Source organism: Phyllobacterium sp. 628 (assembly GCF_014189505.1).
Taxonomy (GTDB): domain Bacteria; phylum Pseudomonadota; class Alphaproteobacteria; order Rhizobiales; family Rhizobiaceae; genus Phyllobacterium.
This window is the reverse complement of sequence record NZ_CP050303.1, coordinates 1-57,671: the sequence shown is the minus strand read 5'-3', so window position 1 is coordinate 57,671 and position 57,671 is coordinate 1. Positions and strand designations below refer to the sequence as shown.

Annotated in this window: 52 protein-coding genes and 1 pseudogene (1 of these 53 running past the window's edge); 32 read left to right on the top strand and 21 right to left on the bottom strand. The window is 53.5% G+C overall.

All coding sequences use genetic code 11. The annotated features are described in order from the left end of the window. Positions 1-97, top strand: the end of a protein-coding gene (locus HB779_RS22925; RefSeq protein ID WP_188346704.1) for an autotransporter outer membrane beta-barrel domain-containing protein. 4,697 nt of this gene lie to the left of the window's left edge; only the last 97 of its 4,794 coding nucleotides appear in the window; its start codon lies off the left edge, out of view; the stop codon is at positions 95-97. 130 nt (positions 98-227) lie between these two features. Further along, positions 228-1,343 (top strand): branched-chain amino acid ABC transporter substrate-binding protein, encoded by a 1,116-nt coding sequence (locus HB779_RS22920; protein WP_188346703.1) that lies wholly within the window; start codon positions 228-230, stop codon positions 1,341-1,343. Positions 1,344-1,511: 168 nt separating this feature from the next. Here the strand turns inward: HB779_RS22920 and HB779_RS22915 are convergent, their stop codons facing one another. Continuing rightward, complete coding sequence (locus tag HB779_RS22915) at positions 1,512-1,913, bottom strand: hypothetical protein (protein ID WP_188346702.1); 402 nt, start codon at positions 1,911-1,913, stop codon at positions 1,512-1,514. A 473-nt stretch (positions 1,914-2,386) separates the two neighbouring features. Here HB779_RS22915 and HB779_RS22910 point away from each other — a divergent pair, with 473 nt between their 5' ends. Beyond that, entirely contained in the window at positions 2,387-3,136 is a 750-nt protein-coding gene (locus HB779_RS22910) for a transporter substrate-binding domain-containing protein (protein ID WP_371823968.1), read from the top strand. A 132-nt stretch (positions 3,137-3,268) separates the two neighbouring features. Continuing rightward, a pseudogene (locus HB779_RS22905) lies at positions 3,269-3,436 on the top strand (IS6 family transposase); the annotation flags it as partial. Between the two features lie 302 nt (positions 3,437-3,738). Here the strand turns inward: HB779_RS22905 and HB779_RS22900 are convergent. Further along, the gene (locus tag HB779_RS22900; RefSeq protein ID WP_371823967.1) at positions 3,739-4,038 is read right to left on the bottom strand and encodes a winged helix-turn-helix transcriptional regulator; all 300 of its coding nucleotides are present in this window, start codon (positions 4,036-4,038) and stop codon (positions 3,739-3,741) included. A gap of 429 nt (positions 4,039-4,467) precedes the next feature. On the opposite strand from HB779_RS22900, the gene HB779_RS22895 reads away from it, so the two are divergent. After that, a complete protein-coding gene (locus HB779_RS22895; protein ID WP_188346699.1) occupies positions 4,468-5,613 on the top strand; it encodes a hypothetical protein in 1,146 nt (381 codons plus the stop codon). A gap of 43 nt (positions 5,614-5,656) precedes the next feature. Here HB779_RS22895 and HB779_RS22890 read toward each other — a convergent pair whose 3' ends face one another. From HB779_RS22890 to HB779_RS22855, 8 genes are all read right to left on the bottom strand, one after another. Then, positions 5,657-6,277: a GntR family transcriptional regulator gene (locus HB779_RS22890; protein WP_195808850.1), complete on the bottom strand. Its 621-nt coding sequence runs from the start codon at positions 6,275-6,277 to the stop codon at positions 5,657-5,659. After that, complete coding sequence (locus HB779_RS22885) at positions 6,270-6,539, bottom strand: hypothetical protein (RefSeq protein WP_188346698.1); 270 nt, start codon at positions 6,537-6,539, stop codon at positions 6,270-6,272. Before HB779_RS22885 ends, HB779_RS22890 begins: the two co-directional genes overlap by 8 nt. A gap of 61 nt (positions 6,540-6,600) precedes the next feature. Then, positions 6,601-7,899, bottom strand: coding sequence for a mechanosensitive ion channel family protein (locus HB779_RS22880; protein WP_188346697.1), 1,299 nt, complete (start codon positions 7,897-7,899; stop codon positions 6,601-6,603). A gap of 153 nt (positions 7,900-8,052) precedes the next feature. Then, positions 8,053-9,297 (bottom strand): PD40 domain-containing protein, encoded by a 1,245-nt coding sequence (locus HB779_RS22875; protein WP_188346696.1) that lies wholly within the window; start codon positions 9,295-9,297, stop codon positions 8,053-8,055. Further along, on the bottom strand, positions 9,269-9,541 hold the full coding sequence (locus HB779_RS22870; RefSeq protein ID WP_188346695.1) for a hypothetical protein: 273 nt from the start codon (positions 9,539-9,541) through the stop codon (positions 9,269-9,271). The genes HB779_RS22875 and HB779_RS22870 overlap by 29 nt, the downstream gene beginning before the upstream one ends. Before the next feature lie 72 nt (positions 9,542-9,613). Beyond that, positions 9,614-9,937 (bottom strand): hypothetical protein, encoded by a 324-nt coding sequence (locus HB779_RS22865; protein ID WP_188346694.1) that lies wholly within the window; start codon positions 9,935-9,937, stop codon positions 9,614-9,616. Next, on the bottom strand, positions 9,924-10,190 hold the full coding sequence (locus tag HB779_RS22860) for a hypothetical protein (RefSeq protein WP_188346693.1): 267 nt from the start codon (positions 10,188-10,190) through the stop codon (positions 9,924-9,926). The genes HB779_RS22865 and HB779_RS22860 overlap by 14 nt, the downstream gene beginning before the upstream one ends. Before the next feature lie 188 nt (positions 10,191-10,378). Next, positions 10,379-11,269, bottom strand: coding sequence for a LysR family transcriptional regulator (locus HB779_RS22855; protein WP_188346692.1), 891 nt, complete (start codon positions 11,267-11,269; stop codon positions 10,379-10,381). Positions 11,270-11,375: 106 nt separating this feature from the next. Between HB779_RS22855 and HB779_RS22850 the strand changes: the two genes are divergently transcribed. Together HB779_RS22850 and HB779_RS22845 are read left to right on the top strand one after the other, a co-directional pair. After that, positions 11,376-12,044 carry an NAD(P)-dependent oxidoreductase gene (locus HB779_RS22850; RefSeq protein WP_188346691.1) on the top strand — a complete coding sequence of 223 codons (669 nt, stop codon included), beginning with the start codon at positions 11,376-11,378 and terminating at the stop codon, positions 12,042-12,044. Positions 12,045-12,592: 548 nt separating this feature from the next. Next, the gene (locus HB779_RS22845; RefSeq protein WP_188346690.1) at positions 12,593-13,462 is read left to right on the top strand and encodes an SDR family oxidoreductase; all 870 of its coding nucleotides are present in this window, start codon (positions 12,593-12,595) and stop codon (positions 13,460-13,462) included. 313 nt (positions 13,463-13,775) lie between these two features. Here the strand turns inward: HB779_RS22845 and HB779_RS22840 are convergent, their stop codons facing one another. Next, the gene (locus tag HB779_RS22840) at positions 13,776-14,669 is read right to left on the bottom strand and encodes a LysR family transcriptional regulator (protein WP_188346689.1); all 894 of its coding nucleotides are present in this window, start codon (positions 14,667-14,669) and stop codon (positions 13,776-13,778) included. Between the two features lie 147 nt (positions 14,670-14,816). Here HB779_RS22840 and HB779_RS22835 point away from each other — a divergent pair, with 147 nt between their 5' ends. Next, a complete protein-coding gene (locus HB779_RS22835; RefSeq protein ID WP_188346688.1) occupies positions 14,817-15,470 on the top strand; it encodes a hydrolase in 654 nt (217 codons plus the stop codon). A 91-nt stretch (positions 15,471-15,561) separates the two neighbouring features. On the opposite strand, the gene HB779_RS22830 is transcribed toward HB779_RS22835, so the two are convergent. From HB779_RS22830 to HB779_RS22820, 3 genes are all read right to left on the bottom strand, one after another. Next, positions 15,562-16,674, bottom strand: coding sequence for an alkene reductase (locus tag HB779_RS22830; RefSeq protein ID WP_188346687.1), 1,113 nt, complete (start codon positions 16,672-16,674; stop codon positions 15,562-15,564). Between the two features lie 93 nt (positions 16,675-16,767). Continuing rightward, complete coding sequence (locus HB779_RS22825; protein WP_188346686.1) at positions 16,768-17,061, bottom strand: helix-turn-helix transcriptional regulator; 294 nt, start codon at positions 17,059-17,061, stop codon at positions 16,768-16,770. A gap of 193 nt (positions 17,062-17,254) precedes the next feature. Then, positions 17,255-18,397, bottom strand: a complete 1,143-nt coding sequence (locus HB779_RS22820) for an LCP family protein (protein ID WP_188346685.1) — start codon at positions 18,395-18,397, stop codon at positions 17,255-17,257. 251 nt (positions 18,398-18,648) lie between these two features. Here HB779_RS22820 and HB779_RS22815 point away from each other — a divergent pair, with 251 nt between their 5' ends. Next, a complete protein-coding gene (locus HB779_RS22815; protein ID WP_188346684.1) occupies positions 18,649-21,612 on the top strand; it encodes a type III effector HrpK domain-containing protein in 2,964 nt (987 codons plus the stop codon). A gap of 590 nt (positions 21,613-22,202) precedes the next feature. Further along, positions 22,203-23,885, top strand: a complete 1,683-nt coding sequence (locus HB779_RS22810; RefSeq protein ID WP_188346683.1) for a hybrid sensor histidine kinase/response regulator — start codon at positions 22,203-22,205, stop codon at positions 23,883-23,885. Positions 23,886-24,079: 194 nt separating this feature from the next. Here the strand turns inward: HB779_RS22810 and HB779_RS22805 are convergent, their stop codons facing one another. After that, positions 24,080-25,162, bottom strand: a complete 1,083-nt coding sequence (locus HB779_RS22805; RefSeq protein WP_188346682.1) for a class II aldolase/adducin family protein — start codon at positions 25,160-25,162, stop codon at positions 24,080-24,082. A gap of 256 nt (positions 25,163-25,418) precedes the next feature. On the opposite strand from HB779_RS22805, the gene HB779_RS22800 reads away from it, so the two are divergent. The 14 genes from HB779_RS22800 to HB779_RS22740 all read left to right on the top strand — a co-directional run bounded on the left by HB779_RS22800 (position 25,419) and on the right by HB779_RS22740 (position 40,021). Continuing rightward, positions 25,419-25,580 (top strand): hypothetical protein, encoded by a 162-nt coding sequence (locus HB779_RS22800; RefSeq protein WP_188346681.1) that lies wholly within the window; start codon positions 25,419-25,421, stop codon positions 25,578-25,580. Continuing rightward, on the top strand, positions 25,577-26,521 hold the full coding sequence (locus tag HB779_RS22795; RefSeq protein ID WP_371823966.1) for a hypothetical protein: 945 nt from the start codon (positions 25,577-25,579) through the stop codon (positions 26,519-26,521). Before HB779_RS22800 ends, HB779_RS22795 begins: the two co-directional genes overlap by 4 nt. 20 nt (positions 26,522-26,541) lie before the next feature. Continuing rightward, the gene (locus HB779_RS25855; protein WP_371823965.1) at positions 26,542-26,970 is read left to right on the top strand and encodes a hypothetical protein; all 429 of its coding nucleotides are present in this window, start codon (positions 26,542-26,544) and stop codon (positions 26,968-26,970) included. A 184-nt stretch (positions 26,971-27,154) separates the two neighbouring features. Then, entirely contained in the window at positions 27,155-28,060 is a 906-nt protein-coding gene (locus HB779_RS22790; protein ID WP_188346680.1) for an ABC transporter substrate-binding protein, read from the top strand. 63 nt (positions 28,061-28,123) lie between these two features. Beyond that, positions 28,124-29,614 (top strand): sugar ABC transporter ATP-binding protein, encoded by a 1,491-nt coding sequence (locus HB779_RS22785; RefSeq protein WP_188346679.1) that lies wholly within the window; start codon positions 28,124-28,126, stop codon positions 29,612-29,614. A 1-nt stretch (position 29,615) separates the two neighbouring features. Continuing rightward, positions 29,616-30,608 (top strand): ABC transporter permease, encoded by a 993-nt coding sequence (locus HB779_RS22780; RefSeq protein WP_188346678.1) that lies wholly within the window; start codon positions 29,616-29,618, stop codon positions 30,606-30,608. A 39-nt stretch (positions 30,609-30,647) separates the two neighbouring features. Continuing rightward, the gene (locus HB779_RS22775) at positions 30,648-31,379 is read left to right on the top strand and encodes an SDR family oxidoreductase (RefSeq protein ID WP_188346677.1); all 732 of its coding nucleotides are present in this window, start codon (positions 30,648-30,650) and stop codon (positions 31,377-31,379) included. A gap of 345 nt (positions 31,380-31,724) precedes the next feature. Next, positions 31,725-33,245 carry a sugar ABC transporter ATP-binding protein gene (locus HB779_RS22770; RefSeq protein ID WP_188346676.1) on the top strand — a complete coding sequence of 507 codons (1,521 nt, stop codon included), beginning with the start codon at positions 31,725-31,727 and terminating at the stop codon, positions 33,243-33,245. Continuing rightward, the gene (locus HB779_RS22765) at positions 33,242-34,243 is read left to right on the top strand and encodes an ABC transporter permease (RefSeq protein ID WP_188346675.1); all 1,002 of its coding nucleotides are present in this window, start codon (positions 33,242-33,244) and stop codon (positions 34,241-34,243) included. Before HB779_RS22770 ends, HB779_RS22765 begins: the two co-directional genes overlap by 4 nt. A 4-nt stretch (positions 34,244-34,247) precedes the next feature. Beyond that, entirely contained in the window at positions 34,248-35,210 is a 963-nt protein-coding gene (locus HB779_RS22760; RefSeq protein WP_188346674.1) for an ABC transporter permease, read from the top strand. A gap of 59 nt (positions 35,211-35,269) precedes the next feature. Continuing rightward, a complete protein-coding gene (locus HB779_RS22755) occupies positions 35,270-36,376 on the top strand; it encodes a substrate-binding domain-containing protein (RefSeq protein ID WP_188346673.1) in 1,107 nt (368 codons plus the stop codon). A 100-nt stretch (positions 36,377-36,476) separates the two neighbouring features. Beyond that, positions 36,477-37,706 (top strand): aldose 1-epimerase family protein, encoded by a 1,230-nt coding sequence (locus tag HB779_RS22750; RefSeq protein WP_188346672.1) that lies wholly within the window; start codon positions 36,477-36,479, stop codon positions 37,704-37,706. Positions 37,707-37,865: 159 nt separating this feature from the next. Further along, the gene (locus tag HB779_RS22745) at positions 37,866-39,131 is read left to right on the top strand and encodes an FGGY-family carbohydrate kinase (protein WP_371823964.1); all 1,266 of its coding nucleotides are present in this window, start codon (positions 37,866-37,868) and stop codon (positions 39,129-39,131) included. Further along, complete coding sequence (locus HB779_RS22740) at positions 39,131-40,021, top strand: TIGR01459 family HAD-type hydrolase (protein WP_188346671.1); 891 nt, start codon at positions 39,131-39,133, stop codon at positions 40,019-40,021. The genes HB779_RS22745 and HB779_RS22740 overlap by 1 nt, the downstream gene beginning before the upstream one ends. Positions 40,022-40,068: 47 nt before the next feature. Here the strand turns inward: HB779_RS22740 and HB779_RS22735 are convergent, their stop codons facing one another. Both HB779_RS22735 and HB779_RS22730 read right to left on the bottom strand, forming a co-directional pair. Beyond that, positions 40,069-40,851 carry a DeoR/GlpR family DNA-binding transcription regulator gene (locus HB779_RS22735; RefSeq protein ID WP_188346670.1) on the bottom strand — a complete coding sequence of 261 codons (783 nt, stop codon included), beginning with the start codon at positions 40,849-40,851 and terminating at the stop codon, positions 40,069-40,071. Positions 40,852-41,078: 227 nt separating this feature from the next. Continuing rightward, the gene (locus tag HB779_RS22730; RefSeq protein WP_188346669.1) at positions 41,079-42,131 is read right to left on the bottom strand and encodes a LacI family DNA-binding transcriptional regulator; all 1,053 of its coding nucleotides are present in this window, start codon (positions 42,129-42,131) and stop codon (positions 41,079-41,081) included. A gap of 164 nt (positions 42,132-42,295) precedes the next feature. On the opposite strand from HB779_RS22730, the gene HB779_RS22725 reads away from it, so the two are divergent. The 6 genes from HB779_RS22725 to HB779_RS22700 all read left to right on the top strand — a co-directional run bounded on the left by HB779_RS22725 (position 42,296) and on the right by HB779_RS22700 (position 48,442). Beyond that, entirely contained in the window at positions 42,296-43,318 is a 1,023-nt protein-coding gene (locus HB779_RS22725) for a Gfo/Idh/MocA family protein (RefSeq protein ID WP_188346668.1), read from the top strand. Positions 43,319-43,329: 11 nt separating this feature from the next. Then, positions 43,330-44,226, top strand: a complete 897-nt coding sequence (locus HB779_RS22720; protein ID WP_188346667.1) for a sugar phosphate isomerase/epimerase — start codon at positions 43,330-43,332, stop codon at positions 44,224-44,226. Positions 44,227-44,346: 120 nt separating this feature from the next. After that, positions 44,347-45,558, top strand: a complete 1,212-nt coding sequence (locus HB779_RS22715) for a sugar ABC transporter substrate-binding protein (protein WP_188346666.1) — start codon at positions 44,347-44,349, stop codon at positions 45,556-45,558. Between the two features lie 66 nt (positions 45,559-45,624). Then, on the top strand, positions 45,625-46,527 hold the full coding sequence (locus HB779_RS22710; protein ID WP_188346887.1) for a carbohydrate ABC transporter permease: 903 nt from the start codon (positions 45,625-45,627) through the stop codon (positions 46,525-46,527). An 11-nt stretch (positions 46,528-46,538) separates the two neighbouring features. Next, positions 46,539-47,351 carry a carbohydrate ABC transporter permease gene (locus HB779_RS22705; RefSeq protein ID WP_188346665.1) on the top strand — a complete coding sequence of 271 codons (813 nt, stop codon included), beginning with the start codon at positions 46,539-46,541 and terminating at the stop codon, positions 47,349-47,351. A gap of 8 nt (positions 47,352-47,359) precedes the next feature. Next, on the top strand, positions 47,360-48,442 hold the full coding sequence (locus tag HB779_RS22700; RefSeq protein ID WP_188346664.1) for an ABC transporter ATP-binding protein: 1,083 nt from the start codon (positions 47,360-47,362) through the stop codon (positions 48,440-48,442). A gap of 71 nt (positions 48,443-48,513) precedes the next feature. On the opposite strand, the gene HB779_RS22695 is transcribed toward HB779_RS22700, so the two are convergent. Beyond that, on the bottom strand, positions 48,514-49,665 hold the full coding sequence (locus HB779_RS22695) for an adenylate/guanylate cyclase domain-containing protein (RefSeq protein WP_210302638.1): 1,152 nt from the start codon (positions 49,663-49,665) through the stop codon (positions 48,514-48,516). Positions 49,666-49,791: 126 nt separating this feature from the next. Next, positions 49,792-50,649, bottom strand: coding sequence for a hypothetical protein (locus tag HB779_RS22690; protein WP_188346662.1), 858 nt, complete (start codon positions 50,647-50,649; stop codon positions 49,792-49,794). A 308-nt stretch (positions 50,650-50,957) separates the two neighbouring features. Between HB779_RS22690 and HB779_RS22685 the strand changes: the two genes are divergently transcribed. Both HB779_RS22685 and HB779_RS22680 read left to right on the top strand, forming a co-directional pair. Then, on the top strand, positions 50,958-51,851 hold the full coding sequence (locus tag HB779_RS22685; protein ID WP_188346661.1) for a hypothetical protein: 894 nt from the start codon (positions 50,958-50,960) through the stop codon (positions 51,849-51,851). Between the two features lie 55 nt (positions 51,852-51,906). Continuing rightward, entirely contained in the window at positions 51,907-52,383 is a 477-nt protein-coding gene (locus HB779_RS22680) for a type VI secretion system tube protein Hcp (protein ID WP_188346660.1), read from the top strand. 189 nt (positions 52,384-52,572) lie between these two features. Here HB779_RS22680 and tagF read toward each other — a convergent pair whose 3' ends face one another. Next, positions 52,573-53,967 carry a type VI secretion system-associated protein TagF gene (gene tagF / locus HB779_RS22675; RefSeq protein ID WP_188346659.1) on the bottom strand — a complete coding sequence of 465 codons (1,395 nt, stop codon included), beginning with the start codon at positions 53,965-53,967 and terminating at the stop codon, positions 52,573-52,575. Between the two features lie 3 nt (positions 53,968-53,970). After that, the gene (gene tssM / locus HB779_RS22670) at positions 53,971-57,543 is read right to left on the bottom strand and encodes a type VI secretion system membrane subunit TssM (RefSeq protein ID WP_244642945.1); all 3,573 of its coding nucleotides are present in this window, start codon (positions 57,541-57,543) and stop codon (positions 53,971-53,973) included. Positions 57,544-57,671: the final 128 nt, after the last annotated feature.

Here is a 57,671-nt window from a genome sequence, read left to right as displayed (position 1 = left end):
ATATTCGCTCTATGGCGAGGCATCCATCAACAGCAGCCTGGAAGGCGCCGGCAGCTATGCCGTAAACGGCAATCTCGGCATGCGCGTGAAGTGGTGAAATCACCACGCGCTTAACTTGATCCCCATCTCATCTACCTGATCAACAGGGAAATGCAGAGGCGGCTCGCTTTGTCTTAAAAAGCTTTGTCAGAGCGAACCGCAATATCCACTTAAAACCGGAGTTCAAAATGAAAATGTCCCTTTTATCGAGCGTTGCAGTTGCAGCAATGCTCGTTTTCAGCAGTCACGCCAATGCCGATATTTTGGTCGGTATCGGAGCTCCACTGACCGGTCCAAATGCTGCCTTTGGTGCACAGATCCAGAAGGGAGCGGAGGCTGCCATTGCTGACATCAATGCCGCCGGTGGTCTCAACGGCGAGAAGATCAAGATTGTGCTGGGCGACGACGCCTCAGATGCCAAGCAGGGTGTTTCGGTTGCCAACAAGTTCGTGGCAGATGGCGTCAAATTCGTCATCGGACACTTTAACTCCGGTGTGTCCATTCCGGCATCGGAGGTCTATTCGGAGAACGGTATAGTTGAAATCACCCCCGCCGCAACCAATCCTGTGTTCACCGAACGCGGCCTATGGAACACATTCCGCACGTGCGGCCGTGACGACCAGCAGGGCGGCATCGCCGGTGAATATATTGCCAAGCACTTCAAGAACGCAAAGATTGCCGTGATTCACGACAAGACGCCTTATGGGCAGGGTCTTGCCGACGAGACGAAGAAAACGCTTGAAGGTAAAGGCATTAAGGCAACCCTCTATGAGGGCGTCAATGTCGGCGACAAGGACTTTTCCGCGCTGATCGCCAAGGCGAAGCAGGCTGGCATTAGCGTCCTTTACTGGGGTGGTCTCCACACGGAGGGTGGCTTGATCATCCGCCAATTGGCCGATCAGGGTCTGAAAGTGACCTTCATTTCCGGCGACGGTATTGCGACGAATGAACTCGCGGCAATTGCTGGTGATGCAGTGGCAGGCACTTTGAATACCTTCGGCCCGGATCCACGTATAAACCCGGCAAACAAGAAGATTGTCGACAAGTTCCGGACCGCGGGCTTTGAACCTGAGGCGTATACGCTTTACGCCTATGCCGCAGCCCAGACACTTGCTGCGGCAGCGACGGCAGCCAAGTCCAATGATCCTGAAACCGTTGCCAAGACACTCAAGGGTAAAGGGTCCTTCAAGACTGTTCTCGGTGCCATCTCCTTCGATAATAAAGGGGATCCGAAATTGCCCGGTTATGTCATGTATGAATGGAAGAAGGGTAAGAACGGCGCTTATACCTACGTCCAGCAGTGATACAGTACCAAATCAAAATGCCCGGCTTAGCAGCTGGGCATTTTCATGTTCAACTTTGTGGTCGAGCCTGCGCACGAATGCATTTCAGCACCGGCCACAGCCACACTACCCGCGTGCTGTGTCCAGTGCTGTCATCATGTTATTTGAAGGAACAGTATATGCTCAAATTTAGTCGTCACACTCGATAGCGTGCATTCTCCATTTCGACCAGCTGGCTGGGTGACTTCTGTCGTATGTGCGACCATCCACCACTTCACCGCTTTCTTCGACATGAGCAGTGTAATCGCCTACAGATCCATTGTCCCAACGGACGGTGAATTTGAGTCTACCGTCACTGTAAAGTGAACCGGACAGATATCCCCCGTTGCCGCTGTATCTTGCTGATGCTTCAATTTGGTCACCTGATTTGTGAACGTCTCTAACTTTTACGAAAGCGCCATTCGCCTGGGTAAGATTGAACGCGTCACCCAGAACCCAGTTCTCACAGGCGAGAGCAGTTCCTGGCAATCCAACAGCGCCCACTGCGGAACAAATGAGTGCTGACTTAATCCACTGAAATGAGATCATCATATTGCCTTCCTGGCTGTTGTCTTGAACGTTGTAACAACAAGCTTTTGGTGTCGAATAGTCGGCATATGACGGAAACGGCGACCCGTTCATTTCAATAATATTGTGCCACGACCTAGGTGCCTGACAACAGACTGACCGAGTGCGATCAAGCCAAAATGGTCGGCATATGCCAACTATGCATGGCAAATTTCTTGCGCCAATAACTGGGGTGGAAAAAGCTCTGTCCCGGTGATCTGGCCGAGCTGAAGCTCTCATGCTGTGCAGTAAATTGCGATATTGATTTCGCACCCATGAGCCGTTCGCGAACCTGTGCCGCCGCAAATGATCCTATCTAACGTTGCTGGCAGCAGGTGCTTTAGACCGTCACTTGAGTTGAGGCAGTGTGATCTCAGCTTCCTTTGACCAAAACACGTTGATTGAGGTTTCTTATGAATTTGCGATCTATCGTTCTGACTGGACTAATTCTCGCTACAATGTCTCTCTCCGCCACAGCAGCTGGTCTGCCCGATCTGGGCGGAAAAACCGTGACAGTTGTAACTGAAAACGCCTATCCGCCCTTGCAGTTTGTCAATCCTAAAAGTGGCAAGGTGGAGGGGTGGGAATATGATGCGATGAACGAGATAGCCAAGCGACTGAATTTCAAGGTTAAGTATCTCAACACAAGTTGGGATGCGATGATTCAGGCCGTTTCCGATGATCAGTATCAAGTTGGGATGGATGGGATCACCATTAATGATGAGCGCAAACAGAAGGTGGACTTTTCCAATCCTTATATGCGCTCCGAACAATTCATGCTGGTTCGAGGCGATGAGAAGCGCTTTTCTGATGCAAAGAGTTTTGGTCAAATCAAAGACGGTCTCGTTGGGGCACAGCCCGGTACAACGAATTTCTACGTAGCGGTCAATAATCTGCTGGATGGGGACGAAAAGAACCCAAGAATCAAGCTCTTTGAAACATTTGGAGCGAGTGTTCAGGCTTTGAAAACAGGCGATGTTGACGTGGTGCTCACCGACAGCACAGCGGGCAAGGGCTATGTTGATGCATCTGGCGGTAAATTGAAGCTCGTGGGCGGGTCTCTCGGCGCGGAAGACTTCGGATTCATCTTTGCAAAAGGCTCGGATATTGTTGGCCCAATCAATACGGCCATTGCGGCACTCAAGTCCGATGGCACACTTGATACCCTGAACAAAAAATGGTTCCTGGACTACAAACTGGGTGAATAGGCGGCGTGCTCGGCCTGTCTTAAATATTTGTCGCCTCGAGTTAGCTTGAGGCGACCTCAAGGATTCTGTTGCAAACTGTTCGTCAAGATGACCGTATTATAAAACTGGCTTTCCATGAGCCGGGATGTTTCGATGTTTAAAGGACGCCATTTTGATAAATCAGTCATCCTGCTCTGCGTTAGATGGTATCTGGCTTATAATTTGAGCCTGCGCAATCTGAAAGAAATGATGGCAGAGCGTGGCATTGAAATGGACCACTCGACCGTGCATCGCTGGATTATCTATTTCAGTCCGAAACTGCAGCCAATATCACACTTGCAGGTATCGAACTCATCCACATGATGCGCAAGCGGCAAGGCATCTTCGCTTCAACAAAAGCCATCTCGCTCAAAGCACAGTTTGCGGCCCTGACGGCATAATAGCGTCTGGCCGTAAGACCCCTTATTACCTGAGTCAAACTTTGCAACACAACCGTATTCTCTCTGCCGATCTTCGTTCTGTTAGAAACGGCGGAACAAACTCAGGCCACTTCCGTTTTGCATCCGTTCTATCCCGCCCCACAAATGCTTATGCTCCCCCTCAGAGCCAGTTCTCCATGGAAATCAACTGTCAGCTGGCGTATCGTCTTTGGCCTTGAGGTTTGCACCCCACGCCGCGGCCCACTCGTTAAGCGGCATGATGAGGCGGACCAATGACTTCCCTTCTTCGCTCAAACCATATCCGCCAGTGTGATGGACTACGATGGCGGCGGCCCGCAGTTCCTTGAGGCGTGTGTTTAGGAGGCTCGGATTTGTTTCAGCGACCGCTTGCAGTTCCCGAAACGTGAGAGGTTGTCCCGCGTGAGCAAGCTCCCACATAACGCGCAAACTCATGCGCCGCCCCAGCAGATCGAGAAGCGCCATAATTGGGCGCCCAGTTTGTGACCCGCGTACGGGTTGGCCGGGTTTGGGAAATTGCATGCTATACTTTTCGTAGCGTTCGAGGTAACGTCATTGCTAAGAAAATCATAGCAGAAGGGCGCGCAAAATGGAACCTCGCATCGTGTCGGCTGATAGCACTTTAGGAAAAGCTGACGGTGTCATCAAAGCACATGCAGTGCCCGTGCCGTCCGACAGCGGGCTGGCTCCACTTTATAAGGGCACGGATCTTCTGGACGCATTCGCGATTCTTGCCGTCTTTGCTCTGCTCGGGAGGATGGGACGGAAGAGCCAAGACCGGTTGACCCGGGCCGTTCACATGTTGCGGGATTCAGCAACGTGTGATTGTACGCCGCCAGACGCATTTGTACGTTTAAGAGCGATGCGACAGTTGGATATCCAGAGGAAGCAGATATGAGTGAACCGACGCTTGCAAATGTCACAGACCTTATTGGTAAAATATACCAAGCCGCATACGACCCCCAATATTGGAAAATAGCCATCGAAGAAATGCGTGAACTGTTTAACAGTTCTGCTGCATGCCTTACAAATCATACAAACGATAAATTGAAAACGTGGGCTTATTCTGCAAATCCGGATGGCGGTTATTTGCAGAAATACGTAGAACAATACACGCTTGCCAATCCGTTGCTTGACTCTCTGTCCACTACGTCTCTCAAGACGGTTTTATACGATGGTAATTTATTCGACATTTCAGAGTTCCGGCGAAGCGAATTTTGGAACGACTGGATGAAGCCTCAAGATATGTATGCGGGCTTGTGCTGCAAAATCCATCAAACGCGTAACAGCATTATGTTTGTCGATGTTCGTAGGGGCTCGAACCAAACTGATTTTGATCAAAAGGACGTGGAGCTATTATCATTGCTCATCCCGCATTTTGAACGTGCCAGCCAAATCAACGACAGAATGATGGTCTTCAATGCGTTGGATAACACATTTTCACGTCTGCCATTCGGTGCAATGCTCGTATCGGCAGATTTGAGGATTCTCGCTATCAACGATCTTGCTCAAGAGTGGATTGATTCCAGCGAGACCGAAATCAAGATCCGCAATGGATTTCTTGCGGCGCGGCCTTCCATTCTTAATCAAATCCAGAATTTGGCGGCCGATGCATGCGGCCTCCATATCAACGGAGTATCGGGTTCGGGAGGGCATTTGGTACTCGAATCTTCAAGCGATTGTGCTCATCCCACCGAATATCTCATTGAAGTTGCCCCGTTGTTCGACGCGCCTTTTCGTGAAACAGCGGGGGAGCGATGTGCGATGGTGATGTTCAAAAAGATGGATATGGGCAATTTGGCGGGATTTGAGGAACATATCCGCTCCATCTTCAAGTTGTCTCGTTCGGAGGCTCGTTTGGCGGTACTGCTTGCAGCTGGCTCTTCGCTCAAAGACGCGGCCTTTCAAGTCGGAGTAAAAAATAGCACGACCCGTACTTATCTCGAACGGTTGTTTCGCAAGACTGGCACCCATCAGCAGAGCCAGCTAGTGGCTTTGCTGAAGAATGTGGCACCAGGACTTCTCAAAAAGGCAGGTTAGATTCTTTGCTCTTCCCGACATCAAAATGAAGAGGGAGAAGTATTTAAGGCTGTTTCCTTGGCTTGCTGTTCAATAGCCATAGCAAGGACAGCGAAAATTCTCGGGTCTGCACATTGAGACACATTGAAACGCATGATCTATAGACGGCGTGAATGCCGCATTCGATTATGCGCCGCGATAGGACTTGGCGCAGTGTTTTCAATCCTAGTGGTGGTGCAAAGTCCATGAGTTGACTGTCGTCAGCGCGTGCGATTGTACGCAAGGCCCGCCGTAGCGCAACTTCGGGCATCCATGATGAGGGAAGCCAGCCGCAACCTGGCTTAAGGACATCATCGCCAGTATTCAGAGATAAATGTGATATCCAGAATGGATCAACAAGGTGATCGAGAGGGGTCTCGATGTCCTTGGAGGGCAGTGACGGCCCGTGACCTGCCACATAAAAACCGGAGCCACGCCGGGATATAATTGTGCCTTCCGCAGCCAGGCGATGATAAGCCTCAACAATTGTCGATTTTGATACGGCCATGCTCGAGGCAAAACTGCGTATGGATGGTAAACGAGCCCCAGGTCCAAGTGTACGACCTGTGATCCGCTGCCGGATTGCATGCATGACCTGATCGACGCGCTTACTGTGCGTATGGTCGGCATCGGCGGTTTCATCCATTTGAAACGCATACCCATTTCAATTTTCTGTCGATATCATAGGGGAACATCACGATAATTTCCATGTCTCCGTCTGCTGCGCTATTCAAACGCTCGTGGGTGGTTTTTGCCTTTGACGGGAGAGCACGCTGAGGAAAATTTACAATTTTGGCAACGCATCCGAGATGTTTGAAATTTAGTGATTTAGGAGCGTAAAGTGCTGCAGCTTTTGACTGCCGCACGTATCCATTAAACGCGATCACATCATTGATGTCGTCGAGCAACACTTTCGTCTTTTGCCGGATAGGAGCATGTGATTGTGGCTGCCAAGATTAATGACCATTGTCACGCGTTAGATTGCGCTTCGTGTTTGTTCCATGAAAATGTATGTCTGCAACACGCAAACTCACCGTCTGCTAATTCTATACCCTTCTTTTTGAACTCCTGGAGCACAGCCTCGTTGATGGCTGAGATGATGCTTATGCGTCCATTGATGGGATCATTGATCCAGAATCGGGCAAGCAGCTTGACATTCTTGTTTTCGATACTGGCGGTGTAGACTTTTGCGGCCGGGTCTTTGAGTATACGTGGTTGCTTTTCCACCGCGTCAAGAAAAATGGCGCGTGCTTTTTCCAGATCGGTGTCTGCTGACAGGGTAATAGGCAACTCCAATCGGACGTTGCTGTCAGACAACGTCTCGTTGACAATGGTGCTGTTGATCAGATTGTCGTTCGATACAAGTACGTCCAAGCCATCCGTCGTATGGATTGTGGTGTAGCGGATTGTCATCTCAGTGACACGGCCGGTAATCTTCTCGCTTACCAGATTGTCTCCCACTCTTACCGAGCGCTCGAACAACAATATCAGGCCACTAATGTAACTTGCGGCAAGCTTCTGCAGGCCGAGACCGACACCGATGCCGAGCGCGCCGCCAAAGGCTGCAAGCGCCGTGAGATTAATACCCGCCAGAGAAACAATAATGAGCGCTGCAATAACCCAAACCGCGACTGAAATGATACGTTCCAGCGCAAGTGCCAGGTTGGGCTGCAAGCCGCTTTTCTTATGCAAGTATCGCTGTGCTGCTTCAGAAGTCCAAATCGTAATGATAAGGATCATGCCTCCAAAAAACAGGATGTTAAAGATCGACAGCGGGCTAATTTTGGAATCGCCGATCTCAAACTCTCCGTCGAAAAAGCTTTTGATAGTCGGATTGGATTGACCAAAGAGATAGAAGAAAATTGTAATCCAGAACAAGATCGAGGAAGCGCGCAAAATCGACCTAAACGGATCACGCGGCTTGAACAGTAACTCGACGAACGCCCCTGCAATGCGGACAACAAGAAATAGGATTAGCGCCCCACCAATCACAAACGTTAATGGATTACCCAGCGTCTGACTGAACACGCGCATTAACCCGAACAAAATAAGGATTGTAAGGACAATCGTGGACAGATAGTCGATCAGAATTCGAATGCGATAATTAATTGGCCATTTGCGCTTCAGGCGGCGGGTGATCGCAAAGGCAATGAAAAACGATGCTGCAACGGCAGAAATTGAGACGAGAGCAAGCAGCGGGGTTTGTTCAAGAACGTCCAGCGCACTACTCGCGAGCGCTGCGATTATGTCAGCCTCATCTTTCTCCATTATAAATCCTGGCTTGGTGAGTTGAATATTGTTGCAAATCACCTCCGAGTTGCAGTGCAACCCGTGACATACTGATGCCGCCTAAAATAGTCGTCATATAACGGTAAAATCATTGGTTACCGTTCTTAAAAGCGCACTCGCTTGATGGATTGATTACGGCAGTTTGGGCGTGGCGATCCGCCAGATCTGGGAGGGCGAACCATCGTCATCGGTTTTATGGGACTCGAAATAAATCCAGCGACCATCCGGGCTCATGGCGGGTGCGCCATCTTCCGCAGTGGGATTGTTCGTGACGCGTATAATGGTCGGTTGGCCGGTTGAAGTCTTATCGGCCGAGACCAGGAAGATATTTGCCTTGGCATCGTCTGCGCATGGCGTTGCCGGATTTGCGTTGTAGCACGCTGAATCAAGAACCCATTTGCCGTCGGGCGACCAGGAGGCATCGCTATCGAGGTTGTCGACAGGCTTTGGCTCGTTGCCGGTTATTTGATTCAGCTCACTGCCATCCGGCTTGATGGTAAACAGGTGATAGCCACCCTCATTGTTTGTAACCGTTCGCCGCTGGAAAAGAATACGCGTTCCGTCGGGCGACCAGACGGGCAGACGATTATCGCCGTCGATCAGAAGCTGCTGCACGGCGCCACCGCTGGCAGATACAATCGCGATACTGCCGACATATTCGTCTAAAGACACTTCTTTGGGCACCTCCAGATCATCCTCGAAGACAATGGTCTTGCCATCCGGGGCGAAGGTGGGTTCCTGATAGGAGTGTTTTTTGGCGCTTGGTGCATGGGTAATCTGCTGCAGTGCTGTGCCATCCGGGATCATGATCCAGATGTTGCCATCGCGATTGATATCCGCGAAGGTCACCCGATTGGCCGGGCCATTCCAGGTTGCCAGTCCGTTGACGTTGGTGGCGCTCAGCAAGGCGCTGCCATTGGGATACGTATGATCATTCGTCATTTCTGATGCTGCGCCGCCAGGAGTGGCACTAGGCATTTTCCAGATGCCACCGACATCGCAGTTCTTTTTAGTACCGGGATTGCATTCCGGCTGGTTGTCGCCGCCATCGTAACCGTTTTTGTAGAGTGTAAAGATCAGCGTCGTGCCATCGGGTGAAAAGGCGGGGTTCTGCGCACTGACTTTGCCTGAGGTCTGGTACACGAGTTCAGCACCGTCGGCACGGGTCTGGGCGAATGCAGGGCTTGCGGTGGCAAGCAATGGAATGCAGAGGAACGCCGCAGCGACAGCAAGGGCGATGCCGCCTTCAAAGGTAAGCCGATGCCCGGTGGCGGGCGAGCCGATAATGCGACGCCCAACGCCAAGCTCCGTGGCAAGAGGTTGAATGAGCCGTTTTGAGATCTTGGTTTTATGTGCGTAGAAAGTTTTGAAATCCACGATCGCCATCCTTTTGGTGCTGATGTTCAGTCGCCATCAGCTTGTCCGCATTGAGGTTTTCCACGAGCGCGCAAAGCGCAAGAATAACAAACCGGGGAGCAGGCCTTATCTTCCACATTCGTATCGCGCTGATGGGCAGTTCGAGATTTTGAGCCAGCGTGCGCTCATTACACGACATTTTCTGACACACAAATTCAACCAAACCGGCCATTTCAGATCGATTGCCATGTCCTGCTATTTTCATCGTTTCCCAAACCTTTTCTCAGCGCTGCGGATCCCATGTAGCAATGATGACCACCATGGAAAATTGCTGCTGTTATTTATCGAATGAAAAGGGTTTGACGCTGATTGACGCCCCAGACAACGTGATCGGTGCGAGATTTTCCGAAAGAGTTTCGGCGAGCGCGTCGATTATAATCTGCACCGATTGGGTTTCATTCTTTAGACAAGTATTTGCCATTCGGTTGCTTATAAGTTGGACTATACCATCCATCTGAAGTTTCTGGTTCCAAAGCTGCCAAGCTTTGATGCCCAATCCCGGATAACTAACCCGCAACTTTTCATCGAACATCAATGCCAAACACGAGGTTTCGATGAAAAAGGGAACTCTCAGGCGATAGTCGATATTATTCGGTTCCATTCGGGGTATTTTCCGCATCGTTGATGGATTGAAACTTTGGGCGAGCGAAACGCAAAAACCCGAAAGCCGCTGGAAGAACTGGTGTGTTGTGCCAGAAAGCTGGCCCTACAGTCGTCCGGCATTTGCCGACAGATACAAGAAATAATCGGGCAGCGTTCATATAAGCAAAGCGATGAGTGGTAAAATCCGCCGCGCTCGACTTCAGATATCCCGCCTTTGGCAAAAGTTGAGCAGTAATGATGCCTTCACTCACTTATCGTTTGGCATCCCACTTTATGAGCGCGGCCACACGAGCGCTCGCTCAACGTCAAATGTGAACGAGCACTGACGACGATCAAACAGGACGTAAACCATGGCGCTGCCGTCGGAATGGTAACGATGCCACGAGCCGATCGTTTGACCCGCTCGGATGCATCTTCGGGATGAGTAGGCTTTAGCCCGCTACCTGCCGATGTAGGCAGCCAGTTCATCGGGTGTTCCGTTCGGGAAGGCCTGTTTCAAAAAATCCAGAAATGCAGACACGCGAGCGCTCAATAGACGCCGCGATGGGTAGAGCGCCCACAAAGTAATGTCGGATCCATCGATATCTCCCCAATGCAGCAATGTGCCGTCGGCGATATCGTGGCTCACCAGCGAGATCGGCAAACGTGCAGCGCCAACGCCTGCTCGTACCGCATCTCGAACCATGATTATGGATGAGAGGGCCAGAATTGGCTCGATGCTTATCGTCAAATGTCCCTCCGAGGTTGTGATGTTCCAAGTCTGCGGATTGCTGAAGCCGCGCACAACGCCGGGAACTGGGCGATCTGCAGCGGCTCGGGGAAAATCGGGGCTTGCCACCACGACCAGGCGATCATGCAGAAACGCTCGACCCACAAGACTTTCGTCCGGATCCGGGTTTACCCGGATAACCAAGTCATAGCCTTCCTCGATCATATCAACCGCTCGGTCCTCTGTCGTGATTTCCAGTCTGACATCCGGATATTTCAGCGCAAAACCGGCCGCGATCTTGCCCATGGCCGTTTGTGACAAAAGAAGCGGCGCGCTGATCCGCAATCGGCCCCGCGGTTTCTCTGCACCTGAGGCGATGGTGGCTGCCGTTTCATCCAGCTCTGTCAGGAGAGCGGCGGTGCGTTCGTGAAGGGCGCGCCCTTCCTCGGTGAGCTTCAGGTTACGCGCACCACGTTCAAACAGTCGCAGGTCAAGGGCAAGCTCCAGCTCCGCAACACGCCGGGAAAGGGTTGCCTTGGGACGCCCGCCCGCACGGGCGGCTTTGCCGAAGCCACCGTGACGAGCCACGAGATTAAAATCGGCAAGTGCGACGAGATCCATGAGTGTTCCATCTGTGAGACATCGTGACTAAATTAATGGTCTATCGGATCAACAGTGAACCAGCCATATTCGAGGTGTCAAGAACTTCCAACCCGGAGATACTCCCATGAATACGATTGCAACAGAAACAGGTTTCGTCGCTGCACCGAAGATCGTGGTTCTCGGCGCTACCGGGCCGACCGGCCGCCACATTGTCAGCCAGGCTGTAGGCCGCGGTTATGACGTCACTGTGCTGGTGCGTTCGCCGGAAAAAGCCCAGGACCTCAAAGGAGCAAAGCTTGTAGTCGGGGATGCTCGCGATGAAAAAGCCCTGCGTCAGGCAGTCAAAGGTCAGGACATCGTGATCAGCGCACTGGGGACACCTGCAAGCCCGCTTCGTGACGTCACTCTTCTTTCGATCGCGACCCAAGCTCTTGCAAACGCCATGAAGGCAGAGAAGGTCTCGCGCCTTATCGCCATCACCGGCATGGGCGCAGGCGACAGCGCAGGACACGGCGGCTTTCTCTTCGACAAGCTGATCTTCCCCCTGCTTCTGCGCAAGGTTTATGCCGACAAGGACCGCCAGGAAGCCATCATCACGAGCAGCGACCTCGATTGGACAATCGTTCGTCCCTCGATCCTCAACAACAAGCCTGCACGCAACAAGATCCGGACGCTCACCGATTTGAGCCATTTCCACGGCGGCAACATCTCGCGGGAAGATGTTGCGACATTTATTCTGGATCAAGTCGCCTCTGATGAATGGCTGAGAAAAATACCGTTCATCACCTGGTAGTGGAAAAGGGAAAACCCGCCTTTTGAGGACGAACCTCTAGCGGGTTTTCAAGCTTAGTCTACGAACACCGCTGTGCCGATCTACTGCAGCCAAAACCAGACGAAGCCCGTCTGGGCGCAATATCGCCTGAGACCAAGCCGTTGCCTCAATCGAACAACGAGGGATGGTCTATCCGCTTTCCCCAGAACTTCGGCCGACTTTATGCCAAACAGCCAGCCATGACGACAACGTTGTGTCGTAGACGGCAACGCCGTGAAACCGCAGGATGGTGCGATAGCCATTCAAGTGTCTGGCGCTCAGCGTCGACCGGCCCCTGTTTCACCTCCATATCATCCGCTTCGACCTGCTCTGCTTCCCTCAAGCTGAAAAGTCTGACTCATAGTAACGTTTCGGCGCCGCGACCGAAGTGACAACGCTGCAATTCCTTAGTGATCAGAGAGCATACCGTCTCACCTGTGAGACGTTGTGTCTAAATTGATAGTCTATTGGATCAATAACGAACCATCCATATTCGGGGTGTCAAGAAATTCCAACCCGGAGAAAATCCAATGACTATTCTCGTTACTGGTGCCACAGGCAATATTGGTTCCCAAGTCATCGAACACCTCGTCAACCGTGGAGCTGATGTCCGTGCCCTCGTCCGCGATCCTTCGAAAGCCGACTTCCCGGCAGGCGTTACTGTTGTGAAAGGTGACTTTCTCGATGTCGACTCGCTCCGCAGTGCCTTTGATGGCGTGTCCACCCTGTTCCTGCTGAATGCCGTCGTGCCGGACGAATTCACCCAGGCTTTGATCGCCCTCAACGTCGCCCGCTCGGCTGGCATTGAACGGATCGTCTATCTGTCGGTGATCCATCCCGACGTCTACGTGAACGTGCCGCATTTCGCCGGTAAGTTTGGCGTCGAGCGGATGATCGAACAGATGGGCTTGCACGCGACCATCCTTCGCCCGGCCTATTTCATTCAGAACGATCTGACGATCAAGGATGTCATCACCGGCTACGGCGTCTACCCGATGCCCGTCGGCGACAAGGGGCTCGCAATGATCGACACCCGCGATATCGCGGAGATCGCCGCCCTTGAGTTGCTGCGCCGCGAGCAGGCTACCCAACCGCTTCCGATCCACCGCATCAATCTGGTCGGTCCCGATACACTGACCGGTGCGGATATTGTCGCCATCTGGTCGGCCGTGCTCGCCCGCCCGATCATCTATGGCGGTGGCGATACGCAGGCCTTCGAGCAGAACCTCAAGCAGTTCATGCCGGCCTGGATGGCCTATGACATGCGCATGATGAGCGAGCGCTTCCTGACGGACGGCATGGTGCCCGAGGGCGATGACGTCCAGCGCCTGACAACACTTCTAGGTCGGCCGCTGCGTTCCTATCGCAACTTTGCATCGGAAAGCGTTGCCTCTGCCTGAGGTGGCGACCCCCGATCCCGCAGAGGGCCAGCTCTGATTACCACCCGCAACGAACCGGACAGGGCCTCCTGAGAGGAGCCCTGTCTTTCGAAAGGCCCGAAATCGGGATCATGACAGTAACTGAAACAAGTTTAGTTGCTGTTTAAAGCAAACATGTCATGTCCGGTTCTGAAGCACGCTGGAAGATCCAGCACAGGAGACCGAGCCGATAAACGCAGTGCACAAAAATTGAGTGCAACGTGATGATCAAGTGCGCATACATCCTTCAACTGATGCCATGGCTTCTTCTTCCCAGCTTCGCGCCTTTCGTACCCTAGCGATCAGAGCCATCAGGATCCGGGGTCTGTTCGAAACACTCGATCAGCATTTCGGTGAGGACACGTACCTTCCTGGCGGGATGCTGAGCTGGAGGGCGGACAACATATATACCTGCGGGGGGTGGCGGATAGCGTGTCATGACCGGAACAAGCTCGCCGGAAGCCAGATATCCGTGAATGAGCCCATCGGGGAGATAAGCGAGCCCAAGCCCTGCTATTGCGGCGGCGACTAGAGCTGTACCGTTGTCCGCCTTGAAGCGCCCCTGGGGGCGGATATTGATGATCTTGTCGCCATCCATGAATTGCCAGGCTTCGGTCCCTTGCATGAGAGCCTGATGCGTGACGAGTTCCTCCGGCGTCTCTGGCGATCCATGCGCTTTGATATAGGCCGGACTTGCAACCAATTTACCATAGATAGGTCCAACGCGTCTGGCCATCAGCGTGGAATCCTGAAGATAGCCAAGCCGTATCGCACAATCATAACCCTCTGCGATGAGATCGACGACGTGATCACTGTAGCATGTGTGGATGTGGAGCAGCGGATAGCGCCGCGCCATTTCGGCCAGCACGGAAGCGAAGTGAGTGGGCCCGAAAGAAAGTGGCGCGGTAACGCGCAAGCGGCCGCGAAGCTCACCGGCGGGCAGGATGGTTTCCCTGGCCACCTCGATCTCGGCACAGACTCTCGCTGCATAGTCCCGGAATGTGGCTCCCGCTTCTGTGAGAGTAGCTCCGCGGGTGGATCGCACAAGCAACTGGACGCCAAGTTCCGCTTCAAGCCGGACAAGCCGCCGACTGACGATTGACTTGGAGATGCCGAGCCGGAGGGCAGCGGCCGTAACACCACCGGCATCAGCAACATCTATAAATGTCTGCAGTTCTTCGATGTCCAACTCGGTGTTCCTGATTTCGCGACACAGCGTAGCACAAGAGAGCACTACCCCATCATGAATAGGAATGACAGGGTTCGTGTTGTGGGCAGCGCCGCTGCTGCGCGTATCTCGCAAACCAAACTTGCTCAACACCAATAGGATGTATTCATGACCTTTCGTAATGGCCTTGCCTCGCTTCTCCGCCCTGAAGACTCCGTACTCGTTCTGATCGACCACCAGCCATATCAGCTCGCGAATCTGAACAGCCACGAACCCCAGATGGTGGTCAACAATGCGACGGCTCTGGCAAAGACCGCCAAGGCCTTCGACGTTCCCACCATTCTGACGAGCGTAGTCGCTGGTCGGGGCGGCCTCATCTTTCCGCAAATCACGGATGTGTTTCCAGACCAGAAGGTGATCGACCGGACCTTCATCAACACCTGGGAGGATCAGATAGTGGTGGACGCGGTCAAGGCGACCGGCCGTAAGCAACTGATCATCGCTGGCCTGTGGACGGAGATATGTGTCGCTATGCCAACGATCCAGGCCCTCGGGGAAGGCTGGGATGTGACGGTCATCACGGATGCGTCGGGCGCCGTGTCGGTCGAAGCGCACCAGGTCGCCATCCAGCGCATGATCGCGGCCGGCGCAAACATGATGACCTGGCTGGCGCTGGCGTCAGAATGGCAGCGCGACTGGGCCCGGACCGAGCATGCCTCCGAACTGACGGAGATCTTGAAGCAGCATGCCGCTGGTAGCGGCATCGCGTATCTGTGGGAGCAGCAGCTGCTCAACACGCCAGTGCCGAGCACGGCAGGCTGATCTGAGCACGAAGATGAGGGCAGCATTCTTTCTGCTGCCCTCAGTTGGCCGGTACCATTTAGCGGCCAATTCAAAGCCGCTTATGCCTGACCTAAGCCAAAGTCGGATAGTCCGTATAACCTTTTGCACCACCGCCATAGAACGTTGCATTGTCAGGCGTATTGAGATCCGCACGTTCACGCAGACGTTTAACAAGATCAGGGTTGGCGAGAAGCAGTTTTCCGAAGGCGACAAGATCGGCCTCGCCCTTGGCAACGACCGTTTCAGCCAGAGCCGGATCATAGGCGTTGTTGACCATCCATGCTGCTTTGCCTCCCGCATGTTTGTATGCAGAGCGCAGTGCGGCGTAATCGAAAGGCTTGTCACCTTGCTGGAAGTCTCGTGGACCGCCAGTGGCACCTTCAATAATGTGGATATAAGCGAGTTTATGGGCAGCCAGTTTTTCTACCACATAGGTGAAGAGCGGCTGAGGTTCAGGGTCCGATGAATCGTTGGCAGGTGTTACCGGTGATATCCGGATGCCTGTGCGCCCAGCGCCAATTTCATTTGTGATGGCATCAAGCACTTCGAGCAGGAAGCGCGCGCGATTTTCGATTGATCCGCCATACAGATCAGTTCGGTGATTGCTGCCGGACCGTAAGAACTGATCAATCAGATATCCGTTAGCGGCATGAAGCTCCACGCCATCAAAGCCCGCATCAATCGCTGCTCTGGCAGCTTTGCGATAATCCTCCACAATGCCGGGAAGCTCGGCAAGATCGAGCGCTCGCGGCTGCGATGTCTCAGCGAAGGTTCCACTTCCATCAGCATTGATCAAAAATGTTTTGGACTTCGCTTGAATTGCAGAAGGTGCAACGGGCGCCGCACCATCGGGTTGAAGAGTATCGTGAGAAATGCGCCCGACATGCCACATCTGGACGACGATCTTACCACCGGCTGCGTGAACGGCATCCGTTACCTTTTTCCAACCTGCAATCTGATCAGGTGCGTAGAGTCCTGGAACATCCGCGTAGCCTTGTCCTTGATGGCTGATCGCAGTTGCCTCGGTGATCAACAACCCGGCTGTTGCACGCTGGGAATAATAGGTTGCCGTTAACGCAGTTGGCACTGCATTGGGTGACCGGTTGCGCGTCAATGGAGCCATCACGACACGATTGGCAAGTTCGATATCACCGGCTTGGATGGGATCAAAAAGAGTAGACATGGAAAACCTTTCATTTCAGGGCTGGAATTTGTGGGAGGAGCTTTGTAACCGGCGCCCTGACCGGTTTAGTAATTTCAGCGATAGTAAATCTGGCTATATTTCCGCAGCCATATCTCGCAAGAAAGTCGCGATCGTGCCTCCGTTGCGCTTGTAATAGATCCATTGTCCAACGCGTCTGGTTGTGACCAGTTCCGCCCTGAGCAAAACAGCGAGGTGCGCAGATACTGCCGATTGGGACAAGCCACAGCGCGAGAACTGGCTGGCACACACCCCCAAATCAAGAGGATGCTCCTGACTGGAAAAATAAGCCTCTGGACTCTTCAACCAGTGCACGATCTGCAATCGAACCGGATGGGCAAGGGCTTTGAGAATCTCATCGTTTTTCATACCCAATACATATGAATGAATCGCGATATAGCAATATGTATATCGTAAATACACGATATAGTGATGAGCTGGCGCGAGCGGCAACGAACGCTACTCTGCATTCAAAAGTCCGTCGGCAAACTGCAATTCACTTGCCTGTATGGGCTTCATGGCATCGGCCGCATGCCTGGCTGAAAGCCTGCTGACGGCCAAATTAGTCGATTGTGCAGGGCGCGGAAGGGACAGGTGCTATTGATGGCTGACTGATGGGACTGGCTCTGGCGGGTATGGCTGTGTTGCCAGATTCCTCCGTTATCTCCCGTGCCGTTGCCAATTGGGGTTCCAATGTCGCAGAGCGGCTGAGGGGCTCGTCAGCAGCGATTAACCGGAAGAGCTTTTTTGCCGGACTTTCCAGCCATTCGACCCGGCCGGGATAAGCAGTGGAATAGCGCCAGGGTGTAACGATAAAATCGATATTGTCCGGCGACAATCCGCGAGCAAAGAGCGCCAGCTTGATCATTGCCGCAGGTGTGAAGCTGGAATCCGTGGTGATGGATTTGGTTGCCGCATCCATGAGGGCGAACAACCGGAAAGGTGCCACCAATGGGCCGCCTTGCAGCGATTTCTTGGCCATTGCGGCAACAAAGATCTGCTGTCGCTGGATGCGGCCGATATCGGTTCCATCACCGAGGCTGTGGCGTGCCCGGACGTATCCCAGTGCCTGATCGCCTTGCAGGGTTTGCAATCCGGCCGGCAGATTAAGCTGGACGTATTTGTCGTTGATAGGCTCAGGTATGCACAGCTCCACCCCGCCCACAGCATCCACCATGGCTCTGAAACCGTTAAAATCGACCTTGATGAAATGGTCGATGCGGATAGCCGTAAGTGTCTCGATGGTGTTCCAGGCGCACCAGATACCGCCGAATGTATACGATGAGTTGATCATGCCACGGTGCCCCCGCTGGCCTGGCAGTCCTTCGCGGCTGCGGCACGCGGGCAGTTGAACCATGAGATCGCGCGGAAAGCTGATCACAGTCGCGTTATTTTGTTCAGGCGACACGTGTACGAGCATGATCGTATCTGTACGCTCACCGGCCTCCTCGCCATCCCGCTGGTCTGTTCCGACGACGAGAATGTTCAAGGCGGACGAGGGAGTTTTTGCGGGGCGGGCAGGGCTCAGATCATTGCGCGTTATCTCAACGTGCCTGACGTTGGAAACCAGTCTCATATATGCGCCGGCGGCAACAACCAGCACCATGGCGATGAGGATGACAAGCAACCAGAGTACCCAATGGCGACGAAGTACGTGCCGGGTATTTTCAGACGCTGGCGGCTCCTCGATCAATCCACTGCTCACACGATTCACCGGCAACGAAGGCGCAACATCTTTTTGGGACAGCTGCGCGAGACATAATATTCCCGTCCAATCTTTACGCAATGAGGCTGGTTTTCAAGCCCAAGTTTGAGGGCGGCGCAATTCGACTAAGACGGTCTGCACGCAAGGATTGGGCGGACGTGTCACATACAGTTCACAGGTGAGGGGTTAAGTATGACAAATCGTTAACGGCACCCGACTGAAAAGTCACGGAGACAGGAGACGCACGTCCAATGTCGAAAGTCAGCGCATCGACCAATTCCACAGTTGTCAGAGATAGCACGCCTTCTGGCGAGACAGTCAACGCATGGACGCAAGCCCAGAAAACCGCCAAGGAGGCGGGCATAATCTGGGAACGGCCGAAAGGCGACGACCGCTCGGCGGCTGATATCATCAACGGCGATTCACTGCTTCGCGATCTCGGTAACCAGAGCGGTGTCAAAGATCGGCTTAAAGAGCGGGTGGGCGATTTCGAAACGGATGCCGATGCCGCATTCCGCGCGGTGCAGGTGCTTGATCATGTTGAAAGGTTCGATGAAGACGGAAACCGGATTGCCGGCAAGGACGTCGACAATGGCCGCATCGACGGCTTCACGAAGGGTGGTGACGCGCGCCACGGAACGGAGGCAGGCCGCCTGCAGGATTTCGGCAAATATGGCTTTTCCAACCTCAAGGGTGAACTCAACGAGGTGTCGTCCGCCAGCGACGACAAGGAAGCCCGCGAACAGGCGGAAAAAGCAGGCATCAAATGGGAACTGCCGAAAGATGACCGACGTTCTGCGCAAGATATCATCGACGATTCTCCATTGCTTAAAAACCTGGGCAACCAGAGCGGTGTGAAGGATATGCTGAAGGATCGCGTTGGCGATTTTGAAAAGGATGCCAATGCCGCATTCCGGGCCAGCCAGATCCTTGATCGCGTCACGATGTATGATGAAAAGGGCGACGCGCTGTCCGGAGACGACGTATCCAACACCAGCATTGATGGCTTCACCAAGAGCGGTGAGGCTAAGCATGGCACGGAGGCAGGACGTCTTCAGGATTTCGGCAAGTACGGATTTGAGGTAATCAAAGGCCCGAAGAAAGCTGAGGAGATCGGCAGTTACAAGGATTTTGTAAAGGCGAACCCCAAGGCTGACGAAACATCGAAGACGCTTGCCAAATATGCTGCGATCCTTGACGAGAACTTTGATGCAATCAAAGGCAAAACCGGTTCAGGCGAACATCTGACGGCTGAAGCTCTCAAAAAGTACAAGGACGAAAATCCGCAGATCAGCGATGAATTCAAAGAGGCGCTGAATTTCTGGTCTCAGCCGGGGGCATTCGATAAGCTTGAAGCGGCAAGCGATCCGCTGAAGTTCAAACCTGACGGCAATCTCAGCAAGGGTGACGTGACGAGCTGGATTTCAAAACAGGCACCGAAAGATGCAAGTTCGGCTATTACCTTCCTGTCCGGCGTTGCCAACGGCAGCGTCGTGCACGGCACCGACACCAGTAAATTGAATAAAGACCTGTTCGAAAATCCCGGCAAATTTTCGAAGGAGGAAAAAGCGGCCGCCCTCCAGGAGCTGCTGTCGGCACAGCAGCTGATCATCAAGGGTGCCCAGTCCGGTATGTGGAGGGACGACTATTCCAAGGTCAGCATCGCCAACCGTGCCGGCACCCATCCCGATCCACAGGAAGTGCTCAAGGATCTCAACGAGCACATCAATATCCTCGAGAAGGATCCGGAGGTGGTGAAGTATCTGAAGGAGAACAGCTCCAAGCAGATGACCAACCTCTTGAATGACAATAAAGGTCTCAGGGACGCTCTGCAGAAAACCTATGACGACGAGATCAAGTCCGGCAAGGCTCTCGACAACCTGTGGGAAACAAACACCAAGGACGGCAAAACCGACCAGCAGGGAGCGCTCGCAGAATTCTACGGATCATCAAAGATGTTCCAGGAAACCTTGGGAATCGACAAGCCGGGCGAAATCCAGGAGGCCGTCGGCAATTCCAAACACAAGGGCGATTTCCAGGATTATTATGAGAGGTCACTGGCATCCGGCGACCGGCTTACCGAACTGTTGAAGGACAATTCGTTCGAAAAGGCCGCCGGTGCATTCAGCACGGAAGTTGCGCTTTACAACGCCGCACTTGATCCCGAATTCACTGGAAAGTTCGACAACAAGCTGAATGAGAACTTCTCCGGTATCGCGCAGAAAAATGCATTCAAGGACGCCTCTTTCGACGACATAAAGCGGGCATTCGGCATCAATGGTGGCGATCAGCTGGACGAGGAAAAGGTAAAAGCCTACATTGAGCAGATCAGCAAGGACAGTCCGGAGCTGTTTGTCAATAAGGACGGAACTGTCACAAAGCCTGAACAGATCCTCGCCGGTTTCAGGGGCAGCTGGGATGTGCTGCGTCAGGGAACGAAGTCGCTCGCCGAGCTTAGCCCGACCTGGCTGGATCCGTCGGCCAAAGCAGCGGCCGACAAGGGTGTTCTGCATGGTGTCAGCGGCCTCTTCATGGCCGGTGTCACCATCTCCAAGGGGATTCAGAGTGGCGGAAACCCGACTGACCGGCAGAAAGTTGACATCACCACCGGAGCGATCCAGACCGCGACGCTCTTGACCGAAGGCGGCATCAAGGCCTGGAAACAATATCTGAAAGATGTGGCGGACAAGCATCCCGAGACTTCCATCGGCAAAAAAATCGGCAAGATGTCCGAGGACAACTTCAAGACTCTGACGGACAACTGGAGCCGGGCGGAAAATGCCGCCAAGGGTATTGGGGGCATCGCCGGCATCGTCGCCGGGGCGTATGGGATATTCGACGGCGTCCAGTCGATCCGCAAGGGCGATACGGTCGGCGGCGGCATCAGCATCACCGCGGGCTCGCTCGGGACACTTGCCGGGCTCGCCTCTGCCGTGGAAGGCGGGTTAGGGGCATTCGCTCCGAGCATCCTCAGAATGATTCCGATCGCCGGAGCGGCGGGTGTCCTCGGACTGGCTGCAGCCGGTGTCGGCGTCATAGCCATGCTGTTGCCGGGCCTGATCGAAGAAGGAAAACAGCAGACAAGGGCCGATAATTTCGGCGATCTTCTCGGCGGCTATCTGCGGAAATACGAGATTGACGGGGTGCCGAACGGTGACATCTTCGATGTTCCGGACGACGCTTGGCCCGACAATGACAGTGGCATCGCCTCGTAGAGCGGTCAATGTTAAGGCGACGCTACAGCCCAGCAACCTTGTCGTTGTTTCTAGGTTGCCGGGAGCGCCACATCGAGTGCAGAAACCATTTTAGCTCAATCAACTTTAAAACATCAGAATCAATCGGAACATATATCATTTCGCGGGCGTGTTTGTTCTCTCGGTTGACGCCATTGCTCACTAACTGAATTGATTGATTGCATTTTTGGTTCACGGTGAAACTCAACATACTGCCGCTACCGCAGGAAATCTCGTCGAACATCCAATGAACCACGCAAATTGAGGAGGACCTTCATCAAGTCGGGCCGTCAGCGTCACATAGTGTATTTGCACTACCACCTCTGCTTTTGAAGACGATTGAACTATTGGTAAGATGTTAGCTCTGAACTGCAGCGGAGATTACGCTATGAAGCGCGTAAGCGGGGCTGGACCTGGAATAATCGTGTTTTTGTCCACGAATGCATTGGCTTACGAGAAGGCGCTTGCCGGTGTTCCGTCGCAGGCTATTTCCGAATTGAACAGGATTATTCGCCTCGATCCGGCAAACGCTCTCGCCTAACTGGGGGAACCATCAACAAGGGGACATATACATGAGTTGGCCGAGGAACCTTGTTGAAACCGTAGCATCATATTCATACAACAACAAAAACGAATATGATGCTGAACGTGGCCAAGCCATATCACGCGTCATCACGGTACCTCTGATTTTCCTTTATATGGTGATTGCACTTTTCGCGAGCAGCCGTGAACTGAATACGGTTATCGTCGTGATGCTCATCTACTCGACCCTTTACATTCCAGGTTCCTGGCTTCTGCTTCACGACATCGTAAAACGGCCCGGCTACAAGTTCGGACGCCGTGTCTTCGCAATGTCCAACGATTATCTTGCCATGACGTTTGCAATGGCCGTCGGCGGAGCAATAACCGCACCCATATTTGCAATGGTATTATGGGTGACGGTAGGGAACGGATTGCGCTATGGGCCTCGCTATCTCGCGGCAGCAACCGCCTTTGCGCTTCTTTCCCTGGCAGCCATAACGTATTTCAACAGTTTCTGGCGTGAGCAACCCTATATTGTCGTTACCTTTGTCATGACCGCTCTCCTCGTTCCTGCTTATGTCTACGTGCTTCTCAACCGGCTTCACAAGGCCTACAATTCTGCGTTGGAGGCCAATCTCGCCAAATCCCGATTTTTGGCACAGGCAAGCCACGATCTGCGCCAGCCCATTCACGCTATCAGTCTTTTCATCGCCTGCCTGCGTGATGCTCGACTGGGCGTTGAAGAACGACAGATGGTCAACAATATCGACCGGTCACTTCAAAGCGTTTCAAGACTGTTCCAGTCCCTGCTTGATATCTCGACTCTCGACAGCGGCAAGATAACAGCACACCCGGAAGATATTGCGATAGGCGGGATTCTTCATGATATCGCGCAGCAGAACTCTGAAGCCGCGCAATGGGCAGGGGTTGAGCTTAAGGTTGTAACCACGCGGAAATTTGTCCGTACCGACCCTAGTCTTCTGACAACAATGATCCAGAACATTGTTTCGAATGCTTTGAAATATGCACCGGGCAGCCCAGTCCTGATGGGGACCCGTATACGGAACGGAAAACTGTCAATTGAGGTCCACGACCGCGGCCCCGGCATTGCCGGTGAGCATTTACCGCGGCTGTTCGAGGAGTTTTATCAGGTACGCGAGCGGGGCGACAAGGACACGGAAGGTGTCGGCCTCGGCCTGTCAATTGTTCAGCGGCTTGCCGGTCTCATGGATTTGGACGTTTCTCTGCGGTCCGTTGAGGGGCAGGGAACGACGGTTGTGATCGATGGGTTGGACATTGTCGAAGAGCCCGTTCGATCGCTTGAAACAAACCGGATCAAGCCCGCCTCGCTGCTGGACGGCTTGCGGGTGCTTCTGGTCGAAGACGATATCAATATTCTTATGGCGACCGGAATACTTCTGGAAAAGTGGGGATGTATTGTTCAACGGGAAGATGGGCTGCCCGAGGGGAAAGACGTGACCTGCGATTTGATCATTACGGACTTTGACCTTGGGGCGAAGACAACTGGTACAGATTGTATCGACTATGTTCGCCGCCAAAATGGTCACAATATTCCAGCCATTGTTGTGACTGGCCACGATGAGAACCGGGTGCGTGACGATGTTGGTGACCCGGAAATACCGATATTGTCCAAGCCAATACGTCCAGCCGAATTGCGCTCGATCATCATGGCCTTGAAACTCAAGACGGAACAACAGGCGGTCAATGTTTGATCATCAATTCCACTATTTATTCTATGCGCTCGTGCCCATCCGTTGATATTTGTTAGGCGGCTTTTCTTCGTTTCTAAAGACCGGCAATGAGCGTTGACTTAACGAAAGACCAACGCAGTTCATGACGTCAACAATTTCGAACTGCTAACGCCGGGCGTGCATTACGAATTCATTAGCACGTAGCTTGCCAATGTTCATGCGAACTTGCTTGAACTACGATCGAGCGCCTGGCGATATTGCTCGGCCTCCCAATGGGTCAGCTCGAATTCCTGGTCGGCGGTCAGATAAGCCAGGGATGCCCTTTCCGGGATACGGGAAACGACCTCGGCAAGGCATCGGGCCATAACGCGGCCGCCCTCCGTCAGTTCGTTGGACAGGAGGACGCCATGACCCGGCACCAGTACCATCTTGGGAATGGAACGATTTGCCGACCGGCGCGCATCGGCAAAGGATTTTGCAGTCTCGCCATCAGCAAGGAAACCGATCTCCGTGCCAAGGAATATGACGTGGTCCGGATACATCGATCCCCCGGTGGCCGCAGCAACATTTGCCGGACTAAGTGCAGTCTTGTGACTCTGTGCGTCACTCGCAGCGTGAAATTCTGAGCCTTCCGCCATTAATTCGAGAATGCGGGAGTTTGTCGTCGTTGCAGGCCGATCGTTGATCGCGAGGGCGTCAGTCACCCGTGTAATGCGTTCGCGCACATCGTCGACTGTTTCGCCGGTGACTATAATGCCGTGGTTGTAAAGGATCAGCACATCCGGACGGCGCGCTGCGACCCGATCAATTTCGTGGGCCAAGGGGGTGCCAGGTCGGCGGTATGGGATCGTCACCCACGTTAGATCCGGCACCTTTGCCATACGTTCTGCAATCAGCCTGTCCCGGTCAACCAGAACCGACAGGGCAATTGCGTTGACGCAGTGATAATGCGCAACAATGCGCTGCGGCAAAACGGCATGGAAACTCGTCTCAATAGACGGGCGGAGGCCAGTGGCGTTGAGCTCCGTTACAACGAAGTCGATCGATTTTTCAGCTCTGGGATCATTGGCTCGTAGCGCCGCGACTAACGGTGCCACTGTCACCGGCACCATGATGTCGCGTTCGCCGGCATGCGCGAGCCACGTTCCAGATGCCTTCACCCACATAATGCCGTTCTGCTTGAAGGACGTGTTGCCGCCGGCACCCTGGGTTTTCAGTATGTCGCTACCGATCTCTTTTGAGAGATCGATGAAAGCGCCCAAGGATGACGCGTCCTCCGCCCGAATGCCAACAGCCATGGCGAACTTCCCCTTTTTACAACCTTTTCGCTCTTTCAAAATCATTATTTCGAGCAAATATAACCAAGTTACAGTATCTATTCGGTTGTGTATCGTCAAATACGAATAAATTTCATCATTTAACTTGCCATGATTTTTCTTTGTGATTAACATCACTCATTAGGCGACGGGAGACGCCAGGGAGGAGTGTTATGAAAAATAGTGATAGCCAGATAAAATTCATGACCTCTGCTGCGCGTGTAAGGTTGATGGCGGCATGTCTGCGAGATGTGCAGGAAGCGCGCTTCTCCTGCTCGAAAATCACGTCATTGCCGTTGAGGCAGAACACGTGATTGCCGGGATGCCGCAAGCCGATAGTTTGCTTTCCCGTAGCGCGGGCATTGCCATCATGATCGTGAGCGCGGGAGGGATGTGTTGAACCATTCTCCCATCGCCGTCTTTGACTTGGGCAAGACCAATTCAAAGCTGTTTGTTGTGTCGGCGGAAGGCGTTCTCATCGACGAGGCGCGGACGCGCCCAATCTGGCACGACGAGGGTGACCTGCGCGTTCTTGACGAGGCTACACTCTTTGACTGGATGCAGCGCGAACTCGCACGGGTCGCTTCCACACACGGTGTCGATCGGGTCATGTTCTCGGCGCATGGCTGCACATTTGCGCTGGTCGCCGGCAACGAGCTTGTCCACTCCATCCTCGACTATGAGCAGGAGCCACCCGCTGATATCGCCGCCTGTATTGATGCTGTCACGCCGGGTTTCAGTGAAACGTTCTCCCCGCAACTGCCCCTCGGTTTTAATTATGGTCGCCACCTTCTTTGGCTCGACAAACGTGATCCCGAGTTGATCCAATCCGCTGACGCTATCCTCGCCTATCCGCAATTCTGGAGCTGGAAATTTTCGGGGCGCAAGGTTTCGGAAGTCTCTTATCTCGGTTGCCACTCCCATCTTTGGGCGCCGCTAAAAGATGATTTCAGCAGTCTCGTCTATCGCATGGGTTGGCGTTCCCGAATGCCGGAACTTGCCAGAGCTGGCAGTGTTGTCGGCACCTACCCATTAACTCTCGATGATGGCCAGCGCCACGAGGTTACGGTTCACAACGGCGTTCATGACAGCAGCTCGGCACTTTATTACTACCGCTCGCTTGGCTTCTCCGATTTTACGCTGGTTTCAACTGGGACCTGGGTAATAATCTTCAACCAGGCAACGCCGCTTGAAAAGCTCATCCCAACACGGGACATGCTGGCAAATGTGATGGTCGACCACGGACCCGTTGCAACGATCCGCTTCATGGGTGGCCGTGAATATGAAGTCGCAAGTGGCGGGTGGGCAGCTCAGATTTCCTTGGAGGCTGTTCGGGGGTAATCGCCAAGCAGCTTTTCGCATTGCCATCTTTTGCCCTTGGCGGACCAGTGCCGGGCCACGAGGGTCGCTTTATCGGCCCGGTCCCAAATGCCGAGGAACGTGCAGCCGCTGCGATACTTTATGTTGCGCTTATGACGGACCTTTCACTGGATATTATCGGCTCGCAGAACGCCATTGTCATTGATGGCGGCCTGATCAAGACGCACATTTATACATCCCTGCTTGCGGCGTTACGCCCTGACCAGACCGTGCATACGAGCGTCAATGCGGAAGGAAGTGCGTTCGGTGCAGCGGCGATCGTGTTTGACACCCTTGGTAGCAACCCCTTTGTCAATGACTGCCACACGGCTTTACCAGCATCGATACCCGGCCTTGCGGAATACAAACTTGAATGGAGGCAACACGTCGATCAACTGATTTCCGGAGGCTTCGTTGAGCAAAATGCGTAAGCATCCACATGGCGATGGGCCATATTTGCCCCGTCGCGAGATAGAGAACTGAGCAGCATAGAAGACCCCTCGTAGGGGCGGAGCGGCTGGCACGACCTCAGCACAAGTTCACTCATTCCGGTTGCGTGGTGCAGCCGGGAGACGCGCAGGTTTTACCTGCTTTGAATCCATGGGAGGAAACGAAATGAAATCTACCCTTCTTACAGCAGTGGCTGCTCTGGCTCTGCTCGCAACGCCCGCACTTGCCAAAGAAAAGCTCAAGATTGGAATGACCTTCCAGGAGCTGAACAATCCCTATTTCGTGTCTATGCAGGAAGCCCTCAAGGAAGCGGCCGCAAGCATCGGCGCTGATGTCGTCGTTACAGACGCTGGCCATGATGTCACCAAGCAAATTTCCGACGTCGAAGACATGCTGCAGCAAAAAATCGATATTCTTCTGTTGAATCCAACGGATAGTGCCGGGATCGAGGCAGCAGTGCACGCTGCGAAAGCCGCTGGTGTTACCGTAGTCGCAGTAGATGCCAACGCGAACGGCCCCGTTGATACTTTTGTCGGTTCGAAGAATCGTGATGCCGGCTACTTGTCGTGCAAGCATTTGGGCCAAGCGCTCAACGGCAATGGCGAGGTTGCCATTCTGGACGGTATTCCTGTCATACCGATCCTTCAGCGTGTCGAGGGTTGCAAGGCTGCGCTTGCCGAGTTCACCGGCATCAAACTGGTTGATACGCAAAATGGCCGTCAAGACCGGTCGGTCGCGCTTGGTGTGGTGGAGAATATGATCCAGTCGCATGCAAATCTTGCGGGAATATTTTCGGTTAATGACGGTGGGGCAATGGGCGCTCTGTCGGCCATTCAGGGATCGGGCCGGGACATCAAGCTCACATCCGTGGATGGAGCCCCGGAAGCGGTTAAAGCGATTGCCGATGGTACACCATTCATCGAGACCACCGCTCAGTTTCCGCGCGATCAGGTTCGTGTCGGATTGGCCATGGCTCTCGCCCAGAAGTGGGGAGCACGCGTAGTGCCGAAGGAAGTGCCAATCGATGTGATGGTTGTCGACAGCAAAAACGCGGCTGGATTCAGCTGGTAAAAGCAGGTCCCAGATCCCGGTCAGCCTCAGCAGGGGCAGTTCGAACTTTGTTAGGAGGGCTCAATGCTACAGCTGGCTGGAATCAGGAAAAGCTTCGGCAAGATCGAAGTGCTCAAGGGCGTCGATCTGGAAGTGCGCGCGGGTGAGGTGCATGCGCTGTTGGGTGAAAACGGCGCAGGCAAATCAACACTCATGAAAATTCTCTGCGGCATTATCAAGCCGTCGGAAGGAAGGGTGCTGATTGAAGGGACGGAGCGCACTTTCGCCAACTACAATGAAGCTATCGCGGCAGGTATTGGAATTGTCTTTCAGGAGTTCAGCCTGATCCCCTATCTCGATGCCGTTGATAATATGTTCCTTGCCCGCGAAATTCGCGGCAGGTTTCGCATGCTGAACCGCAAGGCGATGCTGCAACGTGCGGGTGAACTCATGCGCCAGCTCGCCGTTGACGTGCCGTTGGACGTGCCAGTGCACCGCTTGTCTGTTGCCCAGCAGCAATTTGTCGAAATTGCCAAAGCCCTGTCCCTCGATGCCCGCATCCTTGTGCTTGATGAACCGACTGCCACGCTGACGCCGCCAGAGGTAGAGCATCTTTTCAAAGTTATGCTCGAATTGCGCCGGCAGGGCGTGGCTATCGTTTTCATTTCTCACCACCTTGAGGAGATTTTCCAGATATGCGACCGGGTCACTGTCCTGCGCGACGGCGAACTCATCAATTCCTGCGCGGTTTCCGAAGTTGATAAAGACCGACTGGTCGAAATGATGGTTGGCCGCCGGATCGAAAACAATTTTCCGCCAAAACCGCCTCTCAATCCGGCTGCCCCCATCGTCATAGACGTTGAAGAGGTTCAACTCAGAAGGGGCGGGCCTGTATCTCGATTTTCGCTGCGCCGTGGTGAAATCCTTGGCTTTGCCGGATTGGTTGGATCAGGGCGGACGGAAACCGTGCTCGCCATGCTTGGCGCTTATCCCGCCGTGCGCTGCAAGGTTAGTGTGGACGGGATAGCGAAGCGCTTTTCCGGGCCGGATGAGGCATTGGAGCAGGGCATCGGGCTTTTGCCTGAAAGCCGGAAAGATGAAGGATTGATCACAAGCTTCTCAATCCTGCAGAACATCTCGCTGAACAATTACAGGAAGTACCAGAAAAACATCTGGTTTATCGACCTGAACAAGGAGCGGGATTGTACAGGTAAAGCGATGGAGAGGGTACGCGTCAAAGCGCAGGGACCTGACGCCCGGGTCGATACCTTGTCAGGTGGCAACCAACAAAAAGTAGTCATTGCCCGGTGGCTGAATCACGAGATGAGAGTGCTTATTTTCGATGAGCCAACGCGCGGCATCGACGTGGGCGTCAAATCCGAAATTTATTCGCTTATGCGCGAACTCGCCGACAAAGGTTGCTCAATCATCATGATCTCGTCCGAGCTGCCTGAAGTAATCGGCCTGTCTGATCGTGTTTGTGTGTTCCGCTCAGGCGGAATCGTCGCCACCGTTGAGGGCGCACTGGTCAATTCCGAAACCATCATGACCCACGCGACGACCGGGAGATTGTAACATGCTGCAGGAAACAAAAATCACAAGGGCCCCAACGGCAATTGGGTCAGGTACGGTTAGATTAGGCCTGGAATATGTGCTGCGTTCGCCGCTGGCACTCCCGCTGATCGGCTTGATTGTCGTGTCCGTTCTGATGGGTCTGGCGAGTGACAATTTCTTCACCCTCAACAACATCATGAATGTGCTGCGTCAGGTCTCTATCGTTGGTATTCTTGCGATTGGCATGACGTTCGTCATTCTGACGGGCGGTATCGATCTTTCGGTTGGTGCGGTCATGGCACTTGTTGGCACCTTGAGCGCTGGAATGATGGTGCATGCGGGAGTATCCGCACCACTGGGCCTTGCTATCGGGCTTATCGTCGGAGTGAGTATCGGTTTAATCAATGGCACCCTTGTCGCATGGGGGAAGATGCCTTCGATTATTGTGACACTCGCCACCATGGGCATGGCGCGGGGGTTGGGCCTGATTTACTCGGGAGGCTATCCGATCAGCGGGATACCCAGCTGGCTATCGTGGTTTGGTGTCGGACGAGTAGGGGTCGTACCGGTGCCGGTTATTATCATGCTCGTCAGCTATGCCGTCGCTTGGGTGCTCCTGCAACGGACCGCTTTCGGACGCCACGTCTACGCTCTTGGTGGAAACGAGCTTGCTGCTCGCCTCTCCGGCGTGAAGACACAGCGTGTCAAACTGGCGGTGTACGGGATTTCCGGCCTGACTGCGGCGCTCGCGGCGATAATTCTGGTTGGTAGGCTGATGAGCGGGCAGCCCAATGCCGGCGTCGGGTTCGAGCTTGACGCCATTGCTGCCGTTGTCCTTGGCGGCACGGCAATAGTCGGCGGGAGAGGGCTGATCCTGGGTACTTTGATCGGGGCGGTGCTGCTGGGCATTCTCAACAACGGGCTCAATCTGATGGGTATCAACCCTTATCTCCAGGATGTGATCAAGGGTTCCATCATTCTGCTGACTATCTACATCGGACGTGAATGGCGTTGAGCCATGGCCGGAACATCATTGAAGCAAGAGGAGAAAAGCATGTCTGTTTCATTGCAAGGGAAAATCGCTGTCATAACGGGTGCCGCTTCCGGAATCGGGTTGGCCGCCACTGAAGCTCTCCTTGAACAAGGCGCTACTGTGGTCATGGTAGACTGGAACGAGGCGGCTCTGATCGCTCTTGCTGGCAAGCTGGGCGAAAAAGCCATTCCACAGATAACGAACCTTCTGGATGAGGGAAGCTGCAACAGGATGATTCCCGACATTCTGCAAAAGGTTGATCATATCGATATACTTTACTGTAACGCAGGCTCCTACATTGGCGGAAATTTGGCCGACACCACGCCGGATGCAATCGACAGAATGCTCAATCTCAACGTCAACGCGGTCATAAAAAATGTCCATGCAGTCGTGCCGCACATGACTGAGCGCAAGACCGGCGACATTATCGTAACCTGCTCGGTCGCCGGCCATTTTCCGATCCATTGGGAACCCGTCTATTCATCCTCGAAATGGGCGATTACATGTTTTGTCCAGACGATGCGCCGCCAAATGATACCGTTCGGCGTGCGTGTGGCTCAGGTATCTCCGGGGCCCGTGGTGTCCGCCCTGCTGGCTGACTGGCCAGAGGAAAACCTGCGCAAAGCAAAAGAAGCCGGCGCCTTGATCGATCCCAGCGAGGTGGCTGATGCAGTCATTTACATGCTTACCCGCAAACGCACTGTGACCATCCGCGATATGCTCGTGCTTCCGACAAGCTTTGATGGCGTCTAGCGCAACGACAAGATGAAAGTGATCACCTCTGCCCGCAGCAGATAACGCTTTGCGGACTGGTATTTAACTGAATGGGCGACTGCTCTTTTTGGATATCTGCGGTTTCTTCGCCGCACGATGTCCGAGCACGGGTTACTTCGACATATCCATCATCTCTGAACCGTATCAGCTCGGGTTTAACCAGCCTTAGGTAGGTGTTGATGACATTCTCTCAAAATGACTTTTTATAATCAACATCTCCATAAAATTTAATAGATTGACTGAATATAATCATTTATGCTTAAGTTAAATCATAAAGTGATGCAAAAAGTGACGACTTAAAGTCACGATCACAAGGGAGAAAATATGCAGCCCCTTCAAAAGAGCTATTTGGCGCTCTCTGATATCTCGAAGTCTTTTGTCGGGATCCCTGTGCTACGCAATGTGAATTTCGACGTTCGATCGGGAGAAGTGCATGCGCTTCTTGGTGAAAACGGTGCTGGAAAATCAACACTCATCAAAATTATGTCGGGCCTGTTCACACCCGATTCCGGAATAATTTCTGTCGAGACCAAGGAAACAAGATTCACCTCCACTGCCGATGCAATGCGGCGGGGCATCACCACGGTATACCAGGAACTATTGCTGTTTCCCGAGCTTTCGGTGGCTGAGAACATTTTGCTCGGCCATTCGCCTCGCCATGCTTGGGGCGGAATTGATTGGAGGGGCGTGCATGCACGGGCGCGTGACCTCTTGGACCAATTGGACAGCACTGATCTCGATGTAAGCATCAAAGTACGGGAGCTTTCCGTAGCGCAGCGTCAGCGCGTCGAAATCGCCAAAGCGCTGAGCTATAACGCCCGCGTTCTGATAATGGACGAACCGACTGCCTCCCTCGCACAGGGGGATGTGAGGCGATTGATGAGCATCGTGAAGAACTTGCGATCGCGCGGGGTTGGTATCATTTATGTCAGTCACCGGATGCCGGAGATTTTTGCGCTCGCTGACCGTGTGACTGTTCTTCGTGACGGGCAAATAATAGGCACAGAGCCAGCGCATGCTGTCAACGAAGCCAGACTTGTCACAATGATGGTGGGGCGTCCGATTGAAACAGTGTTTCCAAAGTCAGAGCCAATTTTCGGAGAGACCACTTTAGAGGTCCATAATTTATCGTCTGGCTCACTCGTCAAAGATGTGTCGTTTTCCCTGCGGCGTGGGGAAATATTGGGTGTCGCTGGATTGGTCGGATCAGGCCGCACGGAACTTGCTCACGCATTGTTTGGGCTAGCTCCAGCAACTGCGGGCACAATCGATCTGAAAGGCACACGCGTAACAATCAGGACGCCGTCACAAGCCAGAGATCTTGGAATAGCCTATGTGCCGGAGGATCGGGGTTTGCAGGGGCTGATCAAGTCGATGAGCGTTCGCGAAAATTTGTCTATGGCGGCTTTTGAGCGTAATTCCAAAGGCATTTTCATACGATTTTCCTATGAGAAAAAGCGCGCAAGAAATTTGATCAGACGTTTCAATATCAAGGCGAAGGCGGGCCCAAATCAGCCCGTGGGGCGCCTTTCAGGTGGCAATCAGCAAAAAGTGGTCCTCGCCAAATGGCTGGAGACCAATCCGGAAGTCCTCATCCTCGATGAGCCCACCCGAGGTATCGATGTCGGTGCAAAAGCTGAAATTCACCGGATGATCGACGAACTCGCAAAGAAGGGAATGTCAATCATTCTGATTTCCAGCGAGTTGCCGGAAGTCCTTGGAATGAGCGATCGGGTATTGATCATGAACAATGGCCGATGCACCGCGATAATCGACCGTGAAAATGCCACGCCTGAACGTATCGGCGCTGCCATGACTGTCTCGCAAAAGGCTGAAGCAGCATGACGGCGACAACCGATGATACACAGGCTGCTCCCCTGCCGGGAAAAGGCAACGCGTTCATCAGGTATGCGTACAGGTCGTACGGTCAGGAACTGACGATCCTATGTGCCATACTGATAATGTTTGTCTCCGTCGGCTTGTACAGTCCGCGTTTTCTGAGCTTCGACAATCTGAATTCAATTTTTGCCGGAAATGCTTATATCGCGGTTGCTGCCATCGGCATGTCCATGCTCATCATAACTGGGCAGATTGATGTGTCGGTTGGTGCACTCATCGGCGTGCTTGCGACAATATCGGGGACATTAGCCGTTTCGGGCTACCCCGTGTGGCTTGCCTGGTTAATGCCCGTGGTCATTGGAATGGCGATCAATGCGGTCGTCGGGATCCTTGTCGCTTACGGAAGAATACCTTCAATCATCGCCACTCTGGGTATGCTGTCTGTTCTCAAAGGCGGGTTGGTCAGCGTTACCGGCGGAGCCTGGATTTCGAATTTGCCTCCTGATTTTCTGCTCGCGCAACGTGTCATGCTGGGCGTGCCTTTTCCAATTCTGGCGATGATCGTGCTCACTGTATTTGCGTCGGTGTGGCTCAAATACTCGGCACTTGGACGCTCCCTTTATGCCATCGGCGGAAACAGGGAAGCAGCGCTGGCAGCGGGTATTCGCATTCAGAGGCGGATCGTCATGGTCTTCACGATCCATGGGGCATTTGCCGGCTTAGCAACAATTCTGTTTGCCACTCAATTGCAGGTTATACAATCAACTGTTCCACCCAATCTCGAACTGACAATTATAACGGCTGCAGTTATCGGTGGCGTCTCCGTCCTCGGAGGAACCGGAACCGTGATTGGGTCAACATTGGCCGCCATTCTTTTCGCGACGATCGGTTCGGCCCTCATTTTCACTAATGTATCGGCATATTGGCTGCGAGCCGTGATCGGACTGCTCATCCTGATCACCGTGCTTGCCGACATGATGCGCCGTCGCAAAGTATGGGGATAAGACGATGGCCAGTTTTGCACACATTCGCTCACTCACGCGCCACGAAACTATTCTTGCGATGGTGGTTGTGTTCGCACTGGTTGCTCTGTCCGCGCAGTCGGATCGATTTTTCACTGTGGCAAATCTGCTTAATCAAGGCCGGCTGATGACGGAGGTGGGGCTGGTCGCCGTGGCGATGACTTTTGTGATCGCTTCCGGCGGTATCGACCTTTCTGTAGGGTCCATCATGGGCCTTACTGCAATCCTGATTGGGGTATTCTGGCATAATTTCGGAATATCCCTGCCCGTGGCTGCTGCACTTGCGGTCGGAGTTGGCACGTTGGGGGGCTTTGTCAACGGGCTCATCATAGCACGTTGCGGTGTTCCGCCATTGATAGCCACGCTGGGAACACTCGCGCTTTATCGCGGGCTTGCAGAAGGTATCAGCCAAGCCCGATCCGTTGGAGGTTATCCGGACTGGTTTTATCTTCTTGGACAAGGCCAGATTAACGGCCTGCCCACCCAGCTGTTGGTTCTCTTCATTTTCGCAATTACGGCAACCATAATCCTGTCATGCACCGTGTGGGGACGAACGGTTTACGCGGTCGGTTCCAACGAAATTGCTGCCCGCTTTTCCGGGTTGTCTGTCGAGCGGTCAAAACTCGCCATTTATACCGCATCGGGCTTTGCCGCAGCCATTGCCGGAGTGATTTTTGTTTCGCGCGTCTCTACGACGCGCTCGGACATGGGAACAGGTCTCGAACTTGATGCCATCACTGCTGTCGTGCTTGGAGGTACAAGCATATTCGGCGGTAAGGGAACCATCGTCGGTACCATCCTTGGCCTGATTCTCATTCAAAGTTTAAAAAACGGACTCTCTCTGGCAGGTGTCAGGGGCGACGGCACGATCGTTGTCATTGGTGCCGTCCTGATTGTCACGATTTTGCTCAGCAACATCTTCAGCCGGGATGGCTTCCCGGAACATTGATCCAGACCTTTAGCCTCGCCAGCCAAGCAAACAGCCAACAATAATAAGGAGGAGAACCTATGCTTATCAAAGTTTTACCGACATTCCTGAGCCTGTCGCTATTGACCGGCGTCTCGTATGCGGCCCCGGCTTGGACAGGGGCAGATGATCAGCCCACCAACCCTCTGGCGTGCGATGCCTCTCCAGCTGACGTTGCCTCCAAACCTTACGATGGCGGGGCGGCTGTTGATGCACCCAATCGGAAGGGCAAAACCCTCAAGGCCGTCGATATCCCCAAACTTGTCGGCATCGGATATTTCACCGCCACGTCAAAAGGTATTGCCGAGGCTGCGAAAGAGATGGGGACTATGGATGTTAAGACGGATGGTCCAACCAAAGCAAATATCGATGACCAGATCACGCTGATTGACAACTACACCACCAGTGGTGTCGATGGCATTCTCTACGCGGCAAATGATCCCGTTGCCATTGCTCCGATACTCAAAAAGGCTCTAGCAGCAGGTATCAATGTGGTTGGTTATGACGCCAATTCGAGCCCCGATTCACGGCAGTGGTTTGTAAATCAGGCGGAATTTAATGGCGTCGCGAAATCGCTGATCGACACCCTCTCCAAGGAGATCGGGGAGGATGGGGCTTTTGCAATTGTGACGTCGACATTCACCACGCCCAATCAGGCACGCTGGATAGCCGAAATGTCGGCTTATCAGGCCAAATGTCACCCGAAAATGAAATGGCTCGAAACAGTTGAAGCGCAAGAGGACAATATCCTCTCCTTCAATCAGGCAAAGACCCTGATTAACAAGTATGGTCCTGATCTGAAGGGCATAGTTGGAATGACGAGTGTCGCAACTCCCGCCGCTGCCGATGCGATCACCCAATCCGGAAAATGCGGAAGCATCTCGGTCGTTGGCCTTGCCACACCAAATGCGATGAAGCCCTATTTTGCATCGGGCTGCGTCAAGTCGGCAATTCTCTGGAATCCGGTCGATCTTGGTTACGCAGCGGCTTACGTCTTGCGCGCAACTGCAGACGGGGACCTGAAGCCAGGCAGCAAGTCTGTGAAGGCTGGCAAGCTGGGCGAGCTCAAGGTGATCAACGGAAGCGAAATTCTGTTGGGTGCCCCCTTCGTGTTCAATAAGGAAAACGCCTCGTCATTTGATTTTTAATGCTGCGGATCGCTGCCGATAACGTGGCGGGGAGCCCTCCGTCACGTCGTCGCAACCGTTCTGTCGCGATTGAACAAGTTAAATTTCTGAGGAGGAAAAAATGTATTCATTTGTACAAACTCCATTCATTATAGGAACGTTCATCTGCGTTATTGGAACCATGCCGTCCGCATTCGCAGCGGGTGAGCACAAGCAAATATTACTGGATGTAGCCAACGACAAGTTCACCCCTGCATGGGAGGTCTCTCACAAAGAATGGGGCGGCGAAAAATGGAGTGTGAAACTGCGCTCGCTGCACGGCGGAAAGCAGGAGGGTGTACAGGTTATCGATGTCGATAACGGCGTCATGACGTTTACGATCGTTCCGACGCGCGGCTTTGGTGTCTGGAAGGCGAAAGTAGGCGATCTACGTCTGGGCTGGGATTCTCCCGTCACTGAAATTGTAAGCCCCGCCTTTATTGATCTGAACAATCGTGGTGGACTTGGCTGGCTTGATGGCTTCGGCGGCTGGATGGTTCGTGCGGGGATTGCATCGGTTGGCGCTCCCGGCATGGACGGTGTTCCACTCAATCTTCATGGCAATATTGATCATACGCCTGCCAGCTATGTGGACGTAAGGTATGAGGGTGGCAAGGAGCCAAAACTTGTATTCAAGGGTGTGGTGAATGACACCCAGATGTTCGGGCCCAATCTGCAGCTGAAAGCCGAAATATCGACGCCGATTGGCAAGCCCGAGATAACGTTCGATGACACGATTACAAATCTGTCGGATGCTCCTCAGGAGTTTGAAAGTCTCTATCATACAAACTTTGGTCCGCCATTGCTCGTGGCTGGGGCGGAGTTTATTGCCGCTGTGAGCAAGGTTTCCCCGCGCGATGCTCGCGCGTTGGAAGGTGACCTCGTCGATTGGAACAAGTACACAGGGCCTCATCAGCCGGGTTACACGGAACAGGTCTATTTGATGGAGTTGCAGGGGGATAAAAACGGCAATACATCCACAATGTTGAAATCCGCAGATGGCACAAAGGCCGCTGTGATGGATTTCAACATCAAGGAACTGCCTGCCTTTTCTCTCTGGAAAAATGAAGCACCGTCCAGAACCGGATATGTCACGGGTTTAGAACCGGCCACCAACTTTCCGTATCCACGTCCTGTAGAGCGCTCAGCTGGCCGGTTGAATGTTTTGCGCGGGGGTGAAAGCCATCACGCAACTCTCGTAGTACGCGCGCTGACCAGCAAAACAGAAGTTACTGCTGCCGCGGAGGCAATCGCGAAACTGCAAAAATCAGAACCAGCTGTTCTCAAGACACCGCTCAACGAACAAAAATAAATTGAAGCAGCTGCAGGCGTTCCAGCACGTGCAGTTGTTCCCTTGAATGCGAAATAAGGAATTTACCTTGAACCCGGATGCGGCGTACCACATGGAATTTCAGCACTTGAAAGCGGAGCAATATCGTCAAACTATTGATAGCGATAGATCCGCAAGATCATGATGCTTGGGTCCGCAAAAGCAATTGGTATCGATCTTGGAACGTCTGGTGTTCGGGCCGCAGCATTGAATGAACGCGGCGAAGTGCTCGCTTCTACAAAAGCACCGTATCGATCGCTCGAAAAGATAAGAGATGCAGGGGCGTGGTGGACGGGGGTAAAGGAGTGTCTCACTCACCTGCGTTTGCTATGTTCATTTGACGATGTTCTCGGTGTTGCTGTTGATGGAACATCGGGAACAGTTGTTGCCGTTGATTCAGATAACAGACCTGTTGGTCTCCCCAGCCTTTACAACGATGTATGCGATGACGGCAAAGTTTTAAGTGCATTAAACGCCATAGCGCCGCGCGATAGCGCAGCACGGGGAATCACAACGCCGCTTGGACGGGCGATAGTGCTTTCACGCCGACTTGGTGTCAGCGCGGTTGTTCATCAAGCAGACTGGATCGCGATGTTGCTTGGCGAGGGGACGCCCATCGGCGATGAGAACAATGCCCTCAAGACAGGTTATAGTCTGGAAGACGAAATCTGGCCCGAATGGCTGGAGGATGTCGGCATGCGGCGCAGTATGTTGCCGCAGATCGTGCGCGCTGGCGAAATTATATCCCCAGTTGGCAGGGCTGCGCGGGATTTGGGACTCCCTGCAAGCGCGAAGATTCATGCCGGGACAACGGATGGCTGCGCTTCCTTTCTTGCAACGGGTGCGAAGGGTGTTGGAGAAGCAGTAACAGCGCTTGGTTCTACCTTGGTCCTCAAAATTGCCTGCGACAGGCCAATCAGCGTGCCGGAATTTGGGGTTTATAGTCATAGGGTCGGCAACCTTTGGCTTGCCGGTGGAGCATCAAATACGGGCGGAGCGGTGATCACTTCGCTGGTCAGTGAGAGCAGGCTGGATGAGTTAAGCGGCAGGATGGATCCCACCTCTTCCACGGGTCTTCATTACTATCCTCTGCTAAAGCCCGGCGAAAGATTTCCTATCAACGATCCCTATCACCTGCCCAAGATTGAGCCCCGTCCGTCCGATGATGCGGTTTATCTTCAAGCAATTTTTGAAGGCATAGCAGCCATTGAGTGCATGGGCTATCAGCGTCTGAGCTCGCTTGGCGGACCTTCCTTGAAAAATATTCGAACAGTGGGTGGAGGCGCAAAAAACATGGTTTGGAGAACGATCCGTCAGCAAAACCTTGGTGTGCCATTGCTTGCACCAGACTCGGATGAAGCCGCGACCGGTGTAGCGCGGCTGGTTTTACGGAATTGGATCAACTAATGCACAATTTGCCGGAAATAACGTCGCTGGATGCGCTTAGTTTAAATTATGATGTTTTCCTTATCGACCAGTTCGGAGTTTTACGCGATGGCGAGGCTGCATATCCCGGCGCGATAGATGCGCTGGCAAAGCTGAAGGCGAAAGGGAGTAAAATCGTTATCCTTTCGAATTCAGGACGAAGTGGCGCATATAATGCCGAGCGGCTTGTTACTCTTGGATTCAGCGCGCGTTCTTTTGATTATTTCGTCACTTCGGGGGATGTGGCTTCGTCGCTGTTGAAATCCGTTGATTCCTTTCTGCCGGGAAAACGGCCGAGCCGGATATTTACGATTTCGAGTGGTCAGGATAATTCCCTCGCAAATGCGCTTGATTGTCAGAGTGTTTCATCTGCTGCCGATGCCGACCTGATTATCATTTCCGGAAGTGAAACGGAGCGAATCTCCCTGGATAGTTACAGGGAGATATTACGGCCGGCTGCTTCACGAGGAATTCCCTGTGTCTGCACCAATCCTGACAGGCACAAATTACTGAATGGTGACATCTTTCCGTCCGCTGGTGCCTTGGCGGAAATCTATGAAGATATGGGAGGGCTGGTAACAATGATCGGCAAGCCTTATCGGCAGATTTATGAGTACGCAATCGCTGTCGTCGGAAGCCCCCCGCTTCGCAGCGTTGTCGCCATTGGCGATAGTCTTGGTCACGATATTGCGGGGGCACGAAGTTTTGGTTTGAACAGTGCGTTGACCCGGACGGGGGTTCACGCACACCTGTCGGAAAGCCAGCTATTCAGCCAAATGGAAAGCGAGCGGATTTTCCCGAATTATATTCTTCCAGCATTTGTTATGGAGGGCAGCTTCAAAGGGGGCAGACCAGGCACGGCATTTCGCTAATATCGTACCGCCGGGTTTGAACACATGACGTTTGTGGCTAGCCACACTTACACGTCAGGACCAGTAGCTTGTGCAATGTGGATGGTAATTCCGGCTTCTTCCAGATACTTGGCGTCCGTATCCGTTAATCCGTCATCTGTTATAATCGCTCCAATTCGCGTGAGTGGCACGACGACGCTTCTGGCTCGCAGCGAGAATTTTCGACTATCAGCCAGAATAATGATCTCATCCGACCATTCACTTAATTCCTGCATGGCCTGCACGATCAGGGGGTTAGACTCAAGTAGCCCGTCTTTGCTTAATCCCTGTGCACCAAAAAAACATTTGGATGCGAAAAAGATGTTTCCGGTCGACTGGCGCTGGATGATACCCGGTTCTCTATACAGATCTCCGCCCGCTACGGTCAGGCTGCAGCTTCCTTTCTCGCCCACGTAAGCGGCGAGCGGCATGGAATTCGTATAGAGGCGAATGTTGCGTGTTGCCAGCAATGTGCCCAGCTCAAAACACGTGGATCCACCATGCACAATGATTGAATCCCCATCCCGAACAAGCGTTGCCGCCAATGCAGCGATGGCTCGCTTGGCGTCGACCGCCAAATCCCTGTTTTCGTCGTAAGGACGGGTTGAATCGCGATCTCGCAGCGCAGGCCCCTCGAGAGCCGATATGCCTCCATATACCTTGCGGGCGAAGCCAAGATCATGAAGCTTGTCAATGTCGCGGCGAGCCGTTGCGGCCGAAATGCCGAGAAGTTCCTGCAGGTCGCGGACGGATGCAAAAGACCTCTCTTTCAGCAATTCTACGACCTGCTGACCGCGTTCAAAATCGCTCATGCTAACCCCAAGTTTTACCGATATATATTGTGACGTAAGTTGATCTCAATTTAAACTATTGAGCTATGGAATGCATCAATTACATCTCTATTTGAGCGACTTATACCAAATTTAAATATAAGCACCTGTGTTCGCTGCAACACACGCTCTTCGACCGGCTGACGTAGCGGTGCCTTGCTGCCCGCGAAACATATTAACCGGCTCACTTCCAGTCAGCGTGATGCAATTCAGCTTTGTTGCTGTTTACTCGGTTGCAATTGAAATTGATCACTCTCGCCCGGCACGAGTTCCATTGGCCAGATCAATTCCACCTTATCCTGCGAATAATGACCTTCAAAGGCTGGCATCGTGGAAAGCAGGGATTCAGCCAGTTTGATACCGAGATCACGCAGGGAAATTCTGAAACAGGTCAGTGTGGGGGAGAGGAACCGGCTTTGGGTGCTCTCTCTGAACCCAATCACCGCAATGTCGCGGCCGGGGTGAATACCTGCTTCGTAAAATCGCCGGTATAGACCGATGGCCATGTTCTCGTTGACCAGTATAACTGCCGTCGGGGTCTGTTTCTGCGCGAGCAGGGCAGTCGCCGTCTGATAGCCGCCTTCTTCATTGGCATGCGCCCGCACAACAAGATCCGGATTAAAGGCAATGCCGCTGCCTGCAAGGGCGCGTTTGTAACCATCGAGGAAAATATAGCCAAGATTGATATCGCTGGCGGGAATGCCGATGGCGATGTGGCGGTGACCCAGTTCGACAAGACGCTTGACCGCCGTCATTGCCACGCCTTCAAAGTCCAGATCGATCCAGGGATAATTTCCCGGCGCTTCGCTGCGGCCGAGGGTAATGAACGGAATTTTTCGCTCGAGCAGGAAATCAATGCGCGGATCGTGACGAGCCGTGGCTGAAATGATCAGTCCGTCCACAAATCTGCGGCTAACTACACGATTGAGATAGTCAGCGGGTTCCTCGTCCATGTCGCACAAAAGCGCAACCAGATCGAGGTGATGACGCCGGAAGACCGATTGCACGCCCTCAAACACCGGCATGAAGAAGCTGCCGCCAGCGTCGGCTGTTTCAATCGTCGATTCGATCATGAAGCCGATCGTATTTGTAGTTCCTTGCCGAAGACTGCGGCCGGACTGATTAGGCACATAGCCAAGGCGTTTCGCCGCTTCCAGCACGCGCTCACGCGTTTCCTCATTGACGTCTGCTTTCCCGTTGAGCGCGCGGGAAACGGTTCCGATCGAGATATCGAGGTGGCGGGCTAGATCCCGGATACTCACACGTTTTCTCCCTTTGCGACTCGGTACTTAGGCCCTCCGTCCATAAAACACCGAAAAGAGGGATTGACAAAAATAATTCGCCGATATGAAATCGTAAACGTTTACGGAAGCCATTTGCAACCGATTTTGACGGTTCCAGGTGAATTTCGTTGGGAGGAGAGAAAATGCAGCGTGCCGTTTTAGTCGGTTGCGGAGCCATGAGCAAAGCATGGTTCGAGGCAGCCCGGACCATTGGCGATATGGATATCGTCGGCGTCGTCGATCTGGCTAAGGACCGGGCCGAGGCACGCATTGCGGAATTTGGTCTGAACACGGCAATCGCATCCGATAACCTTTCCGAGGTATTGGCCAAGACCAGTCCCGATCTTTTGTTAGATATCGTCGTTCCTGCAGCGCGTCACGCGACTGTCGCCGCCGGGCTTGCTGCCGGTTGTCATGTTCTCTCGGAAAAGCCGATGGCCGAAACGATGGACGAGGCGAGAGATTTGGTTGATCGCGCCAAAGCTGCCGGACGTATCCATGCGGTGGTTCAGAACAGACGCTACCTCGCTCAAATCCGGCGCATCCGTGGACTTGTAGAATCGGGTGCGATTGGCGAGGTTACAAGCCTGCACTGTGATTTCTTCCTTGGCCCGCATTTCGGCGGGTTCCGCGAAGAAATGCGTCATGTGCTGTTTCTCGATATGGCCATTCATACGTTCGACGCTGCCCGCTTTCTGAGCGGTGAAGCTGCCAACGCTGTTTATGCGCGTGAGTGGGAGCCTGGCAATTCCTGGTACAATCAGGGTTCTTCCGCTGCGGCAATCTTCGAATTCTCTAACGGCGCGATCTTCACATATCGCGGCAGCTGGTGCGCCGATGGACTGCGCACGAGTTGGGAAAGCGCGTGGCGGATTATCGGCAGCAAAGGATCGATTGTCTGGGACGGGCATGATGACATACGGGCCGAAGCCGTCACCTCCGGCAAGGACGGCCTGTTCTCCGGGGTGGCTGCCGTCGAGATACCTCCCCTTGATGCGTCTCACCGCATCGGCGGCCACCTCGGAGTCATGCAGGATTTTATCGCGGCAACGCGCGGTGGTCCTGCGCCCGAAACAGCCGGAAATGAAAATATCAAAAGCCTTGCCATGGTGTTCGGTGCGATCCAAAGCGCTGAAACCGGGCGGCGTATTGAAATCACGATCTGAAGGAGTTTAAGGTGAGCAATCCGGCAAAATCGATCCGTATCGGTACCATGGTCAGGGGCAATGCACCGGATCCCGCTGCCTATGTTAAAAGTATTCTGCCGCATGGCTTTGAGAGTATCGAGCCTTATTTCTGGCAGGTGGTGGACAAGGATCTTCCGACGCTCGCATCGCAATTGAAAGACGCCATCGGTGACGCCGATGTCACCATGTCGACGCTAGGCATGTTCGGCAACCCGCTGGAAGACACCGAAATTGATCGCGAGACACTCAAAGGCTGGGAAGCCCTGATCGATCATGCTCATCTTTTTGGCGCAACGACCATTGCAGGTTTCACCGGCCGGATTCGCGGCAAGCCCATCGAGGACAGTTTGCCGGAGTTCAAGAAGGTCTGGAGCGAACTGTCCCGCCGTGCGGCGGACAAGGGTGTGAAGCTTGCCTTCGAGAACTGCGCCATGGACGGTAACTGGGCAAGCGGTGACTGGAATATTGCCCATACGCCCGACGCATGGGAAATGATCTTCAATGAAGTTCCGGCCGACAATCTCGGGCTTGAGTGGGAGCCATGTCACCAGATGGTTTATCTGATTGACCCGCTGCCACAGATCCGCAAATGGGCGCCGAAGATTTTCCATGTTCACGGCAAGGATGCGACGATCCGTTGGGAGGTCATTCGCGAACATGGCGTATTTGGCAAGGAGAAGTTTGTCTTCATGCGCTCGCCGGGATTTGGCGATACCAACTGGACCGATGTCATATCGGAACTGCGTCTGGCTGGCTGGTCAGGGTCCATCGACATCGAGGGCTGGCACGATCCCGTCTATCGCGACGATCTGGAAATGACCGGGCAGGTACATTCGCTGAATTATCTGAAGAAAAGCCGTGGCGGCGATTTCGTCGCCAATCCCTGATTTCCCGCATTGGGCCCGCAACCGGACGGGAGTTCCGGAGACGATGGAGATTGAACCCGACGGGCCAGACGCGCCGCCAAGAAGCGCGCTGCCCGTGCCGAGCAACACGAGGAGGAAACTATGAACCGCATTTCGCATTGGATTGCCGCCGCTGCATTGATGCTATCGGGCGCTGCCGCTCAGGCCGAGCCTGTTACGCTGGATATCTGGACCATCGACCGGCCGGACCAGTACATTTATCTTCTCAAGGACGAGTTTGAACAGGCCCACCCGGATATCAAATTGAACGTAAAAACCGTTCAGTTCCGTGACATGGTCAATGATCTTGCGCGCGCCACAGCCACCGGTGAATCACCTGATGTGACCTATATCGACAATCCTGAGGTGGCGCTGTTTGCCTCGCGCGGTCTGCTTCTCGATTTGACGTCCATGCTGGCGGAATCCAAGGTCATCAAGAAAGACGATATTTTCCCGGGACCGCTTTCCTCGGTGACGTGGGACAGCAAGATTTATGGCGTGCCGCGCGGTGCTAATACGCTGGCACTTTACTACAATGCCGACATGTTCAAAGCGAAAGGTCTTGATCCCGATAACCCGCCAAAGACCTGGGATGAGCTCTACACAGCAGCCAAGAAGCTGAATGATCCGGCCAAGAACATCTATGGTTTGGCGTTTTCCGCTGTCGCCACGGAAGAGGGTACGTTCCAATTTTTGCCTTGGCTGCAGATGACCGGCGGCGATTACAACAAGGTCGATACGGAGGGCGGCGTAAAGGTACTGCAATTCTGGAGCAAACTGCTTGATGAAAAGCTCGCTTCCCCTGATACGCTGATCCGTGGCCAATATGAATCAGCTGGCACATTCAATGCCGGAAATGCTGCCATGGTAATATCGGGTCCGTGGGAATTGCCGCGCATGACCAAGGAGGCAAAGTTTGATTTCCGCGCTGCCTTGCTTCCTGTTCCGCAGGAAGGCGCGCCGCGCGCCTCGGCTTTGGGTGAAGGCGATAATGTCATTCTCGCCAACAGCAAACATCCCAAAGAAGCGTTTATCCTGCTCGAATTTCTTTACGCCAAAATGCCCGATGTCTGGAATCGCTTTGGCTTTCTGCCGGCGACAAAGGTTCAGTCCAACAATCCGAAAGTACCGGCGATTTATGCTGTCTTTGAAGAAAGCATGAAATATGCGCGCAATCGTGGGCCGCATCCGGAATGGCCGAAAATCTCCAAGGCGATCTATACAGCCATCCAGTCGTCGCTGACCCACCAAAGTGATCCGAAGACGGCGCTTGCAACGGCGCAAAAACAGATCGATGGCACCCTGAAGAAATAATTCAAGTGAGCCTCCGCATCTATTGGTGCGGAGGCGTACATGATCGACATGGCGCGGGAGGGCACTGTGCAGAGCATCATCAGAACCATACGGGATGGAAGCGGCTTTGATATTCTGCTGCTTGGATTGGCACTGCTGTATCTGATCGCATTTTCAGCGTTTCCGATTGTCTACAACATCATCATGTCGTTGCAGACCGTCGACATGTTTACGATCACCACGTTCAGCCGGCCCTTTGTTGGTTTGCAAAACTACTATGAGGTCTTGTCTCAACCGATCGCGCAGACAGTGTTCTGGAATACGGTCAAGTTCGTGGTTTTGTCGATTGTCTTCCAATTGTCCATCGGCTTTGGTTTGGCCCTGTTCTTTCAGCAGGATTTCCCCGGTGCCACCTATCTGCGCGGTCTGTTCCTCGCGGGATGGATCATGCCCGCTCTGGTGGTTGGCGCTATCTGGAAATGGCTGTTTGCCGGAGATTTCGGTGTCATCAACTATGTGCTGATGTCACTTGGTGTTGCCGATGAGCGTATCTTCTGGCTGTCCGATCCCAATGTGGCTCTCTATGCCGTTATCATCGCCAATGTCTGGCTCGGTATTCCCTTCAACATGATCCTGCTTTCCGTTGGGCTCGCCAGCATCCCACGTGATGTCTATGAGGCGGCGGAACTTGATGGTGCGGGACCATTCGAACGTTTCTGGTCGATCACACTGCCTCTGATGCGCGCGCAACTCGGCGCGGTTATTTCGCTTGGCGTGATCTTCACCCTGCAACAGTTTGATCTTATCGCCGCGCTGACGCAGGGCGGCCCAGCGGACAGCTCCAATGTCGCGCAATACTGGTCGTGGCAATTGTCTTTCCAGACGTACGAAATATCGCTCGGCAGCGCCGTCTCGGTGATGATGATCCTGTTCGTCATCATCGTTGCCGCTGTCTATGTCCGTTCCACCCGCCACGAACACAGTTATTGAGGAGAGAGCCAATGAAGCGCTATATTCTTCTCGCAATTGGACTGGTGATGACGGCAGTCTACCTGTTCCCGCTCTACTGGATGTACTTAACAGCCTTTAAAGGCGCCACGGAGATTTTCCAGTACCCGCCGACTTTCTGGCCGACCGACCCTCAGTGGAATTTTATCGAAGTCTGGAAGAACCGCGGCATGAGCGGTTATCTCTGGAATTCGCTGCTGATCGCTATCGGCGTCACCGTTCTCGTCACCACGATGGGAACCGGTTGTGCCTATGTACTGGCACGCGTGCGCAATGTCTGGATGGATATTGCCCTGTTTGCCATTCTCATGATGCAGGTTCTGCCATCATCTCTGATGGTGACGCCGATTTTCGTGGCTTTCAATCAGGTTGGGCTTCTGGCAAGCCCGCGTGTGGCGGTCATTCTGGCGCAAACCGCCAAGATGCTGCCGCTCTATATCGTGCTCTGCCGCGCCACCTTTGTGCAGGTGCCGCGCGAGCTGGAGGATGCGGCGCTGGTCGACGGGTCATCGCGCATTGGTGCATTCTTCAACATCATGCTGCCGCTTGCCCGCAATGGTATTCTCGTCACGTCGGTGCTGATATTCCTGCAATCCTTCGGCGAATATGTCTATGCGCGGTCATTGATTGCCAAGAATGAATTGCAAACGGCGACAGTCGGTTTGCAGACCTTCATGGGTCCCAATGCCAATGACTGGAATGGCATCATGACCTATGCCGCCATCTATGTGACCCCCATCCTTTTCGTTTTCATGTTGCTGCAACGGCGCATCGTCAGTGGTCTTACCGCCGGCGCGCTGAAATGAGGTAAACCATGCTCCAGATCGAGATTGACCATCTGAACAAGCATTATGGCGGGTTTCACGCGCTGAAGGATATCAATATTGCTATCGAGCAAGGCTCGTTCGTAGCGCTGGTCGGGCCTTCCGGTTGCGGCAAATCTACATTGCTGCGCACCCTTGCCGGGCTTGAAAAAACAAGCTCGGGTGATCTGCGTATTGCCGGGGAAAGTGTTGTCAACAAACCGCCGCGCGAGCGCGACGTGGCGATGGTGTTTCAGTCCTATGCGCTCTATCCGCATATGGATGTCGAGCATAACATGAACTACTCGATGCGCCTGAAACGGAGGCCGAAGCAGGAGATCGCGGATCGCACGCGGGTTGCGGCAGAAACGCTTGGCCTTGGCGCACTGCTCGACCGCTTGCCCAAGGCTTTGTCCGGCGGGCAACGCCAACGTGTCGCCATGGGGCGTGCTATTGTGCGTGATCCGAAAGTGTTCCTCTTTGACGAACCGCTTTCCAATCTGGATGCGGCGTTGCGTGTTCATATGCGCAGCGAAATCCGCAAACTGCACGAACGGTTGAAGGCGACGTCGGTTTACGTCACGCATGATCAGGTCGAGGCAATGACCATGGCTGATCATATCGTGGTTATGCGCGCGGGCGTGGTCGAGCAGCAAGGCAGTCCGTTGGATCTCTATGATCGGCCAGCGAACAAGTTTGTTGCCGGGTTCATCGGATCACCCGCAATGAATTTCATTCCAGCCACCGTAAGCCCGGACGGCCGGAAAGTTGTGTTTGAGAAGGACCAGACGCAGTCAATCGCACTTGATCGTACGCTCGTCCCCGGAATGCAGCTTCTGGCGGGCCTGCGCCCCGAACATCTGTCATTTGCAGCAGGGCCAGCCGATCTTGCAGTAAAGGCGATTGTGGAAGGTGTTGAATCCACCGGCAGCATGACCTTCGTCACGGCATCCATCGCATCGCAGCAGGTGGTCGCTGCACATAGCGGCAGACCAAATGTCAGCAAAGGCGACCAGATTCAGCTTTATATTGCACCGGGAAATGTTCATGTGTTCGATGCGAAAACAGAGTTGGCTATTTCACAGGAACGATGAATGGGAAAGCAAGTACCCGCTTGTATTGAGGCCCTTCCCATAGAAGCGGAATTGGCGCGACGAGGCTCCGTTCAAGTCTGTGAGGTGGAATCCCGGACGCCGAAGATGGCTTGCGGTTGGGCAACGCCCCTAAGATTGAACGTACCCAGAACTTCGGTTGGAGCGCCGCAATGTTCAGCGAAGGAAGAGGATAAAAGGAGATTGCGGTTCAACGGATCGCAGAGCGCCTCGATCCGTGCCGTTTCGTTTACCGCGCGACCGATGACGGTGAAATCGAGCCGGCGGGCTGCGCCGATATTGCCATAAAAAACTTCACCCAGATGCAGCACGACATCAACCCCGATCTGGGGAGCAGGCCCGCCAATCCGGCTTTGGTTGAGAACGCTGGTTGCCGCTATTGCATTCTGCGCTGCGGCCAAAGCCTCGCGGCAAACTTCCGACGTTGAGCTGTCGTTCGCCTGAACGGGAAAGATTGCCAGGATGCTGTCACCCATGAGCTTCAGGATCTCGCCTCCATGGGCTTCAATTGCCGCACCGATCACTTCGAAATGCTCGTTCAGCCACTGCACGATGTCTTTTGGTGCATGAAGTTCGTTGAGCGCCGTAAAACTTTTCAGATCTGCCAGCAGAATGGCGGCAAAGATTGCCTGACCTTCGCCGCGCTGAATATCGCCGCCAAGAATGCGGTTGCTCGTCTGCGCTCCCACGTAAAAGCCGAGAACATCGGATGCCATTCGAGAGACCGCCATCCGGAAGATCGCAAGACCCAGTGCGGGCAGGACCGCGTCGAGGTACGCGACGTCTTCCTCCGAAAATCTGCTGGGCTGCGTCGTGGTGATGGAAATGCTCATTCCGGCAATGGCAGTGCCGGGTGCAAAATCAATAAGACGCAGCACGTAATCCGTGCATCCATTCTGGGCCAGTGTCAGAAGCAATGGAAATGCCTGCAGGTTTGCTGGTTCCCGCAGGTCCCACCGTCCCTGTCTGGCGTTTTGCGACAAGAGGTGATTGACCGGCGATTGCTCCAGCTCGAGGTTGGCGACAGGACCATGCTCGAAAGTCTCCACGAGCAGAGGGCCACCTGAATACCATGTTGTGCTGAAAACCTGGTGCAGCGGGTGAAGGGAAGGTGCACTGATCTGCAATCTGTAAAGAGGAACCCCGTAATCAACCATACGCACGGCGAGGGCAGCGACGAATTTTTCCGGATCATCGCTGGACATGCCTGCTTTCACGATCCAGTCGATAAATTCTCTGTTGTTCGTATTCAAAGATTGCCCCAATCCGCCGATTGCCATGTCCACATGTGGACTCACGTCTGTTTTATACCGATACGAGACTGGAGAAAATCATGACGGAAGCTTTACGGCTCCGTATGGATTGAATTTGAATTCGTCCTCATCATAATCCGATGCGAACGACAACGGTGCTCCTCGATCTTTCAGGGTTGGCTCCAATCCATGTCGAAGAATATCATCTGCAACGGCATCCATCACAGCCACGGATTCCAGTTCGGTACCATGAGACTTTGGCACAAAGACTTCGGGTTGCCCCACGAGATGGTAGCCCAGACTTTCCAGATAGGTATCGGAGGCCAAGGGCCGTTTGGCAAATGCCAGGCGACAAGTACGACTCAACGCAAAGGCATCGTCGTTTTTCAGAGCCACACTGCCTTGCAGAATGAGTTCGCGCCACCGGATCAAGCCATGAGCAACACCCGCGCTCTCTCCCTTCACAGCGACTGCCCCTGCTTTGATAAGCTCGTCCACAAGCAGCAGGGCACCTGCGGAAACTGTAACCGCATTGTCCGGCGTCATGCGCGGCCCCAGGACGTAAAGCACCGATTTGTGGTTTGCCACGGCCTCTTCGTCGGATTGCAACCAGGCATTGGGCTCAACCCGGTCCCAGCAAACCTCGAACGATTTGCTCATATTCTCATCGGCCTCATCCTGGGAATAGGTGTCATCGATGCTGAAGCCGGTGGCGAAACTATCAATAGCAGCGGAAGCGGCTTTGGAAAGCCGCTCCAAACCATGTTCATCCCCGAGAAAGCAAAGGACATGGCGAGGCTTTACCGATGATTTCGCTGCTTTCGAAGCCGTGTTTTGGCCGGCCGCAGCCGTATTTGGTTCGCTGGCGCGTGAGGTCCCATTTGTCATCATCAGCGTGCCCAAGAGCGCCATGAATTTGCGGCGGATGACATTCATGTTGTTTCTCTTTTCGTGTGAACGGGCAAATAGGTTATCGATGACGTATATCTATCGTAGGCCATCTGACCCGATTCCTGCGCCAAAGATAGTTCGGGAATATCCTGAAGTAGAGCACTAAATGCAATTTGGAATATCGTTCATTAGTGAACCGCGGTGGTATGTTTCAAAGCAATTGCTGTGATCAATATGTTGAAATACGCAACTATCGATGTAAACTTGGTATTTGGATTCCATTGCCGTGTAACATGCATCGGCGCGCAGATTTTGGTCTATGACAAAAGACCGTTACATGGCAGGTAGAGAATATGGGAATAGCACCACGCACTCAGCCATTGGGCCCCAAATCAACACAAGCTGACGATCAATTTTTCCCCATACCACTTTCCGCAGCACCTTTTTTTGGCGGCGGGCAGCTATCAGGTGTCATTTTCAACGGCTATTCCCTGGAAGCAGTCATAGACAAATCCCTGTCATGCTGCGGGAAATACAGCATCGGGAATACGCAGCACTATGGCATTGCAGGCATTACACAGGATGCTTGTATTCTTTTTGCTGTTAATTGCCGGATTGAGGGACGCCATTTTACAGCAATGGGCGCTTTCGATCCCACGGGCAAGCCGGTCGCACCAACGGTGGACCAGCAAAACCTGTTGGGGAAATATATGCCCAACCCCGGCAAAGCTATCGTATTGGACGCTAAGAGCAAATCGGCTCTAGGCCTCAAAGCTAACGGTGAAAATGCAAGCATGGGCGTTTACGTCGATGCTTCAAAGAAACACATCATTTTTGACTTCAAGGCAAAATCGAGTGATCCGGCAATAGCCGCCAATGCGAGCATTGAGACAGACCGGTTTTTTAAAGTCACCAATAGTTCTGTCGATATGAGTGTAACCCGAGGGATTGCGACGCTCGCAGGTGGCGCGAAATTCAACGAGAAGTTTAAAACCACCAGTAAATCATTAACGGCTGGACTCGCCGATGGGAAATGGGGCGTGACGGGAAACTGGGAAAGAGCCGGCGACGAGACGACCCGGCGATTGGATGTCAACTATCAAGCCTCGAAACGGGTCAAAATCACCGCTTCGTGGTTGCCCGATACCAAGCCGTCCGCACCGCCAAAGATAAGTTTCCCTTTCACGCCTGCTCCATTCGTGGACGATAGTCAATTTCGGATCGAGCTCAAGATAGACCTATGGTAATTCTCCGCATTCCGATATTCTCTATGTGATGAAATTTTAATTGAGGGAGACAAGCATGCCGATTTACTTGCAGATCGATGGAATCAAGGGTGATGCAACTCACGAAACGCACAAGCAGTGGATGAACATCGAAGCCATTCACTGGAATGTTGGCCGTAAAATGAGCACGTCAGCCGGTTCGGCAGCAAACCGTGAAGCATCTGAACCAACAATCAGTGAAGTTGTTCTGACAAAGGTCAGTGATTCCTCTTCGACGAAATTGTTTCAGGAAGCTGTTTCCGGCAGCTCGGGGAAGCTGGCGACAATTCATTTTGTGACAACTGACACGCCAGGCAAGACCTATATCGAATACAAGCTTACCAACACGCTGATCGCCAATTATTCGATCGATTCCAATGGTGACCGTCCGGTGGAGACGTTGCGTCTCAACTTCACCAAGCTGGAAGTGAAGTACACACCATACGACGAAAAATCGAACCCGCAGTCGCCAATGATTGCGTCTTACGATCTCGCCACCACAAAGGCCGGCTAAGCCAAATTTTGAGCGTGTGGGGCGGGCATATGCCCGCTTCGGATGACCGTATGGTTCGTTATCCATACAGGTGGGCCACGCTACGCCTTGATGAGGGCGACTTTAAACGACGTTGCGCCTTCGCGGCTTTGATAAAGGCGTAGGATTCCAGCCAACCAGATCCGGCATCGTCACCGGCTCGTGATTTTTTCAATCTATGGCAATGGCGATAACAGTGAGATTATCGGCAGCGCCATTGATCAAGCTGTTGTCGATGATCTGATCGACAATCGATTCAATGCGGCTGCCTTTCACAAGGCTTGAAACGCTGCTCTCAAGTGCATTTTGCGCGATGTTTGCCGTCATAAGAAGAAAACGGTCGCCCGGCAGCAGATCGCCTGTCACCGTAGTGGATGCCGCATGCAGTTGCAGCTTCAATGTTGAACTTGAGCGGTTGCCGAGAGCCGTGTCAGTCAACTCTGTTAACTTGCCGTCACGCAACAACAGGCAATGTACATTGCCTTGCACCAGCAGGCCAAATCTGTTCTGGCGCGAAATGAAACTGAGTGACCCGGCCTGCAAGGCAAGGCCTGCAACGGCGATATCAAGGCGTTCTGTCAGCGCCCGCTTCGCTTCTTCCAGACGATTGGTGAGGAGTTGCAATGCGCCGTCGACATCGTCTGGTAGCGGGATACTGTCGAGTGAGGCCAGGAGAAAACGCGCGATCGTTGCATTGCGGGTGAGGCCGAATGTGCCGTCTGCAAGCGAGACAAGGCCTTTCTCAAGGCGAAATACAAAACTCTCGGTATTCTGCTCCGCCAATGTCCCGCGATGTGACCGGCCGGCAACCGACAAATTGCTACTGCTCTTGGCCTCAGAAAACATACCATTATTATGCAGCGACTGCCCGCTTTGACGGGCGCGTGCAAATTCTTCGTTGAAGGCTGACGATGCCGTGTCATCCTTGAAAAATGAGGCGAAGGCCGCCGCCGCTGGCCAGCCAGGATATATTGACATGCCCGGTTTGCGCCGATCCGATCCGGATGTCCACCAGACCGACTGAGCTCCCCGTTTGCTTCCTGCCAATGCTGCGGCAAGGGGCGCAAATGCACTGGTTGCTTCGGCAGACACACCAGTTCCCGGTGATTCCAAAGCGCCGAGGTCAAAAGCTCTTTTGGTCAGTTGACGGTCAAAATAATCGATATCGAACTCGTCATCGAGCACACTGAGCAAAGTGCTTTCAAGTGAATGCAACCATTCATCCGCCTGTGCGATGGAGGCAACCGAAAGCGCAAAATCCGGGATTTGAGCGGCAACGAGAAAAGGAAAATAACGCCCGGATTTATCGACACTTGGAATCATCATGCCAACGACGGGGTAGGGGCCGCAAATATTCGCTTCGAGGTAAAAACGCCATATCGGTGCGTTGAGATAGAGCTCCATCCATTCATCGGCCAGCATGTCCCGGCTCGACTGCAGCGCCAGCTGCAGCCATTGGTCAAATTTGGAACGGACATCCCGATCAAGTCGGCGGCTGATGAAATCGCCTTTGGATGGGACTTTGCCGTAATAGCCGGCGAGAACTGTATCTCTTGCCTGCATCATCCCTCAAAGCCCTTCCGGACAGCGGAATGATTGAAGTGCCTTCAGCGCAAACGGATTGAGCACGGAACCAACACGGACGTCAAAGCTCGCGCTGCGGCTGCCCATTTTGAACAATGCCGTAAACCGGTCTTCGCTAGTGACCTTTTTCTGTGCGAGGTCAAACAGGCGGAACATTGCCCAAGGTCCATTTTTGCTGATGCTCGAATTGGGGCCTGGAGGGTTAAAAGCAATACGGGCGGAACGATTGCCCTGACCCGGCCACTGGAATGACTTCGTCTGGACAGGGCCGTGATCATAATCGATGGTTTGGCCATTAATATCGAGCGTCACCGATGTGGAGTTATTGTCCATATCGTTCGGCATGATGTCGAGATCCAGACTTAGATCATTGCCACCTTTGGAGAAAAAGGCTGTCTGGATTGTCTGTGCTTTCTCAAACTGCACCAATGCATCGCTCGCGATAGCTTCAGCCCCGTTCATGCCGGTCAGACGCCAAGGCGTTTGTGACACATCAACGAATGGTTTCAACTGCAGTTGAAAGAACGTTGCAAACTCGCCGGAGGGGCCAAACATGCGAATAAAGTCATTGATGGCGACATCATTGTTCGCGTTCGGATCGAATGGATAACGTCCGGCAATGGCGATCTTGCAGAAGCGTCCACCCGTGCTCTGCCACAGATCGGAAATGGATCGCCGTGCCCCGGTTGCCGACAACCGGGCGATGTCCGTGGCGAGTCGGCCAATCCAGCGGCTGACGGGTTCGGGCAGGCGCTGCGCCTGCGTTACCAGCATCTGGTTCGCTGATACGAGCTTGCTCTCGACGCCGAAAATCGTATTTACATCGCCCGCATTGGTAGCCGCGCGGCTGAGCTGCAATGATAGTTCCTCAAGCACGGGCGCGAGATCGCCAAACTGGGATTTCTGTCCTTCGGGCGCCTGCAGGGCTTTGCGCAATGCCGCATAGGGGTCAAGCATGTTTGCTTCAAAACCATCGGTGAGCGCCTGCAACGACTGAACCCGTGCAGCATTGAGCTTCGCAGCCTCTTCCGCCGCACGCCGCTGCGCTTCATCCACTTCGCTTTCTTTTTGCACCGGTTTTGGCGGGTTCGCTGGCGCGGAGAATTGCTGGGGATCAAGATTGGTCGCTTCTGCAACGGCCGTGGCAAATGTGCGCAACGGATTATCGGCAGATGCGAGAATTCTCACAATATCGGAAGCTTGTATCAGGTCAGGAACGGCACGAATGCCAAGGTCGTTCAACAATGCCGCCCACTGATTGCGGTTGGCATTGAAATATATGCGCAGCACATCGGTTTTAAGACTGTCACCCGATGCTGCCAGCGCCTGGTCTTCCCCGATCACCCAGCCTTCCCGAGCAAACTGCTCGGACATTTGGGCAAGGCGGGGCAGAAAGTAGTCGAAATAACCGTCACGGGTGAAAACTCCCGGTATTCCCTGGCGAAGATCCGTGCCGCTTCCCCGGGAAAACAGAAGTTCGGCGCCTGATCCCGCCTTGTCAATTGGCCGCCATTCCGGCAATGCCCGCGCTTCGGGCGAGATCAGCAACAGTTCAAACAGCAATTGGGCGCGGGGGATGGCATTGAGCTTTTCCCGTGCCTTCTTGATCAAATTATCGTCGAGGGTGACGGCGGTCAGGGGCCGGGATATGAGTGCCTGACTATGCGCGAGCAGACTTTCACGCGCCTGTGCCCTTCCGGAACCGGGCAGGGATGCATCGAAATTCGCCCGCAATGCCTGGGTTGCAAATTGCTCGTCAAGTGGTCCAAGCCCACCAAGCATCGCATAGAGCTTCAGCGTGTCGTAGAGTTGACCGGTTGTGATCTGGGGATCGGCCATCCTGTTCTGCAAATGAACGAGCAGGCGGGGGAGTAGGAAACCGTTGAGTGCACGGGCGTAGGTGGCCTGCATGCTTTCGCTGAGTTTTGCTTCCTGATCAGTGCCGAAATGGTACCAGCGGCTTTTGCCCGCAATGTCAGTGGTGATCGCTTCGCGCAATGTGTTCAGAGGCGACAAAATGCGATTGAGATCATCGGTCGTAATATCCTCGATCGCAATCGACGTTGCCTCACGATTATACGAGGCAATCCGCTCGTTCACTGCGCTCATCGTGCTTTGATTGGTGAAATAGGCATGTGTCCAGCCTGCAAACAGTCCGCCTGCGACGATCAAGGGCACCAGATAAAAGATTGCCGACATGATGCGCTTGCGCCGCTGTACCTTGATGTCGGTTGTAACAAGATTGGCTTCGCCAAAGATCACATCATTCAGCAAGCGCGAGAGGAAGAAGGTCTTTTGCGATACGGTACCCGTGGTATTGGGTTCCTGCAGGAATGAGAAGCGCTCGGACGTGGAGCGGCCGACCTTGTCATAGACCGCGCCGGTCTGCGTTGCTGAAGCGAAATACACGCCGCGCAACAATGGAGCACTGACCAGTTTGGAACTGGCGGTCAGCTCGCCAATCTGTTCAACAAGCACATTCTTGATCGATGCAAACTGGGCGGGAAACCGGAATACGCTGCTGCGCCGCAGATCATCCGGTTCCTGCTGCATACGCTCCAGCAGAATGCGGTGCATACGTTCCAGCAGCAGATCAACCTCGCCGGAAAAGGCCTCGGCGATTTTCCCTTTCGATTGGCTGACGCCAAGCGGGAAAGTCATGCCAAGTACCTGTTCACGATCAAACTTGTTGAAATTATCGAAGAACTCGCCGAAGCCGGCAAGCATGTCCACTTTGGTGAAGATGAGGTAGACCGGAAGGCGCACCTTGAGTTGATCCTCAAGGTCGCGTAGCCGCTGCTTGATGATGCGAATTTCCTTGAAACGCGCCTGCGCACTTTGCGTCAGTATGTCTTCCATGCTGATTGTCACCAGCACACCATTGATCGGCTTCAACGGACGGTGCTTTTTCAACAGGCCGAGAAAACTCTGCCAAGCCGTGCTGTCGACGGTAACATCACTGTCTTGGGTGGTGTAGCGCCCTGCCGTGTCGATAAGGACAGCCTCATCGGTAAACCACCAATCACAGCTGCGGGTGCCGCCGACGCCCTGGATACTGTGTTCATCCATCTCTTCGGCGAAGGGAAAGGAGAGGCCGGAATTAACGAGGGCTGTTGTTTTGCCCGATCCCGGCGCACCGATGATCAGATACCAAGGGAAGTCGTAGACATAACCGAAACGCTTTTTGCTGATAGATTTGAGGCGCAGGAGCGCATCTTTCAAGCGCTGCCGAAGCAGGGCAACTTCTTCCTTTGCTTCGGTTTCCGAGTCGGTGCCATCCTCGGCGACCGCATCAATCATTGCCGCTTCGGCGCGGCGGCGGCGGATTGTCGAGACAATGAGATAAATCAGCCAGCCAACAACAACAACGCCGATGGCAACGATACGGTTATACTGCGGCTCAAGAGGACGCCACTGTCCAAAGGCAATGCTTTCACCATAGAACCAGATCATCACGCAGATTGCGACAACCCAGATCAACGACCAGAACCGGCCACCCTTGAGGAAACCGAGATAACTTTCGATGTAGGAGCGGATCGTGTAGATCCAGTTGAGCATATTCACTGTTGGTTGCCTGCACCGGTTGTTGCGTCTTTTTCAGGTCTCGGGTTGGCGGTAACGATGATTTCTGTTCGCCGGTTCGCCTCTCGTCCTTGCTCCGTATCATTGGTATCGATCGGTTCGGA

Excerpts from the sequence above, each read along its gene's own strand:
- HB779_RS22920 (WP_188346703.1), top strand. The coding sequence starts at position 228 with ATGAAAATGTCCCTTTTATCGAGCGTTGCAGTTGCAGCAATGCTCGTT.
- HB779_RS22915 (WP_188346702.1), bottom strand. The coding sequence starts at position 1,913 with ATGATGATCTCATTTCAGTGGATTAAGTCAGCACTCATTTGTTCCGCA.
- HB779_RS22910 (WP_371823968.1), top strand. The coding sequence starts at position 2,387 with ATGTCTCTCTCCGCCACAGCAGCTGGTCTGCCCGATCTGGGCGGAAAA.
- HB779_RS22900 (WP_371823967.1), bottom strand. The coding sequence starts at position 4,038 with ATGGCGCTTCTCGATCTGCTGGGGCGGCGCATGAGTTTGCGCGTTATG.
- HB779_RS22895 (WP_188346699.1), top strand. The coding sequence starts at position 4,468 with ATGAGTGAACCGACGCTTGCAAATGTCACAGACCTTATTGGTAAAATA.
- HB779_RS22890 (WP_195808850.1), bottom strand. The coding sequence starts at position 6,277 with ATGGATGAAACCGCCGATGCCGACCATACGCACAGTAAGCGCGTCGAT.
- HB779_RS22880 (WP_188346697.1), bottom strand. The coding sequence starts at position 7,899 with ATGGAGAAAGATGAGGCTGACATAATCGCAGCGCTCGCGAGTAGTGCG.
- HB779_RS22870 (WP_188346695.1), bottom strand. The coding sequence starts at position 9,541 with ATGAAAATAGCAGGACATGGCAATCGATCTGAAATGGCCGGTTTGGTT.
- HB779_RS22865 (WP_188346694.1), bottom strand. The coding sequence starts at position 9,937 with ATGGAACCGAATAATATCGACTATCGCCTGAGAGTTCCCTTTTTCATC.
- HB779_RS22855 (WP_188346692.1), bottom strand. The coding sequence starts at position 11,269 with ATGGATCTCGTCGCACTTGCCGATTTTAATCTCGTGGCTCGTCACGGT.
- HB779_RS22850 (WP_188346691.1), top strand. The coding sequence starts at position 11,376 with ATGAATACGATTGCAACAGAAACAGGTTTCGTCGCTGCACCGAAGATC.
- HB779_RS22845 (WP_188346690.1), top strand. The coding sequence starts at position 12,593 with ATGACTATTCTCGTTACTGGTGCCACAGGCAATATTGGTTCCCAAGTC.
- HB779_RS22835 (WP_188346688.1), top strand. The coding sequence starts at position 14,817 with ATGACCTTTCGTAATGGCCTTGCCTCGCTTCTCCGCCCTGAAGACTCC.
- HB779_RS22830 (WP_188346687.1), bottom strand. The coding sequence starts at position 16,674 with ATGTCTACTCTTTTTGATCCCATCCAAGCCGGTGATATCGAACTTGCC.
- HB779_RS22825 (WP_188346686.1), bottom strand. The coding sequence starts at position 17,061 with ATGAAAAACGATGAGATTCTCAAAGCCCTTGCCCATCCGGTTCGATTG.
- HB779_RS22815 (WP_188346684.1), top strand. The coding sequence starts at position 18,649 with ATGTCGAAAGTCAGCGCATCGACCAATTCCACAGTTGTCAGAGATAGC.
- HB779_RS22810 (WP_188346683.1), top strand. The coding sequence starts at position 22,203 with ATGAGTTGGCCGAGGAACCTTGTTGAAACCGTAGCATCATATTCATAC.
- HB779_RS22805 (WP_188346682.1), bottom strand. The coding sequence starts at position 25,162 with ATGGCTGTTGGCATTCGGGCGGAGGACGCGTCATCCTTGGGCGCTTTC.
- HB779_RS22800 (WP_188346681.1), top strand. The coding sequence starts at position 25,419 with ATGTCTGCGAGATGTGCAGGAAGCGCGCTTCTCCTGCTCGAAAATCAC.
- HB779_RS22790 (WP_188346680.1), top strand. The coding sequence starts at position 27,155 with ATGAAATCTACCCTTCTTACAGCAGTGGCTGCTCTGGCTCTGCTCGCA.
- HB779_RS22785 (WP_188346679.1), top strand. The coding sequence starts at position 28,124 with ATGCTACAGCTGGCTGGAATCAGGAAAAGCTTCGGCAAGATCGAAGTG.
- HB779_RS22780 (WP_188346678.1), top strand. The coding sequence starts at position 29,616 with ATGCTGCAGGAAACAAAAATCACAAGGGCCCCAACGGCAATTGGGTCA.
- HB779_RS22775 (WP_188346677.1), top strand. The coding sequence starts at position 30,648 with ATGTCTGTTTCATTGCAAGGGAAAATCGCTGTCATAACGGGTGCCGCT.
- HB779_RS22770 (WP_188346676.1), top strand. The coding sequence starts at position 31,725 with ATGCAGCCCCTTCAAAAGAGCTATTTGGCGCTCTCTGATATCTCGAAG.
- HB779_RS22765 (WP_188346675.1), top strand. The coding sequence starts at position 33,242 with ATGACGGCGACAACCGATGATACACAGGCTGCTCCCCTGCCGGGAAAA.
- HB779_RS22760 (WP_188346674.1), top strand. The coding sequence starts at position 34,248 with ATGGCCAGTTTTGCACACATTCGCTCACTCACGCGCCACGAAACTATT.
- HB779_RS22755 (WP_188346673.1), top strand. The coding sequence starts at position 35,270 with ATGCTTATCAAAGTTTTACCGACATTCCTGAGCCTGTCGCTATTGACC.
- HB779_RS22750 (WP_188346672.1), top strand. The coding sequence starts at position 36,477 with ATGTATTCATTTGTACAAACTCCATTCATTATAGGAACGTTCATCTGC.
- HB779_RS22745 (WP_371823964.1), top strand. The coding sequence starts at position 37,866 with ATGATGCTTGGGTCCGCAAAAGCAATTGGTATCGATCTTGGAACGTCT.
- HB779_RS22740 (WP_188346671.1), top strand. The coding sequence starts at position 39,131 with ATGCACAATTTGCCGGAAATAACGTCGCTGGATGCGCTTAGTTTAAAT.
- HB779_RS22735 (WP_188346670.1), bottom strand. The coding sequence starts at position 40,851 with ATGAGCGATTTTGAACGCGGTCAGCAGGTCGTAGAATTGCTGAAAGAG.
- HB779_RS22725 (WP_188346668.1), top strand. The coding sequence starts at position 42,296 with ATGCAGCGTGCCGTTTTAGTCGGTTGCGGAGCCATGAGCAAAGCATGG.
- HB779_RS22715 (WP_188346666.1), top strand. The coding sequence starts at position 44,347 with ATGAACCGCATTTCGCATTGGATTGCCGCCGCTGCATTGATGCTATCG.
- HB779_RS22705 (WP_188346665.1), top strand. The coding sequence starts at position 46,539 with ATGAAGCGCTATATTCTTCTCGCAATTGGACTGGTGATGACGGCAGTC.
- HB779_RS22700 (WP_188346664.1), top strand. The coding sequence starts at position 47,360 with ATGCTCCAGATCGAGATTGACCATCTGAACAAGCATTATGGCGGGTTT.
- HB779_RS22695 (WP_210302638.1), bottom strand. The coding sequence starts at position 49,665 with ATGTCCAGCGATGATCCGGAAAAATTCGTCGCTGCCCTCGCCGTGCGT.
- HB779_RS22690 (WP_188346662.1), bottom strand. The coding sequence starts at position 50,649 with ATGAATGTCATCCGCCGCAAATTCATGGCGCTCTTGGGCACGCTGATG.
- HB779_RS22685 (WP_188346661.1), top strand. The coding sequence starts at position 50,958 with ATGGGAATAGCACCACGCACTCAGCCATTGGGCCCCAAATCAACACAA.
- HB779_RS22680 (WP_188346660.1), top strand. The coding sequence starts at position 51,907 with ATGCCGATTTACTTGCAGATCGATGGAATCAAGGGTGATGCAACTCAC.
- tagF (WP_188346659.1), bottom strand. The coding sequence starts at position 53,967 with ATGATGCAGGCAAGAGATACAGTTCTCGCCGGCTATTACGGCAAAGTC.
- tssM (WP_244642945.1), bottom strand. The coding sequence starts at position 57,543 with ATGCTCAACTGGATCTACACGATCCGCTCCTACATCGAAAGTTATCTC.